This is a genomic window from Streptomyces sp. NRRL S-1813, from assembly GCF_000719605.1.
GTDB classification, from domain to species: Bacteria; Actinomycetota; Actinomycetes; order Streptomycetales; family Streptomycetaceae; genus Streptomyces; species Streptomyces decoyicus.
In genome coordinates, this window is sequence record NZ_JOHB01000025.1 from 57,672 (window position 1) to 100,945 (window position 43,274).

Annotated in this window: 34 protein-coding genes, 2 pseudogenes and 1 riboswitch (1 of these 37 only partly in view); of the genes and pseudogenes, 24 read left to right on the forward strand and 12 right to left on the reverse strand. The window is 70.8% G+C overall.

From position 1 onward, the window contains the following. From IF67_RS0128495 to IF67_RS0128505, 3 genes are all read left to right on the forward strand, one after another. A protein-coding gene (locus tag IF67_RS0128495; RefSeq protein WP_063754400.1) for a FadR/GntR family transcriptional regulator crosses the window boundary here: on the forward strand, window positions 1-48 show its final stretch. 954 nt of this gene lie to the left of the window's left edge; the window shows 48 of its 1,002 coding nt (coding positions 955-1,002); its start codon lies beyond the left edge, outside the window; the stop codon is at window positions 46-48. Between the two features lie 397 nt (window positions 49-445). Further along, window positions 446-2,005 carry an RNA polymerase sigma factor gene (locus IF67_RS0128500; protein WP_078889680.1) on the forward strand — a complete coding sequence of 520 codons (1,560 nt, stop codon included), beginning with the start codon at window positions 446-448 and terminating at the stop codon, window positions 2,003-2,005. A 138-nt stretch (window positions 2,006-2,143) separates the two neighbouring features. Continuing rightward, window positions 2,144-2,953, forward strand: coding sequence for a serine protease (locus IF67_RS0128505; protein ID WP_030990473.1), 810 nt, complete (start codon window positions 2,144-2,146; stop codon window positions 2,951-2,953). Window positions 2,954-3,075: 122 nt separating this feature from the next. Here the strand turns inward: IF67_RS0128505 and IF67_RS0128510 are convergent, their stop codons facing one another. Next, window positions 3,076-3,306, reverse strand: a complete 231-nt coding sequence (locus tag IF67_RS0128510) for a DUF7455 domain-containing protein (protein ID WP_006602664.1) — start codon at window positions 3,304-3,306, stop codon at window positions 3,076-3,078. A 443-nt stretch (window positions 3,307-3,749) separates the two neighbouring features. Here IF67_RS0128510 and IF67_RS0128515 point away from each other — a divergent pair, with 443 nt between their 5' ends. The 6 genes from IF67_RS0128515 to IF67_RS0128540 all read left to right on the forward strand — a co-directional run bounded on the left by IF67_RS0128515 (window position 3,750) and on the right by IF67_RS0128540 (window position 10,603). After that, the gene (locus tag IF67_RS0128515) at window positions 3,750-5,870 is read left to right on the forward strand and encodes a DNA gyrase/topoisomerase IV subunit B (RefSeq protein ID WP_030990475.1); all 2,121 of its coding nucleotides are present in this window, start codon (window positions 3,750-3,752) and stop codon (window positions 5,868-5,870) included. 157 nt (window positions 5,871-6,027) lie between these two features. Then, on the forward strand, window positions 6,028-6,516 hold the full coding sequence (locus IF67_RS0128520; RefSeq protein ID WP_030990477.1) for a hypothetical protein: 489 nt from the start codon (window positions 6,028-6,030) through the stop codon (window positions 6,514-6,516). A 31-nt stretch (window positions 6,517-6,547) separates the two neighbouring features. Then, entirely contained in the window at window positions 6,548-7,714 is a 1,167-nt protein-coding gene (locus IF67_RS0128525; RefSeq protein ID WP_030990479.1) for a sensor histidine kinase, read from the forward strand. Next, on the forward strand, window positions 7,711-8,397 hold the full coding sequence (locus tag IF67_RS0128530; RefSeq protein WP_030990481.1) for a response regulator transcription factor: 687 nt from the start codon (window positions 7,711-7,713) through the stop codon (window positions 8,395-8,397). The genes IF67_RS0128525 and IF67_RS0128530 overlap by 4 nt, the downstream gene beginning before the upstream one ends. A 95-nt stretch (window positions 8,398-8,492) precedes the next feature. After that, window positions 8,493-9,002, forward strand: coding sequence for a DUF485 domain-containing protein (locus IF67_RS0128535; protein WP_030990483.1), 510 nt, complete (start codon window positions 8,493-8,495; stop codon window positions 9,000-9,002). Beyond that, complete coding sequence (locus tag IF67_RS0128540; protein ID WP_030990485.1) at window positions 8,999-10,603, forward strand: cation acetate symporter; 1,605 nt, start codon at window positions 8,999-9,001, stop codon at window positions 10,601-10,603. The genes IF67_RS0128535 and IF67_RS0128540 overlap by 4 nt, the downstream gene beginning before the upstream one ends. Before the next feature lie 168 nt (window positions 10,604-10,771). Here IF67_RS0128540 and IF67_RS0128545 read toward each other — a convergent pair whose 3' ends face one another. The 4 genes and pseudogenes from IF67_RS0128545 to IF67_RS0128560 form a co-directional block, all read right to left on the reverse strand. Then, window positions 10,772-11,446 carry a DUF7342 family protein gene (locus IF67_RS0128545; protein ID WP_030990487.1) on the reverse strand — a complete coding sequence of 225 codons (675 nt, stop codon included), beginning with the start codon at window positions 11,444-11,446 and terminating at the stop codon, window positions 10,772-10,774. Then, complete coding sequence (locus tag IF67_RS0128550) at window positions 11,443-13,098, reverse strand: ATP-binding protein (protein ID WP_078889682.1); 1,656 nt, start codon at window positions 13,096-13,098, stop codon at window positions 11,443-11,445. Before IF67_RS0128550 ends, IF67_RS0128545 begins: the two co-directional genes overlap by 4 nt. A gap of 1,055 nt (window positions 13,099-14,153) precedes the next feature. Further along, on the reverse strand, window positions 14,154-15,152 hold the full coding sequence (locus tag IF67_RS0128555) for a sucrase ferredoxin (protein WP_030990490.1): 999 nt from the start codon (window positions 15,150-15,152) through the stop codon (window positions 14,154-14,156). 200 nt (window positions 15,153-15,352) lie between these two features. Next, window positions 15,353-16,033: pseudogene (locus IF67_RS0128560) on the reverse strand (citrate/2-methylcitrate synthase); the annotation flags it as partial. Between the two features lie 181 nt (window positions 16,034-16,214). Here IF67_RS0128560 and IF67_RS0128570 point away from each other — a divergent pair. Then, a complete protein-coding gene (locus tag IF67_RS0128570; protein ID WP_030990495.1) occupies window positions 16,215-17,339 on the forward strand; it encodes a CobW family GTP-binding protein in 1,125 nt (374 codons plus the stop codon). A 61-nt stretch (window positions 17,340-17,400) separates the two neighbouring features. Here the strand turns inward: IF67_RS0128570 and IF67_RS0128575 are convergent, their stop codons facing one another. Continuing rightward, window positions 17,401-19,848 (reverse strand): DNA gyrase/topoisomerase IV subunit A, encoded by a 2,448-nt coding sequence (locus IF67_RS0128575; protein ID WP_030990498.1) that lies wholly within the window; start codon window positions 19,846-19,848, stop codon window positions 17,401-17,403. A 298-nt stretch (window positions 19,849-20,146) separates the two neighbouring features. Here IF67_RS0128575 and IF67_RS0128580 point away from each other — a divergent pair, with 298 nt between their 5' ends. The 4 genes from IF67_RS0128580 (at window position 20,147) to IF67_RS0128595 (ending at window position 25,035) form a co-directional block, all read left to right on the forward strand. Beyond that, complete coding sequence (locus IF67_RS0128580) at window positions 20,147-21,478, forward strand: M16 family metallopeptidase (protein WP_030990501.1); 1,332 nt, start codon at window positions 20,147-20,149, stop codon at window positions 21,476-21,478. A 38-nt stretch (window positions 21,479-21,516) separates the two neighbouring features. Continuing rightward, complete coding sequence (locus tag IF67_RS0128585) at window positions 21,517-22,899, forward strand: M16 family metallopeptidase (protein WP_030990503.1); 1,383 nt, start codon at window positions 21,517-21,519, stop codon at window positions 22,897-22,899. A gap of 209 nt (window positions 22,900-23,108) precedes the next feature. After that, a riboswitch (cyclic di-AMP (ydaO/yuaA leader) is annotated at window positions 23,109-23,264 on the forward strand. 13 nt (window positions 23,265-23,277) lie between these two features. Continuing rightward, entirely contained in the window at window positions 23,278-24,057 is a 780-nt protein-coding gene (locus IF67_RS0128590; RefSeq protein ID WP_030990505.1) for a M23 family metallopeptidase, read from the forward strand. A 288-nt stretch (window positions 24,058-24,345) separates the two neighbouring features. Further along, a complete protein-coding gene (locus IF67_RS0128595) occupies window positions 24,346-25,035 on the forward strand; it encodes a GntR family transcriptional regulator (RefSeq protein ID WP_030990507.1) in 690 nt (229 codons plus the stop codon). 337 nt (window positions 25,036-25,372) lie between these two features. Here the strand turns inward: IF67_RS0128595 and IF67_RS0128600 are convergent, their stop codons facing one another. Further along, window positions 25,373-25,654 (reverse strand): HPr family phosphocarrier protein, encoded by a 282-nt coding sequence (locus IF67_RS0128600; protein ID WP_030990508.1) that lies wholly within the window; start codon window positions 25,652-25,654, stop codon window positions 25,373-25,375. A 223-nt stretch (window positions 25,655-25,877) separates the two neighbouring features. Between IF67_RS0128600 and IF67_RS0128605 the strand changes: the two genes are divergently transcribed. The 4 genes from IF67_RS0128605 (at window position 25,878) to IF67_RS0128620 (ending at window position 31,507) form a co-directional block, all read left to right on the forward strand. Further along, the gene (locus tag IF67_RS0128605; RefSeq protein WP_030990510.1) at window positions 25,878-28,949 is read left to right on the forward strand and encodes a bifunctional GNAT family N-acetyltransferase/acetate--CoA ligase family protein; all 3,072 of its coding nucleotides are present in this window, start codon (window positions 25,878-25,880) and stop codon (window positions 28,947-28,949) included. 38 nt (window positions 28,950-28,987) lie between these two features. Then, window positions 28,988-29,581: a DUF5998 family protein gene (locus tag IF67_RS0128610; RefSeq protein WP_030078412.1), complete on the forward strand. Its 594-nt coding sequence runs from the start codon at window positions 28,988-28,990 to the stop codon at window positions 29,579-29,581. Further along, the gene (locus IF67_RS0128615; RefSeq protein WP_030990513.1) at window positions 29,581-30,771 is read left to right on the forward strand and encodes an alkaline phosphatase family protein; all 1,191 of its coding nucleotides are present in this window, start codon (window positions 29,581-29,583) and stop codon (window positions 30,769-30,771) included. Before IF67_RS0128610 ends, IF67_RS0128615 begins: the two co-directional genes overlap by 1 nt. A gap of 70 nt (window positions 30,772-30,841) precedes the next feature. Then, window positions 30,842-31,507, forward strand: a complete 666-nt coding sequence (locus IF67_RS0128620) for a thymidine kinase (protein ID WP_030990515.1) — start codon at window positions 30,842-30,844, stop codon at window positions 31,505-31,507. Between the two features lie 107 nt (window positions 31,508-31,614). On the opposite strand, the gene IF67_RS0128625 is transcribed toward IF67_RS0128620, so the two are convergent. Then, complete coding sequence (locus IF67_RS0128625) at window positions 31,615-32,391, reverse strand: VOC family protein (RefSeq protein ID WP_030990518.1); 777 nt, start codon at window positions 32,389-32,391, stop codon at window positions 31,615-31,617. Window positions 32,392-32,640: 249 nt separating this feature from the next. Between IF67_RS0128625 and IF67_RS0128630 the strand changes: the two genes are divergently transcribed. Beyond that, window positions 32,641-33,480 (forward strand): sulfurtransferase, encoded by an 840-nt coding sequence (locus IF67_RS0128630; protein WP_030990519.1) that lies wholly within the window; start codon window positions 32,641-32,643, stop codon window positions 33,478-33,480. Between the two features lie 114 nt (window positions 33,481-33,594). Here the strand turns inward: IF67_RS0128630 and sepH are convergent, their stop codons facing one another. Next, on the reverse strand, window positions 33,595-34,659 hold the full coding sequence (gene sepH, locus IF67_RS0128635; protein ID WP_030990520.1) for a septation protein SepH: 1,065 nt from the start codon (window positions 34,657-34,659) through the stop codon (window positions 33,595-33,597). 496 nt (window positions 34,660-35,155) lie between these two features. Here sepH and IF67_RS0128640 point away from each other — a divergent pair, with 496 nt between their 5' ends. Further along, window positions 35,156-36,358, forward strand: a complete 1,203-nt coding sequence (locus IF67_RS0128640; protein ID WP_030990521.1) for a hypothetical protein — start codon at window positions 35,156-35,158, stop codon at window positions 36,356-36,358. A gap of 86 nt (window positions 36,359-36,444) precedes the next feature. On the opposite strand, the gene IF67_RS0128645 is transcribed toward IF67_RS0128640, so the two are convergent. Then, window positions 36,445-37,788: a D-arabinono-1,4-lactone oxidase gene (locus tag IF67_RS0128645; protein WP_030990522.1), complete on the reverse strand. Its 1,344-nt coding sequence runs from the start codon at window positions 37,786-37,788 to the stop codon at window positions 36,445-36,447. A gap of 246 nt (window positions 37,789-38,034) precedes the next feature. Continuing rightward, window positions 38,035-39,309 carry an MFS transporter gene (locus IF67_RS0128650; protein ID WP_030990523.1) on the reverse strand — a complete coding sequence of 425 codons (1,275 nt, stop codon included), beginning with the start codon at window positions 39,307-39,309 and terminating at the stop codon, window positions 38,035-38,037. Between the two features lie 185 nt (window positions 39,310-39,494). Here IF67_RS0128650 and IF67_RS0128655 point away from each other — a divergent pair, with 185 nt between their 5' ends. After that, window positions 39,495-40,649 (forward strand): ferrochelatase, encoded by a 1,155-nt coding sequence (locus tag IF67_RS0128655; protein WP_030990524.1) that lies wholly within the window; start codon window positions 39,495-39,497, stop codon window positions 40,647-40,649. 41 nt (window positions 40,650-40,690) lie between these two features. Further along, window positions 40,691-41,536, forward strand: a complete 846-nt coding sequence (locus IF67_RS0128660) for an inositol monophosphatase family protein (RefSeq protein ID WP_030990525.1) — start codon at window positions 40,691-40,693, stop codon at window positions 41,534-41,536. Window positions 41,537-41,617: 81 nt separating this feature from the next. Here IF67_RS0128660 and IF67_RS44395 read toward each other — a convergent pair whose 3' ends face one another. Then, window positions 41,618-41,794 carry a hypothetical protein gene (locus IF67_RS44395; protein WP_199812797.1) on the reverse strand — a complete coding sequence of 59 codons (177 nt, stop codon included), beginning with the start codon at window positions 41,792-41,794 and terminating at the stop codon, window positions 41,618-41,620. Between the two features lie 325 nt (window positions 41,795-42,119). On the opposite strand from IF67_RS44395, the gene IF67_RS0128670 reads away from it, so the two are divergent. Continuing rightward, entirely contained in the window at window positions 42,120-42,773 is a 654-nt protein-coding gene (locus IF67_RS0128670) for a response regulator transcription factor (RefSeq protein WP_006602630.1), read from the forward strand. 5 nt (window positions 42,774-42,778) lie between these two features. After that, a pseudogene (locus IF67_RS0128675) lies at window positions 42,779-43,274 on the forward strand (HAMP domain-containing protein); the annotation flags it as partial.

Consider the following 43,274-nt stretch of genomic DNA (forward strand, 5'->3'; position numbering starts at 1 on the left):
TCCGGGACGCCCGTGGACCACGTCGTCCCCGCGCCCCGCGAGCACTGAAGGTCCGTACCCGACCGTGTACGGACCGTAGGCGCCGCGCGGCCCCCGTGCCCTGCGCACCCCTCGGGCAGGGCACGCCGTACGCGGCGAGGCGCACACACATCGCCGGATCCGGGTCGTCGACCGGATCCGGCGACAGGTCTTGGGAGGGTTGCATGTCATATGACTGGGAATGGGTCGTTATGGGGTGTGACTCGGGCCACGCAGATTGGGCGTAACGCTCTTCCGGGAAGCGCGATGACTTAAGAGGTGATAGCCGAGGAGGGAATACGAGCGGCGTTCGTGACGCTGTTCAACTCCCCGGTTGCCCCTGCGCCGTCGGTCCATCCCCACCGGCGGTCGTCGGCTCCGATCCACATTGGACGGGGTCGGAAGCCGTTTCCATCGTTCCGAGAGGTTGTTCGTGTCGGCCAGCACATCCCGTACGCTCCCGCCGGAGATCGCCGAGTCCGAGTCTGTGATGGCGCTCATCGAGCGGGGAAAGGCAGATGGGCAGATCGCCGGCGATGACGTGCGTCGGGCCTTCGAGGCTGACCAGATTCCGCCAACCCAGTGGAAGAACGTTCTGCGCAGCCTCAACCAGATCCTCGACGAGGAGGGTGTGACGCTGATGGTCAGTGCCGCAGAGGCGCCCAAGCGCACCCGCAAGAGCGTCGCAGCGAAGAGTCCGGCGAAGCGCACCGCCACCAAGACCGTCGCGGCGAAGACCGCCACGGTCAAGAAGACCACCGCGGCCGCGGACCCCGCCCCTGTGGCGGACGACCCGGCCGGTGAGTCCGAGTCCGCGCCTGCGAAGAAGGCAGCGGCGAAGAAGGCGACCGCCAAGAAGACGGTCGCGAAGAAGACCACGGCCAAGAAGGCCACCGCAAAGAAGACCGCGTCCAAGAAGGACGCCGACGAGCTGCTCGACGACGAGGTGACCGAGGAGACCCCGGCGCCCGGCAAGGGCGACACTCCCGAGGCCGCCGAGGGCACGGAGAACGCCGGTTTCGTCCTGTCCGACGACGACGAGGACGACGCGCCTGCGCAGCAGGTCGCCGCGGCCGGTGCCACCGCCGACCCGGTCAAGGACTACCTCAAGCAGATCGGTAAGGTCCCGCTCCTCAACGCCGAGCAGGAGGTGGAGCTCGCCAAGCGCATCGAGGCGGGCCTGTTCGCCGAGGACAAGCTGGCGAACTCCGACAAGCTCGCACCGAAGCTCAAGCGCGAGCTGGAGATCATTGCCGAGGACGGCCGCCGGGCGAAGAACCACCTCCTGGAGGCCAACCTCCGTCTGGTCGTCTCCCTGGCCAAGCGGTACACGGGCCGCGGCATGCTCTTCCTGGACCTGATCCAGGAGGGCAACCTCGGTCTGATCCGTGCGGTCGAGAAGTTCGACTACACCAAGGGCTACAAGTTCTCGACCTACGCCACGTGGTGGATCCGCCAGGCCATCACCCGTGCCATGGCCGACCAGGCCCGTACGATCCGTATCCCCGTCCACATGGTCGAGGTCATCAACAAGCTCGCGCGCGTCCAGCGCCAGATGCTCCAGGACCTGGGCCGCGAGCCCACCCCGGAGGAGCTGGCCAAGGAACTCGACATGACCCCCGAAAAGGTCATCGAGGTCCAGAAGTACGGCCGTGAGCCGATCTCGCTGCACACCCCGCTGGGCGAGGACGGCGACAGCGAGTTCGGTGACCTCATCGAGGACTCCGAGGCGGTCGTCCCGGCCGACGCGGTCAGCTTCACGCTTCTCCAGGAGCAGCTGCACTCGGTGCTGGACACTCTCTCCGAGCGTGAGGCCGGCGTCGTGTCCATGCGCTTCGGGCTCACCGACGGTCAGCCCAAGACGCTGGACGAGATCGGCAAGGTCTACGGCGTCACGCGTGAGCGGATCCGTCAGATCGAGTCGAAGACGATGTCGAAGCTGCGTCACCCGTCTCGCTCGCAGGTGCTGCGCGACTACCTCGACTAGTCCAACCGCCCAAAAGAGCGCCACGAGCCCGGTCACTCCTAGCTGGAGGGGCCGGGCTCGCGCCTGTTCCGGAGTGCGCGCGGCCGCCGTTTGGGTCACTCTGGGTGTGCGCGCATTGCCCCAGAGTCAGGAGTACGAATGCGTCCGACCGCACATGCTGCCCTCGGAGCCCTCGCGCTGGCCCTCGTCCTGCCGACATCGGCGGCTGCGGACGAGTCGGTGATCGGCGGAAAGCCGGCACCGCTGTCGCAGAGCCCCTGGGCGGTGGCGCTGACCTCCCACGAACGCTTCGGGGCCCAGCGCTCCGGGCAATTCTGTGGTGGTGTGCTCGTCGGGCACTCGACGGTGGTGACAGCGGCGCACTGTCTGAGCAAGGAGGTCCTGGGGATCCCCTGGAAGCAGGTGCGGGACCTGAAGGTCGTCGTCGGACGCGACAAGATCAGCGGTGCCGGCGGCCAGGAGCTCAAGCCCGCGAAAATCTGGGTCAACCCGCGCTACGACAGCTACACGAACGACGGTGACATGGCTGTCCTCACGCTGACCAAGCCGGTTCCGAACCGCCCCATCCCGATAGCGGGACGGCAGGACAGCGCCTACCGTGCCGGCAGCGCGGCCACGGTCTACGGCTGGGGGGACACCACGGGCGGGGGCAGCTATGCGTCCCGGCTGCGGGCGGCGCACGTCAATGTGCTGCCCGATGCGGTCTGTGCGAAGGCGTATCCGGGCAGTGCCGACGGCGCGTACCGGGCGCGGACGATGTTGTGCGCGGGGGAGCCGGCCGGCGGCCGGGACGCCTGCCAGGGGGACAGCGGTGGGCCGCTCGTCGTGCGCGGACGGCTGGTGGGCCTGGTGTCATGGGGGACCGGCTGCGGTCAGCCCGGCAGTCCCGGGGTCTATACGCGCGCCTCGGCGCTTCTCCCGGCGGTGTCCGCACATGGCGCCGACTGAGTCGCGCGGGGGGCTTACAGGCGCGTGTGGGCGTACGAGTGCGGGCGGTGTCCCCTGTGGTGTCGGGGAACCGCCCGCGGTACGGCGCTGGGCCGCTGCTCGCTCGTCGTGGATGCGATGTGTCAGCGTTCCTCTTCGGACGCGGACGCCGGAGAAGCGGTCAGCCGCTCCGTCTCGTCCTGTATTTCCGCGGCGATCTTCTTGAGTTCTGGCTCGAACTTGCGACCGTGGTGGGCGCAGAAGAGCAGTTCTCCGCCGGACATCAGGACGACGCGCAGGTATGCCTGGGCGCCGCAGCGGTCGCAGCGGTCAGCGGCCGTCAGCGGGCTCGCGGGTGTCAGAACAGTAGTCACGTCGCCTCTTCTCTAGCTCGACGAGCTGTCGTACCAGGGTCAACATCCAACCAGGCCGAAAACGTTCCCGCTCGTGCCTTTTCCTCGAAAAAATTCTCCGAGGGGGCCGGGTGCTGCCGGGTGGCGGCGAATGAGCCGTATTGCTTGGTGGTCTGATTCACGTTGGTTGTTGCGTCCGTCCTCCCGGCTGGCTTGCCGGTTGTTGATGAGGACGTGCCCGGAGCCTAAATGGTTCATGCCTCGAAGGGAACGTGATGTGCACGTCACTCGGACGTCACCCCATCGAGGGATCGAACGTACGAGCGAAATTCTACTACCATGGGCATGCTTACGGGTGGCGTCACATCGGCTCTACCAGGCCTCGGTACCCTCTGACGGGCGACACCGCCACAACAGAGTCCGCGGAATGCGGACTGCCAGAAATTCAGCGAGGAGCGAACCGCGTGACCGCCGAGATGTCCGTGCCGTCCACCGCAGTGCTGACCGGGGCAGACCGGGACGGTTCCAACTACACCGCGCGGCATCTGCTTGTCCTCGAGGGGCTCGAGGCCGTCCGAAAGCGCCCAGGCATGTACATCGGCTCGACGGACAGTCGAGGCCTCTTGCACTGCCTGTGGGAGATCATCGACAACTCCGTCGACGAGGCGCTGGGCGGCTACTGCGACCACATCGAGGTGATCCTCCACGACGACGGGTCGGTGGAGGTCAGGGACAACGGCCGCGGCATCCCCGTGGACGTCGAGCCCAAGACCGGCCTCAGTGGCGTCGAGGTCGTGATGACCAAGCTGCACGCCGGTGGAAAGTTCGGCGGCGGCGCGTACGCAGCCTCCGGCGGGCTGCACGGTGTCGGCGCCTCGGTCGTCAACGCGCTCTCCGCGCGGCTCGACGTCGAGGTGGACCTTAACGGCAAGACGCACTCGATCAGCTTCCGCCGCGGCGTCCCCGGGATCTTCACCGAATCGGGCCCGGACGCCCCGTTCGACCCGGGCAACGGCCTGCTCAAGGGCAAGCGGATCGCCAAGACGAAGACCGGCACCCGGGTGCGCTACTGGGCCGACCGGCAGATCTTCCTCAAGGACGCCAAGCTTTCCCTGGACACCCTGTACGCCCGCGCCCGCCAGACGGCGTTCCTCGTGCCGGGCCTGACCCTGGTCGTCCGTGACGAGCGGGGCATCGACGGCGCCGGCAAGAGCGAAGAGACGTTCCGCTACGACGGCGGCATCAGTGAATTCTGCGAGTACCTTGCGCAGGACAAGGCCGTCTGCGACGTGCTCCGGCTGACCGGCCAGGGCACCTTCAAGGAGACCGTGCCGGTCCTCGACGACCGCGGCCACATGACACCGACCGAGGTCACCCGGGAACTGGCCGTCGACATCGCGTTGCGCTGGGGCACCGGCTACGACGCGACGGTCAAGTCGTTCGTCAACATCATCGCGACGCCCAAGGGCGGCACCCACGTATCCGGCTTCGAGCGGTCGGTGGCCAAGACCGTCAATGAGGCGCTGCGATCGAGCAAGCTGCTGCGCGTCGCCGAGGACGACGTCGTCAAGGACGACGCCATGGAGGGCCTCACCGCCGTCGTGACCGTACGACTCGCGGAGCCGCAGTTCGAGGGTCAGACCAAGGAGGTGCTCGGCACCTCCGCCGCCTCGCGGATCGTCGCCCAGGTGGTGAGCAAGGAACTCAAGGCGTTCCTGACGTCCACGAAGCGGGACGACAAGCAGCAGGCGCGCGCCGTCATGGAGAAGATCGTCGCCGCGGCCCGGACGCGTATCGCCGCCCGTCAGCACAAGGAGGCCCAGCGGCGGAAGACGGCGCTGGAGTCCTCCTCGCTGCCGGCCAAGCTCGCGGACTGCCGCAGCGACGACGTCGACCGCAGCGAACTGTTCATCGTCGAGGGCGACTCGGCGCTCGGTACCGCAAAACTGGCCCGGAATTCGGAATTCCAGGCGTTGCTGCCGATCCGCGGCAAGATTCTGAATGTCCAGAAGTCATCGGTTTCGGACATGCTCAAGAACGCCGAGTGCGGCTCCATCATCCAGGTCATAGGGGCCGGATCCGGCCGCACGTTCGACATCGACACCGCCCGCTACGGCAAGGTCATCTTCCTGGCCGACGCGGATGTCGACGGCGCCCACATCCGCTGCCTGCTGCTGACCCTCTTCCAGCGCTATATGCGGCCCATGGTCGAGCAGGGCCGGGTCTTCTCCGCCGTCCCGCCGCTGCACCGCGTCGAACTGATCAACCCCAAGAAGGGCCAGGAGAAGTACATCTACACGTACTCGGACAACGAGCTGCGCCAGACGCTGCTCGAGCTCCAGCGCAAGAAGGTCCGCTACAAGGACAGCATCCAGCGCTACAAGGGCCTGGGTGAAATGGACGCCGACCAGCTCGCCGAGACGACCATGGACCCGCGCCACCGCACCCTGCGCCGCATCAACATCAGTGATCTCGAAGCGGCGGAGAAGGCCTTCGACCTCCTCATGGGCAACGAAGTCGCCCCCCGTAAGGAGTTCATCACCAACTCCGCGTCCACTCTGGACCGTTCGCGCATCGACACCTGAGCCGGCCGCGGCTCCCGACGGGCGCCTCTCCACCCCTGGGTGGAGAGGCGCCCGTCGCCCTTTCCACCCGGCACCCACCCTGGCTCCGATCCGGCCGTCAACGCCGCTCCATAGCGTCGGAAAGGTCAATTTTCCCCGTCCCACGGAGGGCCAGGTCATGAGCGGCTTGCTCAACATCGTTGTGATCACTGCGGCAGTTGCATGGGTGGTCGTCCAGCAGTTCACGGCGCAGCGCGTTTCGTTGGAGGGCAAGAAGTGGTGGCTGATTCCGGTCGTCCTGACGGTGATGTCGGTGCGGCAGCCCGGCCTCATGGACTCCGAGCGCCCCACAGCATCCGCCGTTCTGCTCGGCGTGGAGATCCTGATAGGGCTGGCCTGCGGCGTCGGCTGGGCCTGGACCACGCGCCTCTGGACGGAAGCGGACGGCACGGCGTGGGCCAAGGGAGGCTGGGCGGCGGTCGGCGTGTGGTTCTGCGGCATGGCGCTACGAGTCGGCCTCATGGGCATCGCCGCGGCCATGGGTATCCACCAGGGCAGCGCGGCCACCATGCTCTCCGTTGCGGCGATGCTGCTGACCCGTACCGGTGTCACCACCTGGCGGGCCCGCTCCGTGCAGCAGACGTACCGTGTCCCTGTCGCGGGTTGACGCCCCGCGCGCGCCATCGGGAGGACCGTTCGTGACGCTGAACTCCTGGACGAGCTGGCCCCTGCGGGAGTCGCTGTCCCGTGAGGGCATCAGCGACGCCCGGATGTGGATCGGCCGGGCGGTGCGTTCCGTGGTGGTCGCCGGACTGGTGTGGATCACCCTGACGGGGCCGCGCTTCACCGGCTGGAGCCTGGTGGCGGCGTGCGCCGGCATGGCGGCCACCTTCCTGGCGTTCCGCGGCTTCTTCCGTATGACCGCGGACCGCCGTCTGTGGCCGTCCATCGGGCTGTTCGCCGTACTGGAAGCCGCGGCCTTCGGCTTCGAGTTCACCGGAGCGCGGGCGCCCGCGATCGTGCTGTGGTGCGCCTGCGCCATCACTGCCATGGAGCGGCTGCCGCTGAGCGTCGCGGTGCCGTGCTCCACCGTTGCGCTCGGCGCGTACGCAGTGGTGAGTCACGACAATTGGATAGCGACCGTCGCGACCACCGCGGGCCTGGGGCTGGCGGGCTATGTCGTACGTCTGGACGCCGAGGCGCGCGGCAACGCCCAGCGGCTGCTGGCCCAGGAACGGGCGGCCCGCAAGGCGGAGGCGGAATCGGCGGCGCTCACCGAGCGTGGGCGGATCGCACGCGAGATCCACGACGTCCTCGCCCACAGCCTGAGCGCCCAGCTGGTGCATCTGGAGGCGGCCAGGCTGCTGATCCAGCGCAGCACCGACCTCGAGGCCGACCGCGATCAGCTCCTGGACCGGGTGGTGGCGTGCCGGGGGATGGCCCGGGAAGGGCTGGACGGCACCCGTGAGGCGCTTTCCGCGCTGCGTGGGGAGATGATCCCGGTCGAGGACTTCCTGCGCAGCCTGACGGCCGCTGAGGGCGTCCGGCTGGAGGTGAGGGGCGAGGGGCGCGCCTTGCCGGCCGAGGCGGGACTCGCGGTCCGCAGAGTGGCCCAGGAGGCGCTGACGAACGTACGCAAGCACGCCCCAGGGGCCCGGGTGGACGTGCGGCTGGAGTACGCGCGGGACGACGTCGGGCTCGAAGTGCGTGACTTCGGCGGCCGCGGCAAGCCCGGCGAGCTCGCGAGCAGCGGCTCCGGATACGGTCTGCGCGGGATGCGGGAGCGCGCCGAACTCCTCGGCGGAACGCTAATTTCCGGCCCTGACGAGGAGGGGTTCGTGGTGCGGCTGCGGGTGCCTGCGTGACGACACGAACAGCGACACGGGTCGTGGTCGCCGATGACCAGACAGTGGTGCGCGAGGGAATCGTGATGCTGCTGGGGTTATTGCCGGGTATCGAGGTTGTGGGGTCGGCAGCGGACGGCGAGGACGCGGTCCGTCTCGTCCACCAACTCGCCCCCGACGTTGTCCTGATGGACCTGCGGATGCCGCGCTGTGATGGTGTCGAGGCCACCCGGCGCATCCGTGCCGAGCACCCCGGTACCCAGGTGGTGGTGCTCACCACCTATGCGGACGACGACTCGCTCTTTCCTGCCCTGCAAGCCGGTGCGCGCGGCTACCTGACCAAGGACGCGGACGGCGATGAGATCGTCCGCGCCATCGACGATGTGCTCTCGGGCGACGCCGGTCTGTCCCCCAAGATCCAGCGCCGGCTGCTGGAGCGCTTCACGGAGCCCATACGGACGCTGCCGCAACCGCCGGACGAGCCCCCGGACGGCCTGACCGCCCGCGAGGTGGAGGTACTGCGGCTGGTCGCCGAGGGTCAGTCCAATCCGGAAATCGCCCGCACGCTGCACGTCTCCACCGCGACCGTGAAGACCCACATCAACAATCTCTTCGCCAAAGCGGGGTTGCGGGACAGGGCCCAGGCCATTCACTACGCGTACCGCTACGGCCTTGCGCAGCCTCCCGGACGGCCCATCACCTGATGGGGTGAAGGGTTCGGAATGAAGAGTCCAGGATCTTCCTTTCTGTCCAACCTTGGGACGCACGGACAACAGACCCGTGCACCAAGGAGAGTTCGGTGGACAAGCAGGACGGCCACTCGGCCGGTGAGCCAGGGGGCGTACGGCTCGACGACCCCTGGTACGACGCACTCACCTCCGGGTGGGGCGAGCTGGACGGCGGGGCGGAGGCTACGGGCGACTGGGGCCGCAGGCAGCCACCCCCCTCGGCACCACTACCGGTACCGGAACAGCGGCCCGCGCCGCACGACGAGATCTATCTGGCGGTGCAACGAAGCGCGGCCTTCCAGGAGGTGCGCCGCCGCTACCGGCGGTTCGTCCTGCCCGGCACGGCGGTCTTCCTGGCCTGGTACCTCGCCTATGTGATTGCGGCGACGGCCGCGCCCGGCCTCATGGCCCACCGTGTCGTCGGCGCTCTGAACGTCGCGATGCTCGCCGGACTCGGCCAGTTCGCCACGACATTCCTGCTCACTTGGGCGTACGCCCGTCACGCCCGGCTGCGCAGGGACAGCGCGGCGCTCGACATCCGCTGGGAGACCCAGGAACTCACCGGGGGGAACCTCCGGTGACCGACGACCACCAGACCCTCGCGCTGGTCCTGTTCAGCGTGTTCATCGCTGTCACCCTGGCGATCACCACATGGGTGAGCCGCCGCAGGCACGGCTCCGCCGAGGAGTTCTATGCGGGCGGAAGGCTCTTCTCTCCCATGGAGAACGGTTTCGCCATCGCGGGTGACTACATGTCCGCCGCATCCTTCCTGGGCATCTCCGGGCTGATTGCCCTCTTCGGGTACGACGGCCTGCTGTACTCGGTCGGCTTCCTCGTCGCCTGGCTCGTCGTCCTCTTCCTCGTCGCCGAACTGGTCCGCAACTGCGGCAGGTTCACCCTTGCCGATGTCGTCGCCGCCCGGATGAGGGAGCGCCCCGTCCGTATCGCGGCCGGCACGGCCTCTGTCACCGTGTCCGTGCTTTATCTGGTGGCGCAGATGGTCGGTGCCGGCAGCCTGGTCGCCCTGCTCCTGGGGGGCGCGGGCCAGCAGGCCCGTACCTGGATGGTGATCGGGGTCGGTGCCCTGATGGTGGTTTACGTCGCCTTCGGAGGGATGCGGGCCACGACCTGGATCCAGATCGTCAAGGCCGTACTCCTCATGGGAGGCGCCATCGCCCTGACCGTCCTGGTACTGGTCCGCTTTCACGGCGACTTCAACGCATTGCTGAACACCGCCGCCGAACGCAGCGGCCACGGCCGCGACTTCCTTGCGCCCGGCCTCAAATACGGCGACGACTGGACCTCACGGCTCGACTTCATCAGCCTCGGCATCGCGCTTGTCCTGGGGACAGCCGGGCTGCCGCACATCCTCTCCCGCTTCTACACCGTCCCCACGGCGCGGTCCGCCCGTCGCTCCGTCGTCTGGTCCATCGGTCTGATCGGTGGCTTCTACCTGATGACCATCGTGCTCGGCTTCGGCGCCGCGGCAGTGCTCGGCAGCGACGCCGTCCGCAAGTCCAATACGGCCGGCAACACCGCAGTCCCGCTGCTGGCCCTCGACTTGGGAGGAGGCGCCGGTTCGACCGGCGGCACGGTTCTCTTCGCGGTGGTGGCCGCTGTCGCGTTCGCCACCATCCTGGCGGTGGTCGCCGGTATCACGCTCGCCTCGTCGGCCTCCGTCGCCCACGACCTGTATGCCTCGCTGCGGCACCCGCGCGGCACGCCGCAGGACGCCCAGCGTGCCGAGGTGGCCGTGGCGCGCGTCGCGGCGGTGGCCGTCGGCGCGGTGGCCATCGGCCTCGCCCTGCTCGCCCAGGACTTGAACGTCGCCTTCCTGGTGGGTCTGGCCTTCGCCGTTGCCGCATCGGCCAACCTTCCGGTCCTGCTGTACACGCTCTTCTGGCGCCGCTTCACGACCCGGGGCGCCATCTGGTCCGTATACGGCGGTCTGATTCCGGCGATCACCCTGGTCGTTCTCTCGCCGGTGGTCTCCGGCAGCCCGGAGTCGCTCTTCCCCGGAATGGACTTCGTCCTCTTCCCGCTCGACAACCCCGGCGTGGTGTCGATTCCGCTGGGATTCCTGATGGGCTGGCTGGGAACGGTGCTCTCCCCGGAGGCCGCCGACGAGGCACGGCATGCGGAGGCGGAGGTACGGGCGCTCACTGGGGCGGGGGCGGCTTAGGGCGCCTGCCCATGACGGGGGCAGGGGCGGGCAGGCCCTGACCCTGGAGCGGGGACGGGCGTGTGCAGGGCGCGGCAGCCGTGCGGTGTGTGGCTGCCGCGCCCTGCCCCGTGTGCGCGCGGTTCCCGCGTCCCTCGCCGTCCGCGCGCACGTGGTCGGTCTTCCTGACTAGACCCACTCGTAGCGATGCTCCGGGCGGCCGGTCTCGCCGTATTTGAGCGTGAGGCGCACCCGCCCGGCGCGTTCCAAGAGTTTCAGGTAGCGCTGGGCGGTCTGCCGGCTCAGGCCCGCCTGGACGGCCACGTCCTGCGCCGACAACGGGGCGTCTGCGGAGCGCAGCACCGAGCGCACACGGTCGGCGGTGGCGGTGGAGTGCCCCTTCGGCAGCTCGGCGGGACCCGCGTTAGCGGCTCCCAACGCACCGAAGATCCGGTCCACTTCGGACTGCTCCGCCTGCCCGCCGCCCGCAAACGTACGGTGCAGCGCTGCGTAACCCACCAACTTGGAACGCAGGCCCGCGAAGGTGAACGGCTTGACCAGGTACTGCAGCGCGCCGTGTCGCATCGCGGCCTGCACGGTCGCGATGTCGCGGGCCGCCGTCACCATGATCACGTCGGTGAGCAGACCGCGCCGCCGCAGGTCGCCGACCAGTTGGAGCCCCGTTCTGTCAGGGAGGTAGTGGTCCAGAAGGATCAGATCGACGGGATGGGTCTCAAGAGCAGCAAGGGCCTCCGTGGCGGAGTGCGCGAGGCAGCTGACGCGGAAGCCCTCGACCTTGGCGACATACGCCGCGTTGATCTTCGCGACGTGCACATCGTCGTCCACCACCAGTACGTCGATCATCGGTCGGCCTCCGTGGTGCCTTCGGGGCGGCAAGTGCCTCTCTCGGCCCGTTCCGTGGGATGCGTGCCCGTGACTGCTTCCCGGCGGGTTGTTTCCTGAGCCTCGGAAATCTCATCGGACAGTGCGTCGGGGACCGTCACGGTGAACACCGCACCGCCACCGGGGCGCTCGCCGACCTCGACGCTGCCTCCGTAGCGTTCAGCGAGGCGCCTTACGAGTGCCAGGCCGATGCCGCGCTGCCCATGGGCCGGCGGTTCCTTGGTCGTCCAGCCCTCGGTGAAGATCTCCGCACGACGGTCTTCGGGGACGCCCGGTCCGTTGTCGCTGACGCGGACGACAGCGGTGCGGCCTTCGGCGCGGACCTCCGCCTCGAGTTGTGCGTCGCGCCCGCCCGATGTGGCGTCGAGTGCGTTGTCGACGAGATTGCCGAGGATGGTGACCAGGCTGTGCGGGTCGACCAGGCGGTCAGGCAGGTGCGTAGCGGGCGAGATGCTCAGGGAGACGCCGCGCTCGGTGGCGACGGTGGCCTTGCCGACCAGGAGGGCTGCCAGCAGGGGGTCGTGGATGTGCTCGGTGACCTGTTCGGCGGTTGCGTGATGTACGCCCACGGCCTGCGTCACGAATTCCACGGCCTCCTCGTGCAGACCGAGTTCGAGCAGGCCGAGGAGGGTGTGCAGCCGGTTGGCGTGCTCGTGATCCTGGGCGCGAAGTGCGTCGATGAGGCCGCGGGTGCCGTCCAGTTCGCGCCCCAGCCGCTCCAGCTCGGTCCGGTCGCGCAAGGTGATCACTGCTCCGCCGTCGTCGGTCGGCATGCGGTTCGCCACCAAAACCCGGTGCCCGCTGACGGCCAGTAGGTCCGCCCCCGAAACGCGGCCGGCCAGAACGTCGGTCGTACGGCCGGGCGGCAGGGCCGCTTCCAGGGGGCGGCCGGTGTCCTGGGCGCGGAGGTCCAGGAGACGTTGTGCCTCGTCGTTCAGCAGGCGGATGCGGCCGTTCCTGTCGAGGGCCACGAATCCCTCGCGGATGCCGTGCAACATTGCCTCTCGCTCGACGAGCAGCGCGGAGATGTCGGAGAACGCCAGGTCGTGGGTGCGGCGCTGGAGCCGGCGGGCCACGAGGTAGGCGGCGAGAGCACCCACAGCGAGCGTCCCGCCTGCGTAGGCGAGCAGCTGGGGGACGGTGGAGAGCAGCCGGTCCCGCACGCTTTCGTACGCGATGCCGACGGAGACGGCGCCGACGACCTTGCCGTCCTCATCCCGGAGCGGGACCTTGCCGCGTGCGGACCGACCGAGGGTGCCGTCATCGATCTGCATCACCTCTTGGCCGGAGAGCGCCGCGCTCGGGTCCGTCGAGACGTGGCGTCCGATCTCGTCCGGGTCGGTGTGGGACCAGCGCACACCCCGCTTGTCCATGATCACCACGTACTCGGCGCCCGTGGCGGCGCGAATCCGCTCCGCCTCGTTCTGTACGGGGCCGTGGCGCGTCGGACGGGAGGACTCCAGGGCGTTGTCGAGCCGGGACTCGGACGCGGTGGTCTGCGCGATGGCGAGAGCGCGGCGCATTGCCTGATCGTCGAGCTGAGCGCTGAGAGGCGCGAGGAACAGGCCGGTCGCCAGGGCTGTGACTCCAGCGGCGATGGCCAGCTGCACCATGAGCACCTGGGAGAATACCCGCCGCGGCCAGCCCAGCCTCGGCCTCGTGCGACGCAGTGCGCGGGCGGCCGGCGTGCGGTCGGCCGGAGCGGGGTTTTCGGGCGCCGCCTGACCGGCGGTCGTGTGCGCACTGCCGCCCGGCTTGCCGGTCGTGGTGCCGGAGGCCGCCGCAGCGGTGGGAAACGGCGCGGAACCCGAGGGCTCTGCGGCGCTCAGGCGGGGAATCGACGCTTCCTTCTCGCCCATACGAACGAACAGTAAGCGTGGGGATGGCCAGGCCGGTAATCCCTGACGAGGCGAATTCGGAGGGTGTCCGGGCGGCGACTCGAAGGTTACTCCGACCGATCGCGAGCCGTGCCCCGTCTTCGCTGTTGCCCAGCCGGAGGCAAGCACGTAGAACGCTCACACGGTCACGACCAGACACGACACGGCACGGCAACTACCAGCGGCCGATGCCGCGGCTCGCGGCCCATGCCCCCGCGGGAGTGTCGACGCGTGGACGTCACCGTCGTCTCGCGGACTGTCGGCGAGTGCCAGGCTTCAGCAGCGGAGGCGCAGGCCAGGGGCGCGTCATGGAGCCGAGGGAGGACTGAGGGGAGTTATCCACAGGCCTTTCGGTTGCGGAGGGTGCGTGCATAGCCTCGTTCGGTGAAGCCGTGGGTCGGTCTCGTGCCGGCGGTGAGGGGCCGGCGCGGCAGAGCGAGGTGCACAGCGGTGCGCGGGAGGGAGCGGTCATGCGGTCGACGGGGGATGGCCACGGGGCGTGGCGCAAGTCGTGGAGGAAGGCGGGTGGTGTGCTGCTCGGCCGACGGGCCGCGGGTGTACGGACTCGACGCAGCTGGTCGGTGCGTTTCGCCTGTCGCTTCACGTGGTCTTGGCGCAGCCGTCCGTTGCCGGGCGACGTTCGGGCGAGCGGCGAGGCGTCATGCGGCCGGAGCGGCCGTCGGCTTCCGGCCGGGTATCGACTCGGCACGGACGAGGTCCCGCACCTGCCTCCTGAGGTGGAAACGGGGGGCGACGAGGTGTCCGGCGAGCGCCCGGAGGAGCCGGCTGAGTCAACTGCCGGTGGCTTGGGCAGTCCTTTGCGGCATGCCGATCGCCGCAGTGATGGAGGCAACCGCCATGCGGGCCGGTGGACCGAGCGGCGCACCACAGCTGGCGGGCGCCGCAGCGCCATCGGTCCGCTGTTCGACAATGACCCGCCAGATGCGACCGTCGGAGTGCGCGACGGTAACCGCCCAGGCGGGGGAGGCCCCGGTCCTGGGCGCGCTACCGAGCGCCATCCTGTCGGCCGCCTTCGGTTCGGGCCACATCGTGTCGGTCCGTACGACGTCGAGTGCGTCCGCCAGGTCCTCCCCGATGAGCTCACGGACCGCGAGGTCGGCGGCCTGGCCCGGCCGTTCCCAGGCCGAGCGGCCACGGGTGTGGTCGAGCGTGATCCGTCCGTCGCGCGCCGCCTCCACGGCCTCCTTGACCAGAGGGGCCGAGGCTCGTCCGTAGGCGTAGCCGTAGGGGAGGACGAAAAGGGTGGGGGAGAAGCGGTGGCCCCCGATGTGGGTGACCTCCCAGGCCTCGATTCCGCCGGTGGCGAGCTCGGCGGCGAGCGGACGGCCGAGCAGGGCGCAGCAGCGGTCCCGCTTGCCGTTGGTGCACACGAGGACCAGCGGTTCACCGATGTACGGCTCCCAGAGGCCGTGATGCTCGCCCGCTCCGAGGGTCGTGAAATTCAGCCCGACGGCTGCCCGCGGGTCGGTGACGGTGGTCGTACGGATCCAGGAGCGCCCCGGCGCGGTGTGCGCAAGGAACATCCTGCGCCGGGAGGCGCCGTGGCGGTCGGCATGGCGTCCCGGCCGGCGGATCAGGGCGACCCGTACGCCCGTCCCCTCTGCCGCGGCCTCCAAGGCCCGGCCGACGTCAGGGTCGAGGTGACTGTCCGTCAGCGCATGGGTGCCCCACGGCCCCGTCTGCTCAATGAGCAGCCAGGTCCGGGCAGGGGCCGCAGTCCCGGCGAGAGATTCGGCCGATTCACGGGAAGCGGTGGCGCAGGTACTCACGTAGGTGAGCCTAACCTCATTTGGCCCGCGTCGGCTTCCGGGTGGGTCTCCAGAGGGGCGATGGCGAACGAAATGCTCCGCGGCGACGGCGAGTGCCCCTTCGCGTGAGGTTCGACGGCGCACTCTGGACTGGCCTCATGGGTGTGGGTGCCACCGGAGTGCCGGCTCCTCCGAGCCGCCCCGTCCCGCAGTCCCTCCGGTCACGGCAGTGGCTGTGGTGGGCGGGGGCCGTGGTATTGGCCGCTGGGGCGCATGCGGAGGGGGTGTTCGGCATATTCCTCCAGGGCGTGGGCGATCCAGCCGGCTGTGCGGGCGATGGCGAAGATCGTTTCGCCTGCCTCGGCCGGCATGCCCGTCGAAATGGTCAGTACGGCCAGTGCCAGGTCGACGTTGGCGTGCAGCTCCGCGTGCCGGGCCGTGGTGCTGACCACTTGGCGGGCGGCCTCCAGGGCGGGGCGGGCCCGCGGTACGTCTTCCAGAAGTCGGAACAGGGCGCGGGCCCGCGGGTCCTCGCCCGGGTAGAGGCGGTGGCCGAGGCCCGGTACCCGGCGGCCGGCCCGCAGGTGGTCGGCGACTACGGCAGCCGCGCTGCCTCGGTCGAGTACCTCCAGCAGCATCCGGTGGGCGAGTCCGCTCGCCGCGCCGTGCAGCACACCGTCCAGCGCTCCGAAGCCGGCCGAGACGATCGCGTACGGATGGGCGCGGGCGGAGGCGGCGACCCGTACCGCGAAGGTCGAAGCGGCGAGGTCGTGGTCGATGAGCAGGACCAGTGCGGCGTCCAGCACGCGCAGTGCCGCGGCGTCGGCCGGTTCCGAGGTGAGCCGCGACCAGAGGCGTGTGGCGAGGGCGTCGGCAGCGCGCTGGTCCGGGGCGCGTGACGGCGGTCCGGTATGTCGGCCCGCCCCCGCCCCAGCCGCTGCCCGTCGTCGCGTCCCGCTAGCGCGGCAGGCCGTATGCGGCGCGGGGCCGAGCCGAGCCCGCGCCGCCGACGGTCCGTTACGATCGACAGCTCGTCCGCCGCCGGTCCGCGCGGCCCGCCACCCGCACCATGGAGGCGCTCCCTTGGCCACGCAACAGATCCCGGTCGTCGTGCTCGCGGGCTTCCTCGGATCGGGCAAGACCACGCTCCTCAACCATCTGCTCGGCACCGGCGACGGCACCCGTATCGGTGCGATCGTCAATGACTTCGGCAGCATCGAGATCGACGCCATGACCGTCGCCGGCCAGGTGGACTCGATGGTCTCGCTCGGCAACGGCTGTCTGTGCTGCGCGGTCGACACCAGCGAACTGGACACCTACCTGGAGCGGCTCGCCCGCCCCGTCGCCCGTATCGACGTGATCGTCATCGAGGCCAGTGGGCTGGCCGAGCCGCAGGAACTCATCCGCATGATCCTCGCCAGCGACAACGACCGGATCGTCTACGGCGGGCTGATCGAGGTCGTCGACGCCGCGGAGTTCGAGGACACCAGGAACCGGCACCCCGAACTGGACCGGCATGTGGGCATCGCCGACATCGTGGTGCTCAACAAGGCCGATCGCATCGGCGAAGCGGCGCGACAGCACCTCATGAACACACTCGCGGACCTCGCCCCCGGCCGGCCCGTGATCGCCACCGCATACGGGCGGGTCGATCCCGAGCTGTTCTTCGACCGTGGACCGGGGGAGGACCACGACGCGGCCGTGCGCCAGCTGTCCTTCGAGGACCTGCTGCGCGATACCGCAGCGGACAAGGACCCCGCCCACGGCTCGGACGACCACTGCGACCATTCGGACCCTTGCGGTCACCCCGACCACGCCCACCATGCGGGCCACCTCCACGCCGCCTACCAGAGCGTGGAGTTCACCTCCGCCGAGCCGCTGCACCCGCGTCGCCTGATGGACTTCCTCGACAGCCGCCCGGCCGGCCTCTACCGCATCAAGGGCTTCGTCCACTTCGACGTACCGGAGAACCGCCAGAAGTTCACGGTGCATGCCGTCGGCGACTTCCTGCGCTTCTACCCCGCGCCTTGGCCGAAGGGCGAGGCGCGGGGCACCCAGCTCGTCATGATCGGCAGTGGTATCGACGCACCGGCCCTGCGCAAGGAGCTGGACAACTGCCGTGAGAGCGCACCGTCGGATGCCGATCAGAACAGCATGTGGGGCGTGCTGCGGTACGTGGCCGCACGCGAGGAATCCGACAACGAGTGACGCCGCCGGGCCGGCTCTTCACCGGCCCGACGGCGTCACCCACCTCTGTCACCGCGCCTGATTACACCGGCCCGGCCAGCGCCGCCACCGACTTCGTCAGCGGCACTCCCGAGCCGTCCCGCCGCGGATCCACCTCCGGCAGCTCGACCGGCGAGCCCTTGGCATCCGCGGCCCGCACCGGAGCCGACACGACCCACGCCTGGGTCAGAAGATCCTCGCCCTTCAGGAACCGCTGGCACCGCACACCACCGGTCGCCCGGCCCTTGCGCGGATACTGGTCGAACGGGGTGAGCTTGGCCGTCGCCACGGAGTCGTCCAGCGTGCCGTGCGAGCCGGCGACCGTGAACACCATGGCCTCGGAGGCCGGATCGACCGCGGCGAACGCAATCACCTTCACGCCCTCGCCCAGCTTGACGCCCGTCATACCGCCCGCGGGCCGGCCCTGCGGCCGCACCTGCGACGCCGGATAGCGCAGCAACTGCGCCTCGTTGGTGACGAAGACCAGGTCCTCCTCACCGGTGCGCAGCTCGGCCGCGCCCACGATGCGGTCGCCGTCCTTGAGGGTGATGACCTCCAACTCTTCCTTGTGGGCGGGGTAGTCGGGCACCACCCGCTTGACGACGCCCTGCTCCGTGCCGAGCGCCAGACCCGGCGAGGACTCGTCCAGCGTCGTCAGACAGATCAGCTCCTCGCCGTCCTCCAGCGTCAGGAACTCCGAGAGCTGCGCACCACCGGAGAGACTGGGCGCCGCGGCGGTCTCCGGGAGCTGCGGCAGATCGATCACCGAGATCCGCAGCAGCCGGCCCAGGGACGTCACCGCCCCCACCTCGCCACGGGTCGTCGCCGGCACCGCCGAGACGATCACATCGTGCTTGACGCGCTTGGCGTCGACGTCGAAGGCCACGTCCCCCGTGACCGTACGCGCCAGCAGGCCCGTCGAGGCCAGCAGCACCCGGCACGGGTCGTCGGAGACCTCCAGCGGCACCGCGCCGACCGAGGTGCCCGCCGACTCCAGCAGGACCGTCCGCCGGTCCGTGCCGTACTTCTTCGCGACCGCGGCCAGCTCGCCGGAGACCAGCTTGCGCAGCTCGGAGTCCGAGTCCAGGATCCGCGTCAGCTTCTCGATCTCCTCCTGAAGCCGGTCGCGCTCCGACTCCAGCTCGATACGGTCGAACTTGGTCAGCCGGCGCAGCGGGGTGTCGAGGATGTACTGCGTCTGGATGTCGCTGAGCGAGAACCGCTCGATCAGCCGCTCCTTGGCCTGTGCACTGTTGTCGCTGGAGCGGATGAGCCGGATCACCTCGTCGATGTCCACCAGGGCCGTCAGCAGGCCCTCGACCAGGTGGAGACGGTCGCGGGCCTTGCCGCGCCGGAACTCGCTGCGCCGGCGCACCACGTTGAAGCGGTGGTCGACATAGACCTCCAGCAGCTCCTTGAGGCCCAGCGTCAGCGGCTGGCCGTCCACCAGCGCGACGTTGTTGATGCCGAAGGACTCCTCCATCGGCGTGAGCTTGTACAGCTGCTCCAATACGGCCTCGGGGTTGAAGCCGTTCTTGACCTCGATCACCAGCCGCAGGCCGTGCTCACGGTCGGTGAGGTCCTTGACGTCCGCGATGCCCTGGAGTCTCTTCGAGCCGACCAGGTCCTTGATCTTCGAGATGACCTTCTCGGGGCCGACCATGAACGGGAGTTCGGTGACGACCAGGCCCTTGCGGCGGGCGGTGACGTTCTCCACCGCGACCGTCGCACGGATCTTGAACGTGCCGCGGCCCTTCTCGTACGCGTCCCGTACGCCGCCGAGGCCCACGATCCGGCCGCCCGTGGGCAGATCGGGACCCGGCACGAAGCGCATCAGGGTGTCGAGATCAGCGTTCGGATGCTTGATCAGATGGCGGGCGGCGGCAATGACCTCGCCCAGGTTGTGCGGCGGCATGTTCGTCGCCATTCCGACCGCGATGCCGGACGTGCCGTTGACCAGGAGGTTCGGATACGCGGCGGGGAGGGCGGCCGGTTCCTGCTCCTGGCCGTCGTAGTTCGGCGCGAAGTCGACGGTGTCCTCGTCGATGGACTCCGTCATCAGGGACGTCGCGGACGCCATCCGGCACTCGGTGTACCGCATCGCGGCCGGCGGGTCGTCATTGCCCAGCGAACCGAAGTTGCCGTGGCCGTCGACCAGCGGCAGCCGCATCGAGAACGGCTGCGCCATGCGCACCAGCGCGTCGTAGATGGACGCGTCGCCGTGCGGATGGAGCTTACCCATCACCTCACCGACGACGCGGGCGCACTTGACGTAGCCGCGGTCGGGCCGCAGCCCCATCTCGTTCATCTGGTACAGGATGCGGCGGTGCACGGGCTTGAGACCGTCGCGGGCGTCCGGCAGGGCGCGCGAGTAGATGACCGAATACGCGTACTCGAGGAAGGAACCCTGCATCTCGTCGACGACGTCGATGTCGAGGATCCTCTCCTCGAAGTCGTCCGGAGGCGGGGTCTTCGTGCTGCGGCGGGCCATCGCGGCTGCGGCTCCTTCTGCTGCGTCTACTGCCGAGGTCGGGGGCGACATCGGACCAACGGTCAACTGGCCGGGTCAACCAGCTGGCGATCGACCCGCGAGTATGTGTGAGTCTGACGCGGACCATTGTGGACCGCCCCACTGACAACGCCGACCGCGACTCCCCCTTCGGCTCCTGCGGGGGCCGAAGGGCGACGCACGTTCGGGGCCGGTCGCACGGGAACTTCGCCAGATGCCGATCCGCTTGCATACAGTGACAGAACTTCCTCGCAAGCGGATCGAAGGGACGTACATGCCCATGGGTCACACGGCCACAGAACAAGCCGGCTCCGGCGGCCTGACAGCGACCGAGCACCGGCTGGCAAATGGCCTGCGCGTGGTGCTCTCCGAAGACCACCTGACCCCGGTCGCAGCGGTCTGCCTGTGGTACGACGTCGGCTCCCGCCACGAGGTGAAGGGCCGTACGGGCCTGGCTCACCTCTTCGAGCACCTGATGTTCCAGGGCTCCGCACAGGTGAAGGGCAACGGCCACTTCGAGCTGGTGCAGGGTGCCGGCGGTTCGCTCAACGGCACCACCAGCTTCGAGCGCACCAACTACTTCGAGACCATGCCCGCCCATGAGCTGGAGCTCGCGCTCTGGCTGGAGGCGGACCGGATGGGCTCGCTGCTGACCGCGCTCGACGACGACTCCATGGAGAACCAGCGCGACGTCGTCAAGAACGAGCGCCGCCAGCGCTACGACAACGTCCCCTACGGCACGGCCTTCGAGAAGCTGACGGCCATGGCGTACCCGGAGGGCCACCCGTACCACCACACGCCCATCGGGTCGATGGCTGACCTGGACGCGGCCTCCCTGGAGGACGCACGGGCGTTCTTCCGCACGTACTACGCGCCCAACAACGCCGTCCTGTCGATCGTCGGCGACATCGACCCCGAGCAGACGCTGGCCTGGGTGGAGAAGTACTTCGGCTCGATCCCCGGACACGACGGCAAGCAGCCGCCGCGCGACGGCACGCTGCCCGACGTCATCGGCGGTGAGCTGCGCGAGGTCATCGAGGAGGATGTGCCCGCCCGTGCCCTGATGGCGGCCTACCGTCTGCCGCACGACGGCACCCGTGAGGCGGACGCCGCGGACCTCGCGCTGACCGTCCTGGGCGGCGGCGAGTCCTCCCGCTTGTACAACCGGCTGGTGCGGCGCGACCGCAGCGCCGTGGCGGCCGGCTTCGGCCTGCTGCGGCTGGCGGGCGCACCCTCGCTGGGCTGGCTGGATGTGAAGACGTCCGGCGGCGAGGAGGTCCCCGGCATCGAGCGCGCGGTCGACGAGGAGCTGGCCCGCTTCGCCGCCGAGGGCCCGACCCCGGAGGAGATGGAGCGGGCACAGGCCCAGCTGGAGCGCGAATGGCTGGACCGGCTGGCCACGGTCAGCGGCCGCGCCGACGAACTGTGCCGCTTCGCCGTCCTGTTCGGCGACCCGCAGCTCGCGCTGACCGCCGTGCAGCGTGTCCTGGACATCACCCCCGAGGAGGTGCAGGCGGTCGCCAAGGCCCGGCTGCGCCCCGACAACCGCGCGGTGCTCGTCTACGAGCCCACCGACGCCGCCGACACCGAGGAAGGGGAGGCGGACCAGTGAGCGACGCCACCACCCACGCCGATTCCCCCGTGAGCAGCATGGACTTTCACCCCCAGCCCCAGGGCGGTGCGCCCAGGCCGTGGGCCTTCCCGGCCCCCGGCCGCAGCCAACTGCCCAACGGGCTCACGCTCCTGACCAGCAACCGCCCCGGCCAGCAGGTCGTCGCCGTCGAGATCAACCTCGTCGCCCCGTTGGACGCCGAGCCCGAGGGCCTGGACGGCGTCGCCACGATCATGGCGCGCGCCCTGTCCGAGGGCACCGACAAGCACGACGCCGAGGAGTTCGCCGCCGAGCTGGAACGCTGTGGCGCCACACTGGACGCGCACGCCGACCACCCCGGTGTACGGGTGTCCCTCGAAGTGCCGGCGTCCCGGCTGCACCGCGCGCTCGGGCTGCTCGCCGACGCGCTGCGCGCGCCCGCCTTCCCGGAGAGCGAGATCGAGCGGCTGGTGCGCAACCGTCTCGACGAGATCCCGCACGAGCTCGCCAACCCTGCCCGGCGCGCCGCGATGGCGCTGTCCAAGGAGCTGTTCCCGGCCACATCCCGGATGTCGCGGCCGCGCCAGGGCACCGAGGAGACCGTCGGACGCGTCGACGCCGGGGCCGTCCGCGCCTTCTACGACGCCCACGTACGTCCCGCCACGGCCACCGCCGTCATCGTCGGTGACTTCACCGGCGTCGACCTGGAGGCCGCGCTCGCCGACACCCTCGGTGCCTGGAGCGGCTCGACGGCCGAGCCGCTGAAGGCCTCGCCGATCGTCGCCGACGACACCGGCCGCGTGGTGATCGTGGACCGCCCCGGTGCCGTCCAGACGCAGCTGCTCCTCGGCCGTATCGGCGCCGACCGGCACGACCGGGTGTGGCCCGCGCAGGTCCTCGGCACGTACTGCCTGGGCGGTACCCTCACCTCCCGTCTGGACCGCGTCCTGCGGGAGGAGAAGGGCTACACCTACGGGGTGCGCGCCTTCGGCCAGGTGCTCCGCTCCACCGCCCCCACCTCCCCCGAGGGGGCCACGGGAGCCTCGCTGCTCGCCATCAGCGGCTCGGTGGACACCGCCTCCACCGTCCCGGCGCTGGAGGATCTGTGGAAGGTGCTGCGCACCCTCGCGGCAGAGGGGCTGACGGACGACGAGAGGGATGTCGCCGTACAGAACCTCGTCGGGGTGGCGCCGCTGAAGTACGAGACCGCGGCAGCCGTCGCGGGCACCCTCGCTGACCAGGTGGAACAGCACCTGCCGGACGACTTCCAGGCGCAGTTGTACGTCCGCCTCGCGGAGACCGGCACGGTCGAGGCGACGGCGGCGGCGGTCAACGCCTTCCCCATGGACCGGCTGGTGACGGTGCTGGTGGGCGATGCGGCGCAGATCGCCGAGCCCATCAAGGCGCTGGGCATCGGTGAGGTGACGGTCGTCAGCGGTTAGTCCCGCCATGTGACGGAAGGTCATATATCGACAAAGCGGCTCCCGTGGCGTTCGCGCCACGGGAGCCGCTGTATGTCCGGTTTATCGCGGCTGGTGCCACGGTTCTTGTGGCATCCCGCACAAAAAAGCGGTTCTGTTTGCCGATTGAAAGTTGCCCCGTTTAGCGTCGGTCCGGCTGTTCGTCACAAGTCCGCCACAACAGTGGCACCGGGCAGCCATCGCCGAGTCCCCGTACGGCGCGAGCCAGGGGAGCCGGGGACCCAGTGTCCCTTGGGGTGAATCGGACTCCTCTCCGGAGGAGCCCGTAGGAGACCTTCCTGCTCCGAACCCGTCAGCTAACCCGGTAGGCGAGAAGGAAGGAAAGGACAAGCCAGCCACATGGCGTTCATCCGTGCCACCGGGAAGCACCGTCGTGCGAACCGCCCCGCTCGAACGACCCGCAACATCGCCGGCATAGCCACCCTCGCGGCCGGCGGCGTTGTCGCCTCCGTGGCCTCGCCGGCGCTGGCGGCCACGGACGAGGCGCGCACCCACGACACCGGTCTCCAGCGGGCCGTCGTGCTGGGCGACGAGCTCGCCAACCATGTCGAGGCCCAGGCGGACGCGCAGCAGGCAGAGGCCGAGGCCGCCGCCGCGAAGGCCAAGGCAGAGGCCGTGGCCAAGAAGCAGGCCGAAGAAGCCAAGCAGCGCGTCGAGGCCGCCCGCAAGGCCAAGGAGCGCGCCGCCCGTGAGGCGGAGCGCAAGCGCCTCAACACCTTTGTCGCCCCCGTCGCGAACTCCTACGTCTCCACCTCGTACAAGGCCTCCAGCGGCCTGTGGTCCTCGGGCAGCCACACCGGTATCGACTTCCACGCCGCCTCCGGCACCAGCGTCCACGCGGTCGGCTCGGGCACCGTCGTCGAGGCCGGGTGGGGCGGTGCGTACGGCAACAACATCGTGATCAAGATGAACGACGGCACCTACACCCAGTACGGTCACCTGTCGTCGCTCGGCGTTTCGGTCGGCCAGCACGTCACCCCGGGCCAGCAGATCGGCCTCTCCGGCTCCACCGGCAACACCACCGGCCCGCACCTGCACTTCGAAGCCCGTACCGGCGCCGACTACGGCTCGGACATCGATCCGGTCGCCTACCTGCGCTCGCACGGCGTCAACGCCTGACCTCCCGCCCCGCCCGGCCGCGCGCCCCGCAGGGCCCGCGTTGCACCGCGTATCCGTCGGAAGCCCCGGCCACACGGCCGGGGCTTCGGCGTTATCCGGCGTGCGGTGTGCGGCGTGCGTGCACCGGATACGCCGGCGACCCGCGATACGCCGGCGACCCGCGGCTGCTGGCCAAAAAATATCCATGAATAACCGGAGTCCTTCGGAAAAGCCGTTCCCGTCGAATAGAGTCACGGAAAAGTCGCCGACCGGCGGCGTTTCCAGGGGATTACGGCGGAGGCACGGAAGATGCGAGGCCATATTTCCGCGCATGCGGTGTGCACGGCGATTCGCGACGACATTGTCTCCGGCGCGCTGGCGCCGGGGAGCCGGCTGATCGAGGAGATCCTGGCGGCCCGGTACGGCGTCTCCAGAGTGCCGGTCCGTGAAGCGCTGCGCACCTTGCAGTCCGAAGGGTTCGTCACCACCCGCCACCACGCAGGCGCCTGTGTCGCCGAGCCCACCGAGCAGGAGGCCGCCGATCTCCTCGCCGTCCGCGCCCTGTTGGAGCCGCTTGGGGCCGCTCGTGCGGCCGCCCGCCGCAGCCCGGCTCACCTGAAGGTGCTCCGTGGTCTGGTACGGCTCGGCCGCGAGCGGGCCCGTCACGGCAACCCCGCGGATCTGCGCCAACTGGACGGCTGGTTCCACGAGACGCTGGCCCAGGCGGCCGGCAGCCCCAGTCTGACGGCCTTGCTCACCCAGCTGCGGCGCAAGATCGAGTGGATGTACGTGGTGGAACTGCCGGCCCGGGCCGGGGAGTCGTGGGACGAACACGGTGCGGTGCTGGACGCGGTGGCCCGGGGGGACGCGGAGCGGGCCCGCGCCCTGATGGCGGCTCATGTCGAGCGCTCACTCCCGGTGTACCGGCTGCGGCGCCCCGCCAAGACGGAGGTGAGGGATCCGAAACCACGCGTCAACACGGCGCGCGCCCGCCCTTAACAATGGCCCCGTATACAAAGAAGTGCGAATATTTCTCCGGCACCGTGGCGGCTTCATCTTTTCAGTCCGCCTTCAGCCAGAATTCCGCTGCCTATTTTGCGGCACGTGGGACAGGGAAGGGCGCGTGCCAAATTCTTGCGTATTGCAGCGTATGTCGGGCCGCCCAGAATTTAGCTCCCCCGTGCGGTAATGCGTACGGCGCATTGCGGTGAGCGCGATATCGGTATCCCGGCCACAGGCGCAGCGACCGGATTCCGGTACACGGAAACGGCCCCGCCGCGGCAACCGGTCACCGGTCCCCGCGGCGGGGCCGCCGCATGCAGAGGTCCTGGCGGACTCAGACGGTCTCGGGGAGCTCCTCGAGGCCCTCGGCGACGAGCTTGGCCAGGCGGTCGAGTGCCTCCTCGGCGCCCTCGGCGTCGGAGGCCAGCACGATCTCCTCGCCGCCCTGGGCGCCCAGGCCCAGGACCGCGAGCATGGAGGCCGCGTTGACGGGGTTGCCATCAGCCTTGGCGATCGTCATCGGGACGCCGGAGGCGGTGGCCGCACGGACGAAGATCGACGCGGGGCGGGCGTGCAGGCCCTCGGCCCAACCGACATTGACGCGGCGCTCAGCCATGGTGTTGCCCTTCAAAGTCGTGACTGTTGTCTAGACCAGTCTCTCACGCTGTGGGAAGTGCTCCGCAGCCCTGAGGCCTGGCCTTTCGCGGCTATTGGTCCTCCCAACGGAGGCTCGGCCGACCGGGCCGGTCCGTATGTCCATACGGCCGCGCCCGACTGCCCCGCACCCCGAGCGTACGCGCGCGGCCCCGGTTGTCGGTGCCCGGTCGTACCCTGTCGGCATGCAGAAGCCGCCGGACCACGCATACCCGACCCACTGGGAAGCCGACGTGGTGCTGCGTGACGGCGGCACGGCGCGGATCCGCCCCATCACCCCGGATGACGCCGAGCGGCTGGTCTCCTTCTATGAACAGGTCTCGGACGAGTCGAAGTACTACCGCTTCTTCGCGCCCTACCCGCGCCTGTCCGACCGCGATGTACACCGCTTCACCCACCACGACTACGTCGACCGGGTCGGGCTCGCCGCCCTCGTCGGCGGCGAGTTCATCGCCACCGTCCGCTACGACCGGATCGACGACCAGGGCCTGCCCGCCAAGAACCCCGAGGACGACCAGGCCGAGGTCGCCTTCCTCGTCCAGGACGCCCACCAGGGCCGCGGTGTCGCCTCCGCCCTCCTGGAGCACGTCGCGGCCGTCGCCCGCGAGCGCGGCATCCGCCGGTTCGCCGCCGAGGTGCTCCCCGCGAACTCCAAGATGATCAAGGTGTTCACGGACGCCGGCTACACCCAGAAGCGCACCTTCGAAGACGGTGTGGTCCGCCTGGAGTTCGACCTGGAGCCGACTGAGCAGTCCATGGCCGTGATGCGCGGCCGTGAGCAGCGCGCCGAGGCCCGCTCCGTGCAGCGCCTGCTCGCCCCGGGCTCGGTCGCCGTCATCGGTGCCGGCCGTGCCCCCGGCGGCGTCGGCCGCACCGCCCTGCGCAGCCTCCTGGACTCCGGTTTCACGGGCCGTGTGCACGCCGTCAACCACGCCTTCCCCGAAGACATGCAGCGGCTGCGCCCCGAAGACGTGCCGGCCGTCCGCGCCCTGCGGGAGATCCCCGATCCTGTCGACCTCGCCGTCATCGCCGTCCCCGCGGACCACGTCCCCGACGTGGTCCGTGACTGCGGTGAACACGGCGTCCAGGGCGTGCTGATCCTGTCGTCCGGTTACGCCGAGGCGGGCCAGGACGGCCGGGAGCGGCAGCGAGCCCTGCTCCGCCAGGCCCGCTCGTACGGCATGCGGCTCATCGGGCCCAACGCCTTCGGGCTGATCAACACGGCCCCCGACGTCCGGCTGAACGCCTCCCTCGCACCCCAGATGCCCGGTGCCGGCCACATCGGCCTGTTCACCCAGTCCGGTGCCATCGGCATCGCCCTGCTCAGCGGGCTGCATGCGCGCGGCCCCGGTGACGGCGGTATCGCCGGTATCTCCGCCTTCGTCTCGGCCGGCAACCGCGCCGACGTCTCCGGCAACGACCTGCTCCAGTACTGGTACGACGACCCGGACACCGACGTCGTGATCCTGTATCTGGAGTCCATCGGCAACCCGCGCAAATTCGCCCGGCTCGCCCGCCGCACCGCCGCCGTCAAACCGGTCGTGGTCGCCAAGGGGGCCCGGCACAACGGCACCGCCCCGCCCGGCCACGCCGTGCCCACGGTCCGCGTCCCCGACAGCACCGTCGCCGCCCTGATGCGCCAGGCCGGCGTGATCCGCGTCGACACGGTCACCGAGCTGATCGACGCCGGTCTGCTGCTGGCCTCCCAGCCCCTGCCGGCCGGCCCGCGCATCGCCATCCTCGGCAACTCCGAGTCGCTGGCGCTGCTCGCGTACGACGCCTGCCTGACCGAGGGGCTGCGTCCGCAGCGCCCCCATGTACTGCCCTCGGCCGCCACCCCGGACGACTTCCGGGCGGCGCTCGCCGAGGCGCTGTCCGGCGACGGCTGCGATGCCGTGGTCGTCACGGCCATTCCCTGGGTGGGGGAGGGGGCAGCCGTCTCCCTGGCCGACAGCGAGGGCGCCGCACTCGCGGCTGCGCTGCGTACCGCGGCCGCGGCGCATCCGGAGAAGCCGGTCACGGTCGTCCACCTCGCCATGGACGGTCTCGCCGAGACACTCGCGGCACCGGAACCGGAACGGGCGCCGGAACCAGGACCGGAACCAGGACCGGAACCAGGAACAGAACCAGAGCCGGCATCGGCACAGTCGCCCGGGCCCGCAGCCTCCGCCGGGGACAAGGCGGCCCGCCCCGCGGACCCGGCTCCCGCCCCTGCCGGGATCTCACAATTCCCGCCGGCCCCGCACAGCCCCCCGAACCGCCCACGCCCCCTGGTTCCCCCTGGCCCGCCGCCCACCCTCCCCCTCTCCGGGCGACAGCAGGGCCCGGCCCGCGACGCCGAGGCCAACACCCCGCCCCGGCCTCGCCGTGCCCCCCTCCGTATCCCCGCCTACCCCGCCGCCGAGCGCGCCGTGCGCTCCCTCGCCGAGGCCGTCCGCTACGCCGCCTGGCGCCGGGAGGCCGCCGAGCCGGGCCGGGTGCCCGAGTACGACGACATCCAGGAGGCGGCGGCCGGCGCCGACATCGAGCGCCTCCTCGGGCGGCTGACCCCCGACGCCCCCACGGGCCGCTCCGTCCCGGTGCCGCCCCAGGACGCCGAGGCCCTGCTCGCCCGCTACGGCATCCACACCCGCCCCGTCCTCCCGGCCCCAGACCCGGACACCGCCGTCCGCGCCGCCGCCCGCCTCGGCTACCCGGTGGCCCTCAAGACCACCGCACCCCATCTACGCCACCGCGCCGACCTCGGCGGGGTCCGCCTGGACATCGCCGGCGAGGCCGAACTGCGCCGTACATACTCCGAATTGACCGATTTCCTGGGCTCCCCGGAGGAGCTGCGTCCGGTCGTCCAGTCGATGGTGCCGCGCGGCGTCGACACGGTCATCCGTGCCGCCATCGACCCCGCCGCCGGTGCCGTCCTCTCCTTCGGCCTGGCCGGGGCGCCCTCCCAGCTGCTCGGCGACATCGCCCACCGCCTCATCCCCGCCACCGACCGCGAGGTCACCGAGCAGATCCGCTCGATCCGCGCCGCCCCGCTGCTGTTCGGCTGGCGAGGCTCCCAGCCCGTGGACACCGCGGCGCTGTCGGAGCTGCTGCTGCGCGTCTCCCGGCTGGTCGACGACCACCCCGAGGTCGTCGGCGTCGACCTCGAACCGGTCGTCGTCGCCGCACACGGCCTGTCCGTACTGGGAGCGACCGTGCGCCTGGCCCCGGCACCTGCCACCACTGACCTCGGCCCCCGCCGGCTGCCTGTCTACTGAGGCTCTCGCGGCCCGGTACGCCCCGTAAGATGGACCCCATGGCTAAGACCGGTACGACGACCCAGGGGCTGCGCGCGGCGATCGAGCGCAGCGGCTATTACCCGACGCTCGTGGCCGAGGCGGTGCAGGCCGCCGTCGGCGGTGAGCCCGTGGTGTCGTACCTCGTCCATCAGGAGACGACCTTCGACGCCAACGAGGTCCGCCGCCATGTCACGGTCCTGGTCCTGACCGGCACCCGCTTCATCGTCAGCCACACCGACGAGCAGGCGGCCGACGCCACCTCCCCGTCGCCGTACGCCACCACCTCCACCGAATCCGTGAAGCTGAGCCGGATCTCCTCCGTGGTGCTCAGCCGGGTGGTCGCCAACCCCGAGTCGTACACCCCGGGCCAGCTGCCCCGCGAGGTCGTGCTCACCATCGGCTGGGGCGCGGTCGCCCGCCTGGACCTGGAGCCCGCCGCCTGCGGCGACCCCAACTGCGAGGCGGACCACGGCTACACGGGCTCCTCCACCGCCGACGACCTCTCGCTGCGGGTCAGCGAGGCCGGCGACGGCCCGGACTCGGTGCGCGAGACGCTCACCTTCGCCCAGGCGCTCTCCGAGGCCACCGCGGCCACCCCCAGCCCCCGCTGATGGTCCACATCGCCCCCGCCTGGCCGGAACCCGAACCGCTCGACCCGCTCAGCGCCCCCGTACCCCGGTACGGCACCGGCTCGCTCGCCGATCTGCTGCCCACCATCGCCACCGGGCTGGGGATGACCGGCCTCGCCACCACGATGGAGCTGGCCCCCGCCGACCGGGCCTGTGTCTTCCTGATCGACGGCCTCGGCTGGGAGCTGCTGCACGCCCACCCGGAGGAGGCGCCGTTTCTCACCTCGCTCCTGGGCACGTCGTTCAACGGCAGCGGCCGTCCGCTCACCGCGGGCTTCCCCTCCACCACCGCCACCTCCCTCGCCTCGGTCGGCACCGGCCTGCCGCCGGGCGCCCACGGCCTGCCCGGATACACCTGCGAGGACCCGGCCACCGGCGCCCTGATGAACCAGCTGCGCTGGTATCCGTGGACCGACCCGTATGCCTGGCAGCCGTATCCGACGGTCTTCCAGCGTGCGGACGCCGCCGGGATCCACACCTGCCAGGTCTCCGCGCCGAGCTTCCAGCACACCCCGCTCACCCAGGTCGCGCTGAGCGGCGGTACGTTCCACGGCCGGCTCTCCGGCGAGGAGCGGATGGACCTCGCCGCCGAGCAGCTCGCCGCCGGTGACCGTTCGCTGGTCTACACGTACTACTCCGAGGTCGACGGCAAGGGGCACCGCTACGGCGTCAACTCCGATGCCTGGCGCGGCCAGTTGATGTACGTCGACCGGCTCGCCCAGCGGCTGGCCGAACAGCTGCCGCCGCGCAGCGCCCTCTACATCACCGCCGACCACGGCATGATCGACATCCCCTTCGGCCCCGAGTCCCGGATCGACTTCGACGAGGACTGGGAACTGCGCGCCGGCGTCCGCCTGTTGGGCGGCGAGGGCCGGGCCCGGCATGTCTACGCCCACCCGGGCGCGGCTGCCGATGTGCTCGCCGTCTGGCGCGAGGTGGTCGGCGAGCAGATGTGGGTGGCGAGCCGCGAAGAGGCCATCGCCGCGGGGTGGTTCGGGCCGCAGGTCGACGACCGGGTGCGTGCCCGGATCGGCGATGTCGTGGCGGCCGCGCACGCCGACATGGTGATCATCGCGACCGAACGAGAGCCCCGCGAGTCGGAGATGGTCGGCATGCACGGCTCGATGACCCCGGTGGAGCAGCTGGTGCCGCTCCTGGAAGTCCGCACCTGACCTGCACGGCCAGCCGCCCGCACGCCGTCCCGCCCTCCTCCGTACGAGCCCGAAAGGCCCGCCACTTCCCATGCCCGAGCTGGTGTTCTTCTCCGGAACGATGGACTGCGGAAAGTCGACACTTGCTCTGCAGATCGAGCACAACCGCTCCTCCCGCGGCCTGCAAGGCATGATCTACAGCCGCAACGACCGGGCCGGCCGCGGCAAGCTCTCCTCCCGCCTCGGCCTGGTCACCGAGGCCGTCGAGGCGGCGCACGACATGGACTTCTACACGCATGTCGTCGGCCACCTCTCCTCCGGCGGCCGGGTCGACTACGTCATCGTCGACGAGGCACAGTTCCTCGCCCCCGGACAGGTCGACCAGCTCGCCCGCGTCGTCGACGACCTCGAACTGGACGTCTTCGCCTTCGGCATCACCACCGACTTCCGCAGCAAGCTCTTCCCCGGCTCCCAGCGCCTGGTCGAACTGGCCGACCGGATAGAGGTGTTGCAGGTCGAGGCGCTGTGCTGGTGCGGCGCCCGCGCCACGCACAATGCCCGTACGGTCGACGGGCGCATGGTCGTCGAGGGCGCCCAGGTCGTGGTCGGCGATGTCGTCGGCGATGTGGACAGCCCCCACGCCGAGGTCGGCTACGAGGTGCTGTGCCGGCGTCACCACCGCCGCCGTCAGACCTCGGCGGCCACCCGCGCGGCGGCGCTCTCCCCGGATGTACTGCCGGTCGACAGCGCGAAGTAGACCCGGCCACCGGGCGACGCCGGGGCCGCGCGTACGGCGGCTACCGGGCGGACAGCACCGGCACGGCGCCCACCGTGGACGGCGGCAGCGCCTGGTGTGACCGTCCCTCAGCTCCGCTGGATGATCGTGAAGGCGGCGCCCTCGCTGTCGGCGACCGTCGCCAGCCGGCCGTGCGCGGAGTCCCGGGCGGCATGCAGCACATGTCCGCCCAGCTGGGTGACCCGGCGGGCCGCCGCGTCCGTGTCGGTGACGGCGAAGTACGTCATCCAGTGGGAGCCCCGGTCGCGCGGCAGGGAGTTGCCCACGCCGTGGATGCCGGCCACCGGGTGGTCCTTGAGATGCAGCGTCAGATAGTCGAAGCCGGCCGAGACCACGGGCTCCGCCTCATAGCCGAAGACATGCTCGTAGAACGGCAGGACGGAGCTCGTGTCCCGGGTGACCAGCTCGTTCCATGCCGGGGTGCCCGGCTCCCCGGTGATCGTGGTGCCCATCACCGACCGGCCCTGCCAGATGCCGAAGATCGCTCCCTGCGGGTCGGAGGCGATCGCCATCCGCCCCGCGTCGTCGTCCGCATCCAGCGGCCCGACGCCCACCGTCCCACCGCAGGAACGGATCTGCTCGGCCGTCGCATCCGTGTCGTCGCTGGCCAGATAGGTGGTCCAGGCGACCGGAAGATGACGGTCGGGCGCCAGCTCGCCGACCCCGGCGACCTCCCGGCCGTCGAGGAAAGCCCGGGCGTACGGACCGAAATGCTGCGGTCCCGGGCGGAACTCCCAGCCGAACAGCGCGCCGTAGAATTCCTGCGTCGCGGACAGGCTGTGGGCCAGGAGGCTCACCCAGCAGGGCGCGCCGTGCATCCGCCGGGTCGCTGCCTCGGTCGTCATTGTCACTCTCTCCTCGGAGCGTCGGGTGCTGACCATGTGCGCCACGGGCGCGGGTCCCGAGCAGATGCTCGCACCCTGTGACCTGGTGTGCGCCCCGGCCGCGCCGTCCATGGCTCGTTCGCGAGGGAGAATGCCCGTTTTGAGGTTTCCCATCCGTTCCAGAGGTGTTACTGAAGGGTGTAACTGCGTCATACGGAGGGTGGACACCCACCTTCTGTACGTAGTCGTCGCTACGCAAGGATGAGTCCCATGAATGCCATCATCACCGCTACCGAACTCGCGAGCGAGCTGGCGCAGCCCACCGCGCCGGTGCTCCTGGACGTCCGCTACCAACTCGGTGGCCCGCCCGGTCGTCCCGTGTACGAGGCCGGTCATGTGCCCGGCGCGGTCTACGTCGATCTCGAGAGCGAGCTCGCCTCGCCGCCCGGTCCGGGCGGCCGGCACCCGCTCCCCGACCTCGACGTCTTCGCCGACGCCATGCGGACCGCCGGTGTCCGTGCGGACCGCCCCGTGGTCGCCTACGACGGCGGCCAGGGCTGGGCGGCCGCCCGCGCCTGGTGGCTGCTGCGCTGGACCGGTCACCCGGACGTGCGTGTCCTGGACGGCGGTCTCGCCGCCTGGCAGGCGTCCGGCGGCGAACTGAGCGTCGGTCAACCGGTTTCCCGGGCAGGCGACTTCATCCCGGTGCCCGGCGGGCTGCCGCTGCTGCGGGCCGATGACGCGGCCGCCCTGGCCCGCCGTGGAGTCCTGCTGGACGCACGGGCCGCCGAGCGCTACCGCGGTGAGGTCGAGCCCATCGACAAGGTCGCCGGCCACATCCCGGGCGCCGTGTCCGCCCCGACGACCGAGAACGTCGTCGAGGGCGGCACCGTCTTCCGCGACGCGTCGGAACTGGCCAAGCGCTTCGCGTCGCTGGGCGCCACGGCGGACGCGGAGGTCGGTGTGTACTGCGGCTCCGGGGTCTCCGCCGCCCATCAGGTGCTTGCCCTCGCGGTCGCGGGGGTCCCCGCCGCCCTGTACGTCGGCTCCTGGAGCGAGTGGTCGGCCGACCCGTCCCGTCCGGTCGCCACCGGCCCGCAGCCCGGCTGAGCCCCCGCCGGGGCCTGTAAACGGGGTGTCATACGACGCCGTCCGCCCGCTCCCTGCTTCCAGGGGGCGGGCGGACGGCTGGTGTACGCGGCGGGACGGGCCGGGGCCGCCTCGCTACTCCGGCTTCTTGCGCCGGGTGCCGAAGACGATCTCGTCCCAACTGGGCACCGCGGCACGGCGCCCGGGCCGTACGCCGTCCGCCTCGGCCTGCCGGTCCGTCGTCCCCGTCAGCCGGTCGCGGTGGCCGGCCACCGCGCGCGGCATCAGCACATCGGCGTACGCGGAACCCGCGCCCGCACTGGCCGCCGGGGCGGGCGGCTCCTCGACCTCGGCCTCGGACTCCTCTTCGCTCTGCGCCGACTTCACGCTCTCCGGTACGACCATGTCGCCACGGAAGCTCGGTACCGCCTCCAGCAGGCTGGTCAGCGAATCCCGCTCCCGCTCACCGGCGGCAGCCTCCTCCGCGACCGCCTCGTCGTCCTCGCCGCCGGACGGCGCCGTGCGCTCGCCGCGTTCGGACGTCTGCCGGTCCAACGCGCGGTCCAGCGGCCGGTCGCGCGGCAGCCGCGCGATCCGCGGCACGAACGGGAAGCTCGGCTCGGGCGTGTCGTCGCTCTCGCCGATCAGCGCCCGCGCCTCGTCGTCCACGGCCTGCACGAGCCTGCGCGGCGGGTCGTACGTCCAGCTCGCGGAGTGCGGTTCGGTCGCGACGCGGTAGACGAGCAGCACCTCCCAGGTGCCGTCGTCCCGGCGCCAGGAGTCCCACTGCACGCTCTCCTTGTCGGCGCCGCGCAGCAACAGCCGCTCCGCAACCGCCTCGCCGAGCTGCGGACCGGTGTTCTCGCCGGGCCGCCGCACGGGGGTCTTGCGGGCACGTTCGGCCATGAAGGCGCGCTCGGCGAGCACCGGGCCCTCGAAACGGCGCACCCGGTCAACGGGGATGCCGGCGAGCTGGGCGACCTCTTCGGCGGAGGCACCGGCTCTTATACGCGCCTGGATGTCCCGCGGACGCAGATGGCTCTCGACCTCGATCTCGATCTGGCCGAGACGCGCACGGTCGTTGCGGACGGCGGCGCGCAGCCGTTCGTCGATCGGAAGCGTGTACTCGGTGCTGTCCGCAGCTTTGAGCACCAGCCGTGTGCCGTCGTTGGAGACGGCCACGACACGCAGTTCGGGCATGGGGACCTCCCGGGTGGTGCCTGCCGACGTCACTCGCGTCGCTGCTTCCGCTAGTCGAGTGTGGCCTGCCCGGGTGCAGCCTGCCACAACATTGCCGAGTTGCCCGGCGTGTCGGGGCTTGGCCCTGAAACGCCGTTATGACACGGTTACCTGTTCGCCACGCTCAGTGACCATGCCGCTTGCCCTGTTGCCGTTCACCCGTACCGAGCGGCGGCGCCCCGGGGGAGTGCCGCCTTCATGGCCCCTCCCATGGGTTCCGGGCAGCCGGACGGGAACCGGGGCCAGGGCTCGCCACAGTACTCCATTCGGACCACTGAGGTGGACCGCCGCGCCGCTGAACTTCTGGGCGGGCAACGGAGGGTGGTCGTCTTGTCGATCTCTCTACCTGGCACGCAGGTGGCGATTTTCACAGATTCCCCAAAATCGGAACTTTTGGCTCCGCCGAATGGTCACTTCTCCATGCAAGATGGATCGAAGGGGCTATCAAAGGTTGGAGATGGACGAAGAAACCGAAAGCGACACGAAGAAGAAGGAGAAGCGGATAGACCTGAGCATTGCTCAGGTGGCCGGCAGCGCGCTTGCCGCGGCGGTCGCCGCGTACCTCGCGGGCCGGCTCGGCGTCTACGGGACCATCATCGGCGCGGGTGTGGTCAGCGTCGTGGCCACCACCGGTGGCTCGATATTCCAGCACCTGTTCCGGCGCACCGGCGAACAGCTCAAGGAAGCGACGGTCACCACGCGTCCGAAGCCACGCCGCTTCTCCTCCGCCCGCACTCGATCCACCGCACCGGACGCCCGGCAGGTCACCTCCACGATGGTGCTGCCGACCTTCGACAAGGAGGGCGCGGAGGACAAGGTCACCTCCGTAGCCGCCAGGACGGCCGGGGCCGGTACGGCCCGTACGCAGCTGATCCCGCGGGTCGAACAGGTCCGTCGGCGCGACCCGGCGGGCGCCCGTCCCGCCTCGCAGGACGATGACGCGACGCGGCTGCTGCGCCCCGCCGACCCCGATGCGACCCGTGCCCTGCGCGCGGTGGACGGGACCGGTCCGGGGCGGCCCGCCGACCGGACGCAGCCGGTGCCGCGTCTCGACGAGCGGACCATGGCGCCGGGGCAGGCGGCCGCCCGCCCGGCCGGTGACCCGGCCGCGCGGCACCCGGACGGCCCGCCCGAGGAGCTCAGTACCGCGACGTACGGCACCCGGCTGCGTGGCTGGAAGCGGCCGGCGATCGGCGCGCTCGCGGTCTTCGCGCTCGCCATGGGGGTGGTCACCGGTACCGAGCTGATCACCGGACAGACGCCGAGCGGCGCGCGGGGCACCACGCTGAGCAACCTCACCCACACCGGGGGATCGGACCGGCAGCAGCCCCGCACCCCGAAGTCGCCCGGCACCGGCCACTCCCCGGACGACGACAGGCGGCACGGGAACGGCGACCCCAGTCCGGACCCGGGCAAGTCGGGCGACACCGGCACCGGCAAGGGAACGGACCGCGGCACCCCGTCGCCGGACCCGTCCGACGGCGGCAAGACGTCGCCGGACCCCGGCTCGCCCTCGTCCCCGGACCCGTCCCCGAGCGGCTCGGCCGGCGACGACGCCACCGGTTCGGGTGACGGTTCGACCGACGGCGGGAGCCAGGGTGACCGTCCGGACGGGCAGCAGTCCGGTGCACCGGACCCCGACCCCGGCGCCTCCTCCTGAGACGAGGCGGACCGTCCGGATGAGACGGAGCCGCAACGGCTGCGACCCGGTGCCCACTACAGGGCGCCGGGTCGCAGCCGTCGTCGTCAGGCCCCCAGGACGCGTCGCAGATAGGCGTTGGCGAACCGGCGTTCCGGGTCCAGCCGTTCGCGCACCGCGGTGAACTCACCGAACCGCGGATAGGCGTCGGCAAGGTAGGCGGCATCGCGGGTGTGCAGCTTCCCCCAGTGCGGGCGCCCGTCGTGTGCCGTCATGATCCGCTCGGCGGCCGCGAAATACGCCTCGTAGGGTGTCCCGCGGTACATGTGTACGGCGAGGTAGACGGTGTCGCGCCCCGAAGCGGTGGACAGCGCGATGTCGTCGGCGGGCGCGGTCCGCACCTCCACCGGGAAGCTGACCTTGAAGTCCGAGCGTTCCACCAGGGCCTTGAGCTCACCCAGCGCCGCCACCGCGGCAGCCCGGGGGAGTGCGTACTCCATCTCCAGGAACCGCACCCGCCGCGGCGAGGTGAACACCTTGTACGGGACGTCGGTGTACGTACGGGCCGACAGGGCGCGGCTGGAGATCTTGGCGATGCCCGGTATGGCGGCCGGCACCGCCCGGCCGAGGGTGCAGACGAGCTGGAAGACCCCGTTGGACAGCAGCTCGTCCTCGACCCAGCCGCTGACCTTCCCGGGCGGTGCCGGCGGGCCCTGGCTGCGGTTGTTGCGCTTGGTGTTGCAACTGCCGGTGTGCGGGAACCAGTAGAACTCGAAGTGCTCGTTCTCGGCGACCAGCTCGTTGAACCGGTCCGTCACCTCGTCGAAGGCCATCGGCTCCTCGCGGGCGGTCAGCAGGAACTCCGGCTCCACGCCGAAGGTGAGCTCGCTGACCACGCCCAGCGCACCCAGGCCCAGCCGCGCCGAGGCGAAGACATCCGGGTTCTCCTCGGCGGAACAGGTCAGGACCGAGCCGTCGGCGGTGACCAGTTCCAGGGCGGTGATCTGGGCGGCGATCGATGCCGAGTCGCGGCCGGTGCCGTGGGTGCCGGTGGCAGCCGCCCCGGAGACCGTCTGTTCCATGATGTCGCCCATGTTGGCCAGCGACAGTCCGTGCGCGGCGAGCGTCTCGTTGAGGCGCTTGAGCGGTGTACCGGCCGCCACCGTCACCGTGCCCGCCTCGCGGTCGACCCGGCGGATGCCGGTCAGCCGGTCGGGGCGGACCAGCAGCCCGTCCGTGGCGGCCGCCGGGGTGAAGGAGTGACCGCTGCCGACGGCCTTGACCGTCAGCCCGTCCTCGGCGGCGGCGCGGACCGCGGCCGCCAGCTCCTCGGTGCTCGCCGGGGCGACGCTCCGGGCAGGGCGGGCGGTGACATTGCCCGCCCAGTTGCGCCATGGCCCGGCCGTCGGGCCGCGCCCTCCTGAGCCGTCGACGGCGTTGCTGAGAGCCATGTGACGTCCCCTCCCTCCACGCGGGCCGGCCGGGTTCGGCCGCCTTGGTGTGAGCGCATGATGTCAGTCACCGACGCGCCGTTCAGGTGGGGTGACGGGAATCACAGGATCAAGGAATCGGCTGGAAATGCCCGGCTCCCGGACATGTCGTACCGCCGGTAACTCGCCGAGGGGCAGGGCGGGTTCACCCGAACCGGTGGGCCGGCCCCGTACGGAGCGGTCCGACCGGGCTCCTGCGGAGCGGCCCTACGCGACGCTCTCCTCGCCCTGCCGCTCGTTGGCCGTGCCGGGCCCGCCGGCCAGGCTGCCGGCCACGGCCGTGCCCGCCACCGGAGGCGCGGGCTGCGGGCGGAGCCTGCGGTAGCCCGCGAACGCCACCAGCGCGGCGAGCACCCCTGCCGCCCCCGGCACCAGATAGCCCCGGGCGGCCCCGGCGGCGTCCACCACCCAGCCGGCCGCCGACGCGCCCAGCGCGACGCCCACCGCCAGGCCCGTGCTGGTCCAGGTCATACCCTCGGTCAGCTTCGCCCGCGGCACATGCTCCTCGACCAGCGCCATCGTGGTCACCATCGTCGGTGCGATGGACAGCCCGGCGACGAACAGCGCGACGGCCAGCAGCGGCAGCGAGCCCACCAGTTGCAGCGGCACCATGCTCACCGCCATCGCGCACACCCCCACCACCCAGCGGCCGGACGGATGGCCCTTCAGGTGCAGCAGTCCGAAGACCGCACCGGCCAGGCAGGAGCCGAGCGCGTAGACCGCCAGCACCAGACTGGCCGCCGCCTTGTGCCCGACCTCCTCGGCGAAGGCAACGGTGACCACATCGATCGCCCCGAAGATCGCGCCGGTGGCCACGAACGTCACCACCAGCACCTGTAGCCCCCGCGAGCGCAGCGCGGACCCCTTGGCGTGCTGCTCCCGCGGATGCGGCACCGGCTCCGTCGCGCGCTGCGCCGTCAGCCAGAAGACCCCCACGGCCAGGAAGCCGGCGGCCAGCAGCGGCCCGGCCTCCGGGAACCATGCGGTGGACAGGCCGATGGACAGGATCGGCCCGAAGATGAAGCACGTCTCGTCGACGATCGACTCCCACGAATACGCCGTGTGCAGCTCGCGTGGGGAGCCCTGGTAGAGCTCCGCCCAGCGCGCCCGGATCATCGAGCCGACGCTCGGCACACACCCCGCGCAGGCCGCGAAGGCGAACAGCAGCCAGTCCGCCCAGCGCTGTTGCGCGCTCAGCAGCAGTCCGGCGACCGCGGCGATCGACACCAGGGTGGCCGGGCGCAGCACCCGGCTCTGCCCGTGCCGGTCCACCAGCCGGGAGATCTGCGGGCCCAGGACCGCGGCGGACAGCGCGAGGGTCGCGGACAACGCGCCGGCCAGGCCGTAGCGGCCGGTCAGCTGGGAGATCATCGTGACGATGCCGATGCCCATCATCGACAGGGGCATCCGGCCCAGCAGTCCGGCGGCCGAGAACGACTTGGTGCCGGGGCGGCCGAAGATGGCGCGGTAGGGACTGGGCAACGGGGGTGCTCCGCCGGTGAGGACCGAAAGATCGGTAAGGAATGACAGGGGCCGATACAGCTTACGGGCGGGGTGGCGCCGTACGCCTCGGCTTTTCGGCAACGCCCACCGGGGCCGCCGGCGTGCCCACGGGTGCGACGGGACCTGCCCGCCGCCCCCGTGGGAAGGGTGGCAGGATCGATGGCATGCCCGAACAGTGCGATCCCCGCCCTTATGACGCCCTGCTGCTGCTGTCCTTCGGCGGTCCCGAAGGCCCCGACGACGTGGTCCCCTTCCTGGAGAACGTCACCCGTGGACGCGGCATCCCCCGCGAGCGCCTCAAGGAGGTGGGGCAGCACTACTTCCTGTTCGGCGGCGTCAGCCCCATCAACGCCCAGAACCGGGAACTGCTGGACGCACTGCGCAAGGACTTCGCCGAGCACGGCTTGGACCTGCCCGTCTACTGGGGCAACCGCAACTGGGCGCCCTACCTGGCCGACACCCTGCGCACGATGGTCCACGACGGGCACCGCCGTATCGCCGTACTGGCGACCAGTGCCTACGCCTCGTACTCGGGCTGCCGGCAGTACCGCGAGAACCTGGCCGACGCCCTCGCCGCCCTCCGGGCCGAGGGGCTGCCGGTGCCACAGGTCGACAAGTTGCGGCACTACTTCAACCACCCCGGCTTCATCCGCCCGATGATCGACGGTGTGCTGGCGTCGCTCGCCGCCCTGCCCCAGGAGGCGCGGGACGGCGCCCATCTCGCCTTCACCACGCACTCCATCCCCACCGCCGCAGCCGACGCCTCCGGCACCCCCGCCGACCACACCCAGGACGGCGAGGGCGGCGCCTACGTCGCCCAGCACCTGGACGTGGCGCGGGTGATCGTGGACGCCGTCCGTGCGGAGACCGGAGTGGACCACCCCTGGCGGCTCGTCTACCAGTCCCGCAGCGGCGCCCCGCACATCCCCTGGCTGGAGCCGGACATCTGCGACCACCTGGAGGAGCGGCACGCCGCGGGCGTCCCGGCCGTCGTGATGGCCCCCATCGGGTTCGTCTCCGACCACATGGAGGTCAAGTACGACCTCGACACCGAAGCCACCGCCAAGGCCGCCGAGCTGGGCCTCCCGGTCGCCAGGTCCGCCACCGTGGGCGCCGACCCCCGGTTCGCCGCGGCCGTCCGCGACCTCCTCCTGGAGCGCGCGGCCGCCGAACGGGGCCGCACCCCGGAGCGCTGCGCCCTGGGCTCCCTCGCCGCGAGTCACGACCTGTGCCCGGTCGGCTGCTGCCCGGCGCGCGCACCGCGCCCGGCCGCCGCCGGCGCCGACTGGCGGGGCCCGGCCGCCGAGGCCCGCGCGTAACGCCCCAACCCCGACCACCGCTCGTCCGAGCAAGGAGCATCGTGCCCGACCCGCTGCACCCCGACGCCCCGCAGACCGCCCCGGCGCAGAGCGACGCGCTGTACGACGAACTTCTCGAACTGGCCCTGGAGGCCGCCCGCCGTGCCGGTGCGCTGCTGCGCGACGGCCGTCCCGCCGACCTCGGTGTGGCCGCCACCAAATCCAGCCCCATCGACGTCGTCACCGAGATGGACCTCGCCTCCGAGAAGCTGATCACCGGCTTCCTCGGGGAGCACCGCCCCGACGACGGCTTCCTGGGGGAGGAGGGCGCCAGCTCCGACGGCACCAGCGGCATCCGCTGGGTCATCGACCCCGTCGACGGCACCGTCAACTACCTCTACGGGCTGCCGGCCTGGTCGGTGTCCATCGCGGCGGAGAAGGACGGCGAGGTGGTCGTCGGGGTCGTTGCCGCCCCGATGCGCGGCGAGACCTACCAGGCCGTCGTGGGCCGTGGCGCGTTCAACCACGGCGAGCGCCTCCGCCACCGGCCCGCGCCGCCGCTCTCCCAGGCGCTCGTCGGCACCGGGTTCGGCTACCTCGCCGAGCGCCGGGCCGCCCAGGCGGAGGTGGTGCGCACCCTGTTGCCGCAGGTCCGCGACATCCGGCGGGCCGGCTCGGCCGCGATCGACCTGTGCGATGTGGCCTGCGGCCGGCTCGACGCCTACTACGAGCGCGGGCTGAACCCCTGGGACCTGGCGGCCGGCACCCTGATCGCCCGCGAGGCCGGCGCGCTCACCGGCGGCCGTCCCGGCCGGCCGGCCTCCCACGAGCTGACCCTCGCCGCCTCCCCGGCCCTCTTCGAGCGGCTCCAGCCGCTCCTGGACGAGCTCGGGGCCTGGCACGACTGACCCGGCCCGCGTCCGGGCACCACAGCGCCCCGGCACCATCCCCTGGATGCCGGGGCGCTGTCGCCCTGCGCCGGGAAGCGGTCAGGCGTTGCTTACCGCGCCGTACCGCACTCCGTGTTCGCTCGCCAGGCGCTGGAGATCTTCGAGTTCTGCCTGCTCGACCTCGGCGAGGAAGTCATCGCCCGCAGCGCGGGCACGGTCCAGATCGGCTTCGGTGTTCTCTATGCGCTGCAAAATGCCTGCGGTGAACGCGTCCATGTGCGCCCCCTCGTCGTGGGTCGGTGGGCACGGGGGTGTGCCGACGGGTGGGTCGATCACTGCGTGGGCCCTGCGATGGATCAGTTCATGGCAAGTAGCCGAAAAAACAGGGCGTGATCTCGGGTGTGCAGTCGTCCTCCCCACCCCCCACCTCAGGGAAACCTCAACCCGCCCGGAAATCCTGCCCGTCGGGCGCCCCCGGCCCCGGCCCTCCACCCCTCCGCACCCCTCTTACCGCCGGTTTATGGCTCTTCGGGGCAGGATGGAGGAGCTCTGAAGACTTTGTTGTGCCTGCCCGAAAGGGCCCTGAGGAAGGACTAGCGACGTGCGTGTTCTCGTCGTCGAGGACGAGCAGCTGCTCGCCGATGCGGTGGCCACCGGACTACGCCGGGAGGCCATGGCGGTCGACGTGGTCTACGACGGCGCTGCCGCTCTGGAACGGATCGCGGTCAACGACTATGACGTCGTCGTGCTCGACCGTGACCTCCCGGTCGTCCACGGTGACGATGTCTGCCGCAAGATCGTCGAGCTGGGGATGCCCACCCGCGTCCTGATGCTCACCGCCTCCGGCGATGTCAGCGACCGCGTCGAGGGCCTGGAGATCGGCGCGGACGACTACCTTCCCAAGCCCTTCGCGTTCACGGAGCTGACCGCCCGCGTACGCGCCCTGGGCCGCCGTACCACCGTCGCGCTGCCGCCCGTCCTGGAGCGGGCCGGCATCAAGCTCGACCCCAACCGCCGCGAGGTCTTCCGCGACGGCAAGGAGGTCCAGCTCGCCCCGAAGGAATTCGCGGTGCTGGAGGTCCTGATGCGCAGCGAGGGCACGGTCGTCTCGGCCGAGCAGCTCCTGGAGAAGGCCTGGGACGAGAACACCGACCCGTTCACCAACGTCGTACGGGTGACGGTCATGACGCTGCGCCGCAAGCTCGGCGAGCCCGCGGTGATCGTCACCGTCCCCGGCTCGGGATACCGGATCTGACCGCGATGCCCTCCCTGCCCTCGTTCTCCAAGGCGGCCGCCCCGCCGCCGCCCGTTCCGCCCAAGCCGACCTGGGACCCCAGGCCGGCCGATGTCCGTCCGTTCCCGTGGCTGCGGCCCACGATCCGGATACGGCTGACACTGCTGTACGGCGGCATGTTCCTGATGGCCGGGATCGTGCTGCTGACGATCATCTACATGCTGGCCGCGGACGCGCTGCACGACGGCAGTGCGCTGCCGCTGAAGATCCTCGGCGGGAAGTTCCAGTCGACCAGTGACATCTGCGACCTGCCCACCGAGACCTCCGGGCAGCTGCTCCAGCAGGCCGTCGAGCAGTGCCTTCAGCACCAGCGCGCGGTCGCCCTCAACAGCCTCCTCAACCGTTCCCTGCTGGCCCTGCTCGGCCTGACGGTGGTGGCGTTTGCTTTCGGTTATGCGATGGCGGGGCGGGTGCTGTCCCCGTTGGGGCGGATCACGCGTACCGCGCAGCGGGTGGCCGGGT

Bases quoted from the DNA above. Each gene is read 5' to 3' on its own strand.
- IF67_RS0128505 (WP_030990473.1), top strand. From the start codon at position 2,144: ATGCGTCCGACCGCACATGCTGCCCTCGGAGCCCTCGCGCTGGCCCTC.
- IF67_RS0128520 (WP_030990477.1), top strand. From the start codon at position 6,028: ATGAGCGGCTTGCTCAACATCGTTGTGATCACTGCGGCAGTTGCATGG.
- IF67_RS0128545 (WP_030990487.1), bottom strand. From the start codon at position 11,446: ATGATCGACGTACTGGTGGTGGACGACGATGTGCACGTCGCGAAGATC.
- IF67_RS0128550 (WP_078889682.1), bottom strand. From the start codon at position 13,098: ATGGTGCAGCTGGCCATCGCCGCTGGAGTCACAGCCCTGGCGACCGGC.
- IF67_RS0128575 (WP_030990498.1), bottom strand. From the start codon at position 19,848: ATGGCCCGCCGCAGCACGAAGACCCCGCCTCCGGACGACTTCGAGGAG.
- IF67_RS0128580 (WP_030990501.1), top strand. From the start codon at position 20,147: ATGGGTCACACGGCCACAGAACAAGCCGGCTCCGGCGGCCTGACAGCG.
- IF67_RS0128585 (WP_030990503.1), top strand. From the start codon at position 21,517: ATGGACTTTCACCCCCAGCCCCAGGGCGGTGCGCCCAGGCCGTGGGCC.
- IF67_RS0128590 (WP_030990505.1), top strand. From the start codon at position 23,278: ATGGCGTTCATCCGTGCCACCGGGAAGCACCGTCGTGCGAACCGCCCC.
- IF67_RS0128595 (WP_030990507.1), top strand. From the start codon at position 24,346: ATGCGAGGCCATATTTCCGCGCATGCGGTGTGCACGGCGATTCGCGAC.
- IF67_RS0128600 (WP_030990508.1), bottom strand. From the start codon at position 25,654: ATGGCTGAGCGCCGCGTCAATGTCGGTTGGGCCGAGGGCCTGCACGCC.
- IF67_RS0128605 (WP_030990510.1), top strand. From the start codon at position 25,878: ATGCAGAAGCCGCCGGACCACGCATACCCGACCCACTGGGAAGCCGAC.
- IF67_RS0128610 (WP_030078412.1), top strand. From the start codon at position 28,988: ATGGCTAAGACCGGTACGACGACCCAGGGGCTGCGCGCGGCGATCGAG.
- IF67_RS0128615 (WP_030990513.1), top strand. From the start codon at position 29,581: ATGGTCCACATCGCCCCCGCCTGGCCGGAACCCGAACCGCTCGACCCG.
- IF67_RS0128620 (WP_030990515.1), top strand. From the start codon at position 30,842: ATGCCCGAGCTGGTGTTCTTCTCCGGAACGATGGACTGCGGAAAGTCG.
- IF67_RS0128625 (WP_030990518.1), bottom strand. From the start codon at position 32,391: ATGACGACCGAGGCAGCGACCCGGCGGATGCACGGCGCGCCCTGCTGG.
- IF67_RS0128630 (WP_030990519.1), top strand. From the start codon at position 32,641: ATGAATGCCATCATCACCGCTACCGAACTCGCGAGCGAGCTGGCGCAG.
- sepH (WP_030990520.1), bottom strand. From the start codon at position 34,659: ATGCCCGAACTGCGTGTCGTGGCCGTCTCCAACGACGGCACACGGCTG.
- IF67_RS0128640 (WP_030990521.1), top strand. From the start codon at position 35,156: ATGGACGAAGAAACCGAAAGCGACACGAAGAAGAAGGAGAAGCGGATA.
- IF67_RS0128645 (WP_030990522.1), bottom strand. From the start codon at position 37,788: ATGGCTCTCAGCAACGCCGTCGACGGCTCAGGAGGGCGCGGCCCGACG.
- IF67_RS0128655 (WP_030990524.1), top strand. From the start codon at position 39,495: ATGCCCGAACAGTGCGATCCCCGCCCTTATGACGCCCTGCTGCTGCTG.
- IF67_RS44395 (WP_199812797.1), bottom strand. From the start codon at position 41,794: ATGGACGCGTTCACCGCAGGCATTTTGCAGCGCATAGAGAACACCGAA.